This is a genomic window from Pseudomonas sp. PD9R (genome assembly GCF_019200975.1).
Taxonomy (GTDB): Bacteria; Pseudomonadota; Gammaproteobacteria; order Pseudomonadales; family Pseudomonadaceae; genus Aquipseudomonas.
This window is the reverse complement of sequence record NZ_JAHTMR010000016.1, coordinates 1-57671: the sequence shown is the minus strand read 5'-3', so window position 1 is coordinate 57671 and position 57671 is coordinate 1. Positions and strand designations below refer to the sequence as shown.

45 protein-coding genes are annotated in these 57671 nt (G+C 59.3%); 22 read left to right on the top strand and 23 right to left on the bottom strand.

What is annotated here, in order from left to right:
- Positions 1-48: 48 nt before the first annotated feature.
- Positions 49-1590, top strand: coding sequence for an alkaline phosphatase (locus KUF73_RS25265; protein WP_218440723.1), 1542 nt, complete (start codon positions 49-51; stop codon positions 1588-1590).
- A gap of 104 nt (positions 1591-1694) precedes the next feature.
- Here the strand turns inward: KUF73_RS25265 and KUF73_RS25260 are convergent, their stop codons facing one another.
- Positions 1695-4223: a sulfite reductase flavoprotein subunit alpha gene (locus KUF73_RS25260; protein WP_218440785.1), complete on the bottom strand. Its 2529-nt coding sequence runs from the start codon at positions 4221-4223 to the stop codon at positions 1695-1697.
- 234 nt (positions 4224-4457) lie between these two features.
- Positions 4458-6770, bottom strand: coding sequence for a TonB-dependent siderophore receptor (locus tag KUF73_RS25255; protein WP_218440722.1), 2313 nt, complete (start codon positions 6768-6770; stop codon positions 4458-4460).
- A 208-nt stretch (positions 6771-6978) separates the two neighbouring features.
- Here KUF73_RS25255 and KUF73_RS25250 point away from each other — a divergent pair, with 208 nt between their 5' ends.
- A complete protein-coding gene (locus tag KUF73_RS25250; RefSeq protein WP_218440721.1) occupies positions 6979-7659 on the top strand; it encodes a Fe2+-dependent dioxygenase in 681 nt (226 codons plus the stop codon).
- Positions 7656-8417 (top strand): tetratricopeptide repeat protein, encoded by a 762-nt coding sequence (locus KUF73_RS25245; protein WP_218440720.1) that lies wholly within the window; start codon positions 7656-7658, stop codon positions 8415-8417. The genes KUF73_RS25250 and KUF73_RS25245 overlap by 4 nt, the downstream gene beginning before the upstream one ends.
- A gap of 160 nt (positions 8418-8577) precedes the next feature.
- On the opposite strand, the gene KUF73_RS25240 is transcribed toward KUF73_RS25245, so the two are convergent.
- The 6 genes from KUF73_RS25240 to KUF73_RS25215 all read right to left on the bottom strand — a co-directional run bounded on the left by KUF73_RS25240 (position 8578) and on the right by KUF73_RS25215 (position 14389).
- Complete coding sequence (locus KUF73_RS25240; protein WP_218440719.1) at positions 8578-9741, bottom strand: type III PLP-dependent enzyme; 1164 nt, start codon at positions 9739-9741, stop codon at positions 8578-8580.
- Positions 9742-10401: 660 nt separating this feature from the next.
- A complete protein-coding gene (locus KUF73_RS25235; protein ID WP_218440718.1) occupies positions 10402-11559 on the bottom strand; it encodes a betaine/proline/choline family ABC transporter ATP-binding protein in 1158 nt (385 codons plus the stop codon).
- The gene (locus KUF73_RS25230; protein ID WP_218440717.1) at positions 11556-12209 is read right to left on the bottom strand and encodes an ABC transporter permease; all 654 of its coding nucleotides are present in this window, start codon (positions 12207-12209) and stop codon (positions 11556-11558) included. Before KUF73_RS25230 ends, KUF73_RS25235 begins: the two co-directional genes overlap by 4 nt.
- A gap of 18 nt (positions 12210-12227) precedes the next feature.
- Positions 12228-13130, bottom strand: a complete 903-nt coding sequence (locus KUF73_RS25225; RefSeq protein ID WP_218440716.1) for a glycine betaine ABC transporter substrate-binding protein — start codon at positions 13128-13130, stop codon at positions 12228-12230.
- A gap of 20 nt (positions 13131-13150) precedes the next feature.
- Entirely contained in the window at positions 13151-13867 is a 717-nt protein-coding gene (locus KUF73_RS25220) for an ABC transporter permease (protein WP_218440715.1), read from the bottom strand.
- 330 nt (positions 13868-14197) lie between these two features.
- Positions 14198-14389 (bottom strand): hypothetical protein, encoded by a 192-nt coding sequence (locus KUF73_RS25215; RefSeq protein WP_218440714.1) that lies wholly within the window; start codon positions 14387-14389, stop codon positions 14198-14200.
- Here KUF73_RS25215 and KUF73_RS25210 point away from each other — a divergent pair.
- Together KUF73_RS25210 and KUF73_RS25205 are read left to right on the top strand one after the other, a co-directional pair.
- A complete protein-coding gene (locus tag KUF73_RS25210; protein ID WP_218440713.1) occupies positions 14388-15971 on the top strand; it encodes a peptide chain release factor 3 in 1584 nt (527 codons plus the stop codon). The two genes, KUF73_RS25215 and KUF73_RS25210, sit on opposite strands and share 2 nt — an antisense overlap.
- Positions 15972-16325: 354 nt before the next feature.
- Entirely contained in the window at positions 16326-16583 is a 258-nt protein-coding gene (locus tag KUF73_RS25205; protein ID WP_218440712.1) for a hypothetical protein, read from the top strand.
- 166 nt (positions 16584-16749) lie between these two features.
- Here the strand turns inward: KUF73_RS25205 and KUF73_RS25200 are convergent, their stop codons facing one another.
- From KUF73_RS25200 to KUF73_RS25160, 9 genes are all read right to left on the bottom strand, one after another.
- A complete protein-coding gene (locus KUF73_RS25200) occupies positions 16750-17730 on the bottom strand; it encodes a peptide ABC transporter ATP-binding protein (protein WP_218440711.1) in 981 nt (326 codons plus the stop codon).
- Positions 17730-18698, bottom strand: coding sequence for an ABC transporter ATP-binding protein (locus tag KUF73_RS25195; RefSeq protein ID WP_218440710.1), 969 nt, complete (start codon positions 18696-18698; stop codon positions 17730-17732). The genes KUF73_RS25200 and KUF73_RS25195 overlap by 1 nt, the downstream gene beginning before the upstream one ends.
- A gap of 10 nt (positions 18699-18708) precedes the next feature.
- Complete coding sequence (locus tag KUF73_RS25190) at positions 18709-19635, bottom strand: ABC transporter permease subunit (protein WP_218440709.1); 927 nt, start codon at positions 19633-19635, stop codon at positions 18709-18711.
- An 11-nt stretch (positions 19636-19646) separates the two neighbouring features.
- Positions 19647-20657, bottom strand: a complete 1011-nt coding sequence (locus KUF73_RS25185; protein WP_059403215.1) for an ABC transporter permease subunit — start codon at positions 20655-20657, stop codon at positions 19647-19649.
- Positions 20658-20730: 73 nt separating this feature from the next.
- Entirely contained in the window at positions 20731-22326 is a 1596-nt protein-coding gene (locus tag KUF73_RS25180; RefSeq protein WP_218440708.1) for an ABC transporter substrate-binding protein, read from the bottom strand.
- 73 nt (positions 22327-22399) lie between these two features.
- On the bottom strand, positions 22400-23833 hold the full coding sequence (locus KUF73_RS25175) for an OprD family porin (protein WP_218440707.1): 1434 nt from the start codon (positions 23831-23833) through the stop codon (positions 22400-22402).
- 171 nt (positions 23834-24004) lie between these two features.
- The gene (locus KUF73_RS25170) at positions 24005-25606 is read right to left on the bottom strand and encodes an ABC transporter substrate-binding protein (RefSeq protein ID WP_218440706.1); all 1602 of its coding nucleotides are present in this window, start codon (positions 25604-25606) and stop codon (positions 24005-24007) included.
- A gap of 304 nt (positions 25607-25910) precedes the next feature.
- Positions 25911-27536: an ABC transporter substrate-binding protein gene (locus KUF73_RS25165; protein ID WP_218440705.1), complete on the bottom strand. Its 1626-nt coding sequence runs from the start codon at positions 27534-27536 to the stop codon at positions 25911-25913.
- A 497-nt stretch (positions 27537-28033) separates the two neighbouring features.
- The gene (locus KUF73_RS25160) at positions 28034-28750 is read right to left on the bottom strand and encodes an SIMPL domain-containing protein (RefSeq protein ID WP_218440704.1); all 717 of its coding nucleotides are present in this window, start codon (positions 28748-28750) and stop codon (positions 28034-28036) included.
- A gap of 341 nt (positions 28751-29091) precedes the next feature.
- On the opposite strand from KUF73_RS25160, the gene KUF73_RS25155 reads away from it, so the two are divergent.
- From KUF73_RS25155 to KUF73_RS25115, 9 genes are all read left to right on the top strand, one after another.
- On the top strand, positions 29092-30354 hold the full coding sequence (locus tag KUF73_RS25155) for an ATP-binding protein (protein ID WP_218440703.1): 1263 nt from the start codon (positions 29092-29094) through the stop codon (positions 30352-30354).
- Entirely contained in the window at positions 30347-30907 is a 561-nt protein-coding gene (locus tag KUF73_RS25150; protein WP_150703605.1) for a response regulator transcription factor, read from the top strand. The genes KUF73_RS25155 and KUF73_RS25150 overlap by 8 nt, the downstream gene beginning before the upstream one ends.
- Positions 30908-31004: 97 nt before the next feature.
- Positions 31005-32732 (top strand): ABC transporter ATP-binding protein/permease, encoded by a 1728-nt coding sequence (locus tag KUF73_RS25145; protein ID WP_218440702.1) that lies wholly within the window; start codon positions 31005-31007, stop codon positions 32730-32732.
- A gap of 166 nt (positions 32733-32898) precedes the next feature.
- Complete coding sequence (locus KUF73_RS25140) at positions 32899-33648, top strand: FadR/GntR family transcriptional regulator (protein ID WP_218440701.1); 750 nt, start codon at positions 32899-32901, stop codon at positions 33646-33648.
- A gap of 409 nt (positions 33649-34057) precedes the next feature.
- Positions 34058-34969, top strand: coding sequence for a 5-dehydro-4-deoxyglucarate dehydratase (kdgD, locus tag KUF73_RS25135; protein WP_218440700.1), 912 nt, complete (start codon positions 34058-34060; stop codon positions 34967-34969).
- Positions 34970-35030: 61 nt separating this feature from the next.
- Positions 35031-36476 carry an aldehyde dehydrogenase family protein gene (locus KUF73_RS25130; RefSeq protein ID WP_218440699.1) on the top strand — a complete coding sequence of 482 codons (1446 nt, stop codon included), beginning with the start codon at positions 35031-35033 and terminating at the stop codon, positions 36474-36476.
- A gap of 175 nt (positions 36477-36651) precedes the next feature.
- The gene (locus KUF73_RS25125; protein ID WP_218440698.1) at positions 36652-38016 is read left to right on the top strand and encodes an MFS transporter; all 1365 of its coding nucleotides are present in this window, start codon (positions 36652-36654) and stop codon (positions 38014-38016) included.
- An 11-nt stretch (positions 38017-38027) separates the two neighbouring features.
- A complete protein-coding gene (gene garD, locus KUF73_RS25120) occupies positions 38028-39581 on the top strand; it encodes a galactarate dehydratase (RefSeq protein ID WP_218440697.1) in 1554 nt (517 codons plus the stop codon).
- A 150-nt stretch (positions 39582-39731) separates the two neighbouring features.
- Positions 39732-40673, top strand: coding sequence for an AEC family transporter (locus KUF73_RS25115; protein ID WP_218440696.1), 942 nt, complete (start codon positions 39732-39734; stop codon positions 40671-40673).
- Positions 40674-40838: 165 nt separating this feature from the next.
- Here the strand turns inward: KUF73_RS25115 and KUF73_RS25110 are convergent, their stop codons facing one another.
- The 6 genes from KUF73_RS25110 to gatC all read right to left on the bottom strand — a co-directional run bounded on the left by KUF73_RS25110 (position 40839) and on the right by gatC (position 46102).
- The gene (locus KUF73_RS25110; RefSeq protein ID WP_047537646.1) at positions 40839-41219 is read right to left on the bottom strand and encodes a carboxymuconolactone decarboxylase family protein; all 381 of its coding nucleotides are present in this window, start codon (positions 41217-41219) and stop codon (positions 40839-40841) included.
- A complete protein-coding gene (locus KUF73_RS25105) occupies positions 41216-42277 on the bottom strand; it encodes a calcium/sodium antiporter (protein WP_218440695.1) in 1062 nt (353 codons plus the stop codon). The genes KUF73_RS25110 and KUF73_RS25105 overlap by 4 nt, the downstream gene beginning before the upstream one ends.
- 50 nt (positions 42278-42327) lie before the next feature.
- Positions 42328-42699 carry a septal ring lytic transglycosylase RlpA family protein gene (locus KUF73_RS25100; RefSeq protein WP_218440694.1) on the bottom strand — a complete coding sequence of 124 codons (372 nt, stop codon included), beginning with the start codon at positions 42697-42699 and terminating at the stop codon, positions 42328-42330.
- A gap of 191 nt (positions 42700-42890) precedes the next feature.
- On the bottom strand, positions 42891-44336 hold the full coding sequence (gatB, locus tag KUF73_RS25095; protein WP_218440693.1) for an Asp-tRNA(Asn)/Glu-tRNA(Gln) amidotransferase subunit GatB: 1446 nt from the start codon (positions 44334-44336) through the stop codon (positions 42891-42893).
- A 10-nt stretch (positions 44337-44346) separates the two neighbouring features.
- Entirely contained in the window at positions 44347-45798 is a 1452-nt protein-coding gene (gene gatA, locus KUF73_RS25090; protein WP_218440692.1) for an Asp-tRNA(Asn)/Glu-tRNA(Gln) amidotransferase subunit GatA, read from the bottom strand.
- 16 nt (positions 45799-45814) lie between these two features.
- Positions 45815-46102 (bottom strand): Asp-tRNA(Asn)/Glu-tRNA(Gln) amidotransferase subunit GatC, encoded by a 288-nt coding sequence (gatC, locus tag KUF73_RS25085; RefSeq protein ID WP_007901429.1) that lies wholly within the window; start codon positions 46100-46102, stop codon positions 45815-45817.
- Between the two features lie 211 nt (positions 46103-46313).
- On the opposite strand from gatC, the gene mreB reads away from it, so the two are divergent.
- The 8 genes from mreB (at position 46314) to tldD (ending at position 57623) form a co-directional block, all read left to right on the top strand.
- A complete protein-coding gene (gene mreB / locus KUF73_RS25080; RefSeq protein ID WP_002555108.1) occupies positions 46314-47351 on the top strand; it encodes a rod shape-determining protein MreB in 1038 nt (345 codons plus the stop codon).
- A gap of 143 nt (positions 47352-47494) precedes the next feature.
- Positions 47495-48652 (top strand): rod shape-determining protein MreC, encoded by a 1158-nt coding sequence (gene mreC, locus KUF73_RS25075; protein WP_218440784.1) that lies wholly within the window; start codon positions 47495-47497, stop codon positions 48650-48652.
- Positions 48652-49143: a rod shape-determining protein MreD gene (gene mreD, locus KUF73_RS25070; protein WP_218440691.1), complete on the top strand. Its 492-nt coding sequence runs from the start codon at positions 48652-48654 to the stop codon at positions 49141-49143. The genes mreC and mreD overlap by 1 nt, the downstream gene beginning before the upstream one ends.
- A 32-nt stretch (positions 49144-49175) precedes the next feature.
- Positions 49176-49772: a nucleoside triphosphate pyrophosphatase gene (locus KUF73_RS25065; protein ID WP_218440690.1), complete on the top strand. Its 597-nt coding sequence runs from the start codon at positions 49176-49178 to the stop codon at positions 49770-49772.
- Between the two features lie 57 nt (positions 49773-49829).
- Positions 49830-51287, top strand: coding sequence for a ribonuclease G (gene rng / locus KUF73_RS25060; protein ID WP_149418143.1), 1458 nt, complete (start codon positions 49830-49832; stop codon positions 51285-51287).
- Positions 51288-51363: 76 nt separating this feature from the next.
- Positions 51364-55167 carry a YhdP family protein gene (locus KUF73_RS25055; protein WP_218440689.1) on the top strand — a complete coding sequence of 1268 codons (3804 nt, stop codon included), beginning with the start codon at positions 51364-51366 and terminating at the stop codon, positions 55165-55167.
- A gap of 146 nt (positions 55168-55313) precedes the next feature.
- Positions 55314-56168 carry a carbon-nitrogen hydrolase family protein gene (locus tag KUF73_RS25050; protein WP_218440688.1) on the top strand — a complete coding sequence of 285 codons (855 nt, stop codon included), beginning with the start codon at positions 55314-55316 and terminating at the stop codon, positions 56166-56168.
- 12 nt (positions 56169-56180) lie between these two features.
- Positions 56181-57623, top strand: a complete 1443-nt coding sequence (gene tldD, locus KUF73_RS25045; protein ID WP_218440687.1) for a metalloprotease TldD — start codon at positions 56181-56183, stop codon at positions 57621-57623.
- The last annotated feature ends 48 nt before the right edge of the window (positions 57624-57671 follow it).

Sequence of the window (57671 nt, the reverse complement as noted above, 5' to 3'; positions counted from 1 at the left end):
AAATACATGCAGAGATGCTTTAGTTTTTCCTTTTTCAGGGAGAACACCATGAGCGAATTCGATCTCGGTCGTCGTCGTGTGGTGCAAGCGGTTGGCGCCGGGTTGCTGTTGCCAGGGCTGGCGCCGGCGGTGATTGCTTCGGTCAAGGATCGTCCGCAACTCACCGATGGCGTGCAGTCCGGTGATTTGCTGGGTGATCGGGCGATCATCTGGAGCCGTTGCGACCGCCCGGCGCGGATGGTGGTGGAATGGGACACCCGCAGTCTGTTTCCCAACCCCCGGCGGTTTGTCTCGGCCCTGGCCGATGCCCGAACCGATTTCACCGCACGGGTCGAGCTCACCGGGCTGCCCGCCGATCAGGCGATTTTCTATCGCGTGCAATTTGAAGACGCGCAGAGCGGCGTCGCCAGCGAACCCTGGTTCGGCCACTTGCGCAGCGTGCCCCAGAACCGCCGCGATATTCGTTTTGTCTGGAGCGGCGACACCGTCGGCCAGGGCTTCGGGATCAACCCGGACATCGGCGGCATGCGTATCTATGACGCCATGCGCTTGCGTCTGCCGGACTTCTTTATCCACAGCGGCGACACCATCTACGCCGACGGTCCTGTACCCGCGCAGCTCACCACCGAGAGCGGCCGGGTGTGGCGCAACATCACCAGTGCAGCGAAGAGCAAAGTCGCCGAAAGCCTCGATGAGTTTCGTGGTAATTACCGCTACAACCTGATGGACGAAAACATCCGCCGCTTCAACGCCGAAGTGCCGCAAATCTGGCAGTGGGATGACCACGAAGTGGTGAACAACTGGTCACCGGGCAAGCAACTGGATCAGCGCTATGCCAGCAAAGATATCCACAGCCTGGTGGGCCGTGCGCGGCAGGCGTGGCTCGAGTACGCGCCGATGCGTTTGCAGAGCGCCGACGGTGGCGGGCGGATTTATCGCCAGCTCAGCTATGGGCCATTGCTCGATGTGTTCGTGCTCGACATGCGCAGTTATCGCGGTGCCAATGACGACAACCTTGGCGACGCCAAGCCCTTTCTTGGGCGCGAACAACTGGACTGGTTGAAGGCGTCGTTAAAAGGCTCAAGTGCCCAATGGAAAGTCATTGCCGCCGACATGCCGATCGGTCTCGGCGTACCGGATGGCGAGGTCAGTCCGGGTGTGGCGCGTTGGGAAGCGGTGGCTAACGGCGATCCCGGACCGGCGCAGGGTCGTGAACTGGAAATTGCCGAGCTGCTGGGATTTCTGCGGGCGCAGCAGGTGCGTAATTTCGTTTGGCTGACGGCGGATGTGCATTACTGCGCGGCGCATCACTACCACCCGGACCGTGCCGCGTTTCAAGACTTCGAACCATTCTGGGAGTTTGTCGCCGGGCCTTTGAATGCCGGAAGTTTCGGGCCCAATCCGCTGGATAAGACCTTCGGCCCTGAAGTGGTTTTCGAGAAGGCACCACCGGCACAGAACACGTCGCCGTTTGCCGGGTTTCAGTTTTTTGGCGAGGTGAATATCGATGGGCAGAGCGGGGAGATGAGTGTGGTGTTGCGCGATCTGGATGGGGTATCGGTGTTTGAGCAGAAGCTGCAGCCAGTGTGATCGACACCAACCCCCTGTAGGAGCTGCCAAAGGCTGCGATCTTTTGATCTTGATTTTTTAAGATCAAAAGATCGCAGCCTGCGGCAGCTCCTACAGGGAGGGAATCAGTAAACGTCGCGTCGGTAGCGGCCCTGTTCGATCAGGCGTTCGACTTCGGCGGTGCCGAGTACGTCGTTAAGCACTTGATCAACACCGGACGCCATGCCCTGCAAACTGCCGCAGATGTAGATCACGGCGCCGTCCGCCAGCCATTTTTTCAGCTCGGCGGCTGATTCGCGCAGAAGGTCCTGCACGTAAATCTTCTGTACCTGATCCCGCGAGAATGCCAAATCCAGGCGCTCAAGATCGCCAGAGATCAACCACTCTTGCAGCTCATCGCGACACAGGAAGTCGTGTTCCCGATTGCGCTCACCGAACAGCAGCCAGTGACGCTGTTGCCCATCGGCAATCCGCGCCTTGAGCAAGCTGCGCAACCCGGCCAGCCCGGTGCCGTTGCCCAGCAGAATCATCGGCTTCGGTTCGCTCGGCAAGTGGAAACCGCTGTTGCGCCGCACCCGCAGGCTGATGGTGCCGCCCACTTGCGCATGCTCGGTCAACCAGCCGGAGCCAACGCCCAGGTTGCCATCGGCATGCTGTTCCTGGCGCACGATCAGTTCCAGCACGCCATCGGCGGCAATCGAGGCGATGGAGTATTCGCGCATCGCCAAAGGCACCAGCGCATCCACCAGCGCCTGAGCGTGCAGGCCGACCAGATGCGCGCGGTTGTCCGGCAACTGGCGACTGGCGAGGGCTTGTTCCAGTGGTTGCGACAGGCCATCGTGTTCAATCGTGGCTCGGCCATCAATCCCCAGGCCATCGAGGAAATGTTCGATGGCCCACGGGCAATTGCGCGGCATGACTTCCACCAGGTCACCGGCCAGCCAACTGCTGGTGGTGGGTGCCTTGAGGCCCAGCAGGTAAACGGCTGAGCCGCTGCTGTCCGGGTTGAGCAACTCCCGATGCGTCAGCGTCCAGTTGTCGTAGCTCGGGGCTTGCCAGGTGTCGACCGGCGCTTGCCCGGTCAACAACCCCAGTTGCTGCTGCCAGTGACGCAAGGCATAAGGGTCGCCGCTGTCGACTTCCACCGGAGCAAACAACGTCTTGCCGCCGTGTTCGCCCAGCCAGTTGTGCAAGCGCCGGGCGAAGCCGCAAAAGTGTTGGTATTGGCGGTCGCCGAGACCGAGCACCGCGTAATTCAAACTCTCCAGGCTCAACGTTCGGCCCAGCAGTTTGCGTTCGAAGCCCCGGGCGCTGTCCGGCGCTTCGCCGTCACCGAAAGTGCTGACCACGAACAGCGCATTGCTCGAATCACGCAAATCCTGCGCGCTGATATTCGCCAGCGGTTGCACCTTCACCGGCAGGCCCGCCGCCTGCAATTGGCCGGCAGTCTGCCACGCCAGTTGCTCGGCAAATCCGCTCTGGCTGGCGAAACCGATCAGCCACGCCGGAGCGTCACTGCCCGATTGGGTGAGGCCTTGGCGGGCGTCCTTGATCTGGCGTTTTTTGCGGCGGCGGTCGAGGTACAACAACCAGCCCGTGACGAAAAACAGCGGCATGGTCAGGGCGCTGATTGTCAGGATGATTCGTCCGACAATGCCGAAGTAACTGCCGACGTGCAGCGCGTAGATGCTGGTCAGCAGCTGCGCCTTGAGACTCTTGTCGCTGTAGCGGTCATGGCGCTTGATGACGCCAGTGACCGGGTCGAGGGTGATCTGGTTCAGCGCGCGGTCGTGGGGCGAGTTTTTCAGCAGGTAATAAACGGTTGCGGGTTGCCCGGCGACGGGCGGCATGCGGGTGTTGTAAAAACTCAGGTCGGGGCCGGCAGCGCTGTAGATGCTGCTCCACATGGCCGAGTAATCGGCCGTCGGTGCCTGGCCCTCCGGCGCTGGGCCACGACCACCGCGAACGCGCTCGTTCTGAGGCGAATCAGAGAGCAATCGGGTCAGGCCTTTGTTGTACCACTCGTAGGACCAGGACAACCCGGTCAATGCCGCCAAGAGGTAAAACACCAGGCACCAGGTGCCAGCGACCGAGTGCAGGTCCCAGTTGAAGCTGCGACCTTTTTTCTTCCAGTCGAGGGTCAGCCAGGCGCGCCAGCTTTTCCACTGACGAGGCCAGCGCAGGTACAGGCCGGAGAGGCAGAAGAACACCAGAATCAGCGTGCAGGCCCCCGTGATTTGCCGTCCGGTGTCGCCCATCGCAAGGAAGCGGTGCAGTTGCAGCATCAGGCCGAAAAAGTCCTGGCCGGTGGCGTCACCCATCAATTCAGCGGTGTACGGATCGAAGAAGCGCATCTGCCCGCGACGCTCACCGGGTGGCGGGGTGAAGAACACTTTTGCAGCGATCCCGCTGTCGATGTCGACCGAGAGCATCGCGACTTTATTGCCTGTTGCGGCTTCGATTTTTTCCACCAGGTCGGCGGGCGGCAATACGCCGGCGACCTGCTTCTGGACTTGCAACACAGAAGGATTCAGCGCGTACAGGATTTCATCCTGAAACGATACCGTTGCCCCGGTGATGCCCATCAAGGCCAGGACGAGTCCGGCACTGATGCCAAAAAACCAGTGCAACTGGAACAGGGTTTTCTTCAACACGTCGCTCGCCTTGTTCATTCAAATGTAGTCATCACGGCGCGCATTATGCCGTGGGTTGTCGAGAAACATTCTTTTTTACACACAAAAGCCCCGTTCACCTGAATGAACGGGGCTTGGCCAAAGGCCAATGTAGGAGCTGGCGAAGCCTGCGATCTTTTGATCTTTGCTGATTTCAGATGCGCTAAACATCAACATCAAAAGATCGCAGGCTGCGGCAGCTGCTACAGGGTTCCATCAGAAGTGGAAGTTGGTGCTCAGCAAAGCAGTACGGCCCGCCGCCTGGTTGGCGAAGTGAGTCGAGAAGGCCTTGTCGTAGTAGGTGACGTCGGTCAGGTTCTGCACGTTCAGTTGCAGGTCGATGTTTTTGGTCAGCTTGTAGGCGGCCATGGCGTCGTAACGCACATAGTCATTGACCATTGTGGTGTTGGCCACGTTGCCGAACACGTCGTCGACATAGAACGCACCGCCACCGATGGTCAGCTTCGGCGTGAGCTGGTAGGTCGTCCACAGGCTGGCGCTGTTTTTCGGCGTGTTAGGCAGTTCGTTGCCGTTGTTGGCACGGTTTGCCGGCAAATCGCCGCCGTCGATTTGTTCGCTGTCCATGAAGGCGTAGCCGGCGAAGACTTGCCATTTTTCGGTGATCCTGCCGGTGGCCGACAATTCGAAACCTTGAACGCGGGTTTTCCCGGCGTTTTCATAGGTGTTCGTATTGACTTGAACGCGGGCGTTCTCTTTCTCGGTGCGGAAGACGTCGGCGGTCAACGACAGGCGATCATTGAGCAGATCCCACTTGGTACCGATTTCGTAGTTCTTGGTGGTTTCCGGCTTCAAGTCGTTGTTTGTGGTGCCGCCATTCAGCGGGTTGCCGTCCATGCCTTCGCCCAGAGTATTACCGGGTGGTGTGGCGGAGGTTGCGTAGGACGCATAGATGCTGCCGTTTTCAGCCGGTTTGTAAACGACACCAAACTGCCCGGTGACGAACTCGCTGGTGTCTTTGCCTTTGGCCGTAGTCACATTCGATGCGTTGAAGGTTTTGTATTTGGTGTCGAAGTGGTCGTAACGCAGGCCCATGTTGAGCAGCCATTGTTGCGACAGCTCCAGGGTGTCGAACACGTACAGGGCGCGGGTGTTGGCGTCGGTGTCGGTGCCGGCGTAGTTACGCGAGATCGCACCGTTCCATGGATCGTTCGGGTTCGGGTTGGACAACGAGGTGCAGTTGTAAGCACTGCGTGGGCCGACAATCGCAGGGTTGCAGTTGAAGCTTGGCGCAGGAGCTGTCGTCAGCGGCGTAGTGTCGGTGTTGACGTTGTAAGAAGACTTCTCGCCTTCTTCACGGGTGAACTCGATACCCGTGGCGAAGCTGTTCTTGAACCCGGCGATGTAGATATCACCAAACAGGTCGGTCTGGTTAGTCGTCGTATCGGTGTTGCTGACGCGGGTGTTGGCACGACGCCACACGGTGCCGTTGTTGACGTTGCCCTTGCTGTCGTCCGGCTGGGTCAGGATGTAATCCTGCATGCTGGTGCCGTGACGCAGGGTGTTCTTGACGGTCAGCGCATCATTCAGATCGTGCTCGATGGCAAAGGTCGCCGTGTCGGTGCGACCCTTGCGGAAGTCACGGTCATCAAGGCCGTAGAAATTGCTGGTGTCGCCGCCGGCGTATGGCTTGTCCGGATTGGACTTGGTACGGGCTGCCGAGCCACCGGCCGGGATGGTGTAAGGAATCCCCGAGTCCGGAGTGTCGTTGCTTTCGAGATGGTAGTAGTCGAGGTTGACGCGGGTGTCGGTGCCCAGGCCGAAGGCCAGCGACGGAGCGACACCCCAGCGATCGTAATCGACGCTGTCACGGCCGGCGACGTTGCTTTCGTGGCTCATCAGGTTCAGACGGCCAGCGGCGGTGTCAGAGAACTGATAGTTGCCGTCCATGGTGTAGCGCTGGGTCTGGTCCGAGCCCCAGGTAAAACCACCATCGAACGAATCGCCCAAGTGCGCCTTTTTGCTCACCAGGTTGATGCTGCCGCCCGCAGCGCCACGGCCGCCGATGGCCGAGTTCGGGCCTTTGCTCACTTCGATCGACTCTACGGCGAAGATCTCGCGGCTCTGCGAACCGGTATCGCGCACGCCGTCCAGGTAGGTGTCGCCCTGGGCATCGAAGCCGCGAATGAATGGACGGTCGCCCTGCGGGTTGCCGCCTTCACCGGCACCGAAGGTGATGCCTGGAACGGTGCGCAGTGCGTCCTGCATGTTCATCGCGCCAGTGTCTTTGAGCACTTGTTGCGGGATGACGGTGATCGAGCGAGGTGTGTCCACCAGCGGCGCGGTGTACTTGGGCGAGGAGGCTTTTTCGACGTTGTAGGAAGTCTCGTCCTGGGCTTCGCCAGTGACGGAGGTAGCGCCCAGGGAAATGGTGTTGCTTGGTGCTTTTTCGTCGGTCTTTTCAGCAGCAAAAACCATGTGGCCCGCGGAGCCGGCGGTGATCGCCACGCCAATTGCAGAAGCGAGTAAACGCGGTGAACTGATAGGTAATTGTGGTAGTTGGCGTGACATTTTTAATTCCCCTCCCCAAGGATTTGAGGCGGCGGAATATAGGGTAAACAGTTATTTGTATCAATTGCGAAACTTTACTATTTGCACTGAATTTACATTCTTTACAATTTAACCTTACGGTTTTTACTGTTTCATTCGTCTAGCGGGTTTTACACGGGCAATAAGAATCAATACCATTGGCGCTTCTTTGTTTTCAGGTGCCTTTGCCATGCTGCTGCATATCCCCGGCTTGTTCGAGAAAGAAGAAGTGCGGCGCATTCGCGAGGCTCTGGAACAAGCTGATTGGGCGGACGGCAAGATCACCGCCGGCTATCAGTCGGCCAAGGCCAAGCACAATTTGCAGCTGCCGGAAGGTCATCCGCTGGCCAAGGAGATCGGTGCGGCCATGCTGGAGCGGCTGTGGAAAAATCCGCAGTTCATGTCAGCGGCGTTACCGCACAAGGTTTTCCCGCCGTTGCTGAACTGCTACACGGCTGGCGGCAGTTTCGATTTTCACATCGACAACGCCGTGCGTCAGCCCAAGGGCAGCATTGAGCGGGTACGCACCGATCTGTCGGCAACGTTGTTTTTCAGTGAGCCGGAGGATTACGACGGTGGCGAACTGGAAATCCAGGACACCTACGGCACCCAGCGCGTGAAGTTGCCGGCCGGTGACATGGTTCTGTACCCCGGCTCCAGCCTGCACAAGGTCAACGCCGTCACTCGCGGTACGCGGTATGCCTCTTTTTTCTGGACCCAAAGCCTGGTGCGCGAAGACAGCCAGCGCGCCTTGCTGTTTGAAATGGACGGGGCAATCCGTCAATTGACCCAAGATGTGCCGGACCATCCTTCGCTGATCCGCCTGACGGGTACGTATCACAACCTGCTGCGCCGTTGGGTCGAGGTATGACTTTCCAACTGCGTCGCGAAGAAGTCCTCGACGGTGATGCGCTCAAATCCATGCTCGACGAAAGTCCGGCACGTGCGGCCCAGGCGATTCTGATCGCGGCCCGTGAAGGTGTTGTCGATGCTCAGGCGTTGCTTGGGCAAATCCTGCTGGACGGGCAGGGTATCGAACAGGATCAGGCGCTGGCCCTGCGCTGGTTCGGGATCGCGGCTCGGGGTGGGCATCTGATGGCGCGCAACATGCTCGGTCGTTGTCATGAGCAGGGTTGGGGTTGTCCGGCTGATGCCACGATTGCCGCGGCGCATTATCGCCAGGCCGCTGAAACCGGGCTGGATTGGGCGATGTATAACTACGCCAATCTGCTGGCGACCGGGCGTGGGGTTATCGAAGATCAAGTGCAGGCACTGAATCTATATCGTCAAGCAGCCGCACTGGGCCACGCGAAGTCGATGAACCTGCTGGGGCGATATCTGGAAGAAGGACGCAATTGCCCAATGGATCTGCACGCGGCCCGCGACTGGTATCGGCGTTCTGCCGAGGGCGGGGATTTTCGTGGTCAGTTCAGCTATGCGGCGGTGTTGGCCGATGAGGGAAATATCGACGGCGCATTGGTCTGGCTGCACGCGGCCCTGGCTGGTGGGAATCTGAGTTTCCTGCGGGTGGCAAGCCAGGCGTTGTCGAGCGCGACCGATCCGCAGATTCGAGCCTTGGCAACCGACTACGCCCAACGCTGTATCGAACTGGAACCCGCCCCCCTGTAGGAGCTGACGAGTGAAACGAGGCTGCGATCTTTTGATCTGGCTTTGAAAATCAAGATCAAAAGATCGCAGCCTCGTTGCACTCGACAGCTCCTACAGGGTGCGCAGGTACAAAAAAAGCCCATGACAGGTCACATGGGCTTTTTGCTTTTACATGTAGGGCTTAAACGTAAAAGGATTTCAGCGGCGGGAAGCCATTGAACTCAACGGCGCTGTAGCTGGTGGTGTACGCGCCGGTCGACAGCCAGTACAGGCGGTCACCGATGGCCAGGTTCAGCGGCAGGCCGTACTTGTAGTTTTCGTACATGATGTCGGCGCTGTCACAGGTTGGGCCGGCGATGACCACTTCTTCCATCTCGCCTTTTTTCTCGGTCCAGATCGGGAACTTGATGGCTTCGTCCATGGTTTCGATCAGGCCGGAGAACTTGCCCACATCCGTGTACACCCAACGCTCTACAGCGGTGCGGGATTTACGCGCAACCAACACCACTTCGCTGACCAGAATGCCAGCGTTGGCGATCAGCGAACGGCCCGGCTCCAGGATGATTTCCGGCAGATCATCACCGAAGTCTTCCTTCAGGAAGCGAATGATTTCTTCAGCGTAGGTTTCCAGGCTGTTGGTGCGGGTGATGTAGTTGGCCGGGAAGCCACCGCCCATGTTGATTAGCTTCAGGTGGATACCGTCTTCTTCTTTCAGACGCTCGAAGATCACTTTGACCTTGGCGATCGCCGCATCCCAAACGCTGATGTCGCGCTGCTGCGAGCCAACGTGGAACGAGATGCCGTAAGGCACCAGGCCCAGGTCGCGAGCGAGGATCAGCAGGTCCATGGCCATGTCGGTCTGGCAGCCGAATTTGCGCGACAAAGGCCAGTCGGCGGTGGTCGAGCCTTCGGTCAGGATGCGCACGTAGACTTTCGAACCCGGTGCAGCCTTGGCGATGTTGCGCAGGTCGGCTTCGGAGTCGGTGGCGTACAGGCGCACGCCCTTCTCGTAGAAGTAGCGGATGTCCTTGGATTTCTTGATGGTGTTGCCGTAGCTGATGCGATCCGGGCCAACGCCCTGGTTCATCACTTTGTCCAGCTCGTAGATCGAGGCGATGTCGAAGTTCGAGCCCTTCTCTTTGAGCAGGTCGATGATCTCGACGGCCGGATTGGCCTTGACCGCGTAGTAGACCTTGGCGAATTCGAAACCGGCGCGCAGGTCGTCATAGGCCTGGCTGATCATCGCGGTGTCGATCACCACGAACGGGGTTTCTTGCTTGTCGGCGAATGCCTTCATTTTGTTGAAAGTATCGCGCGCGAAATAGTCTTCGACCTGGATCGACATGCTGGGAACTCCTACTGGCAAACTAGATTAATCAATGGGTGCAAATGAACGTCCTCCGTATCCCCACTTTGGTTCGCCTACTTCCCAAGGCATGTCGCCGAAAGCAAAAAGGCCATGGGAAGTGCTGCTTTCCCTTGGCCTTGCTGTCTCGTCGTCAGTACTTGAGCCGGATGGATCGTTTCCAGCATGGACGTTCGGCGCGAACTTTAGGGCGTGAGGGGCTTGAGATCAACAAAAAATGTCGCGTTTTTGCACGCTTCTGACGTGCGTAACCGGCATCACTCTTTGTAACCGACACAGATGACAGTCGGATGTTCCCGAATATTTGTGAAGTGTTAAAAATACCTGCACGTTCGACGCTTTTGTGCGCTAACTCATAGGTAAGTACGATAGCGACAACATCGGCGACGTTGGCTGCGAAAAGGTGGGCTGGGGGTGGGGTTGGCTATTTCAAAGGATATTTCTGGCTGGTTTTTGAGGACGCTGCTGTTGATATTTTTTTCCGGCCTGCCGATCCCTGAAAAATCGCACAGAACCTGTAGGAGCGGAGCCTGCTCGCGATGACATTTTCACAACCAACTTCGCAGTTGACTGACATTGCGCCATCGCGAGCAGGCTCGCTCCTACAGGTTTTGCATTTTCACCGGTAGATATGCGCTGTCAGGCGACCACCGCCTCGGCAGGCGAGACGATATTGGTCTTCATCCCGCGCGAACGACCGGAGCTCAGATACGCCGCAATCGACTCCTGTGTGACCTCACCGAGGAACACCCGCTCCGCATCCATCACCGGCAGCCAGGCACGATTGAACTCGTACATGCGCGACAGCAGGATGCGCAGATGTTCGTCGTACGCCGCGGTGGCATTGAATTCACGCAGGTATTGCCCGCAGGTGCCGGTCTGACGGTGCAAGTCGCGACGTCGTACATAGCCCAGCGCTTTATTGTCGGAGCAGGTGACCACCACATAACGCCGGTCATGTTCGTCCATCAATTCCAGCGCATCGGCCACCGTTGTTTCCGGACTGACGGACGGTGCGTTGTCCGCCGCGTCTTCGGCCTTCACCAGCAGCAGGCGTTTCAGGGTGCTGTCCTGACCCACGAAGTTGCTGACAAAATCGTCCGCCGGGTGCGCAAGCAGGGTGTCCGGATGATCGATCTGCAGCAGCTTGCCTGCACGGAAAATTGCGATCTTGTCGCCGAGCTTGATGGCCTCGTCGATGTCATGGCTGACCATGATCACGGTCTTGTTCAGCGCCCGCTGCATTTCAAAAAACTCGTTCTGGATCATCTCGCGGTTGATCGGGTCGACCGCGCCGAATGGCTCGTCCATCAGCAGTAGCGGTGCATCGGCCGCCAGTGCGCGGATCACGCCGATCCGCTGTTGTTGACCACCGGACAATTCGCGTGGGTAACGATGCAGATATTGCTTGGGTTCCAGTTTGATCATGCTCATCAACTCGCGCGCGCGGTCGTGGCATTTCTGTTTGTCCCAGCCGAGCAGGCGCGGTACCACGGTGATGTTCTCTTCGATGGTCATGTTCGGGAACAGGCCGATCTGCTGGATGACATAGCCGATGTTGCGGCGCAGGGTTACCTCGTCGAGGCCAGTGGTGTCTTCGCCGTTGATCAGGATCTTGCCCGAGGTCGGCTTGATCAGGCGGTTGATCATTTTCAGCGTGGTGCTTTTGCCGCAACCCGATGGCCCGAGGAACACGCAGATTTCGCCTTCATTGACGGTCAGGCTTACCGAGTCCACGGCTTTCACATCTTTGCCGTTGCTTTGGAAGGTCTTGCTGAGGTTTTGAAGTTCGATCATTTGAGCAGTCCTTTTGGAGTCAGCGAACGTTGCAGCCATTGCAGAAGCAGGTCGGCGAAGATGGCCAGCAAGCTGACCAGCACGGCGCCGACGATCAGCATCGACATGTCGCTGCGGCTGATGGAAGCGAGGATGAGTACACCGAGGCCGCCGGCGCCGATGGTCGCGGCAATGGTCATCACGCCGATGTTCATCACCACGGCAGTGCGCACGCCGGCGAGGATCACCGGCACGGCGATGGGCAGTTCGACCATGCGCAGGCGCTGGCCGAAGGTCATGCCGATGCCGCGCGCGGCTTCGCGGATACCGGGTTCAACGCCGGTGAGTGCGAGGTAGGTGTTACGCATGATGGGCAGCAGTGAGTAGAGAAACACCGCGGTGATGGCCGGCATCGGGCCAAGGCCCTGGCCGAATTTCGAGTAGAACGGCAGCAATAGGCCGAACAATGCGATTGACGGTACGGTCAGCAGCACCGTGGCGCTGGCTTGCAATGGACCGGCGAGGGTCGGGAAGCGCGTCATCAGGATGCCCAGCGGTACGCCGACCACAATCGCCAGGGTCACGGCGATGCCGACGAGGGTGATGTGTTGCCAGGTCAGGTGCAGGACCAACGGCCAATCGAGATGGGAAAAGGCGTTCCAGAATTCCATGGCTTTTTCTCCTCTGCCTTAATGAGCAGACAGCAGTGGGTGCTGGCGCAGGAAGTCTGCGGCCACGGTGGATGGGCTTTCATGATCGACATCGACCCGCGCGTTGAGCTGGCGCATGGTGTCGTCGTCGAACAGTTCGGCCAGTGGCTTGAGCTGTTCAGCCAGTTGCGGGTGTGCGTCGAGGAAGGCTTGGCGCACTACCGGCGCAGCGGTGTAATCCGGGAAGTAGTGCTTGTCGTCTTCCAGCAACTTCAGCTTGAAGGCGTTCAAGCGACCATCGGTGGTGTAGACCAATCCGGCGAACACCTGGCCATTGCGCAGCGCGGTATAGACCAGACCAGCGTCCATCTGCCGGATGTTGTTGCGGGTGAGGTTCATGTCGTACAGCTGGACCATGCCGCCCAGACCGTCGGAGCGGTTGGCGAATTCGGTGTCCAAAGCCACCAGATGACCGGCTTTGGCCTCGTCATGCAGCACCGTGTTCAGCTGGCTGATGGTGTTGATCTGCGGGTATTCGTCCGCGACATTTTTCGGCAGCGCGAGGGCGTAGGTGTTGCTGAATTTCGACGGAGTCAGCCAGACCAGGCCCTTTTTCGCGTCGAGTTCTTTCACGCGGGCGTAGGACTGTTGGCTGTTGAGTTTGTCCGTCACATGGTTGTAGGCCACCAGCGAAACGCCGGTGTATTCCCAGAGCATGTCCAACTGGCCGCTTTCGTGGGCGCTGCGGGCCAGATTGCTACCCAGGCCGCCAGTGACTTGTGCGTCGTAACCTTTGCTGCGCAGGTATTGCGAGGTGATTTCCGCCAGCAGCGTTTGCTCGGTGAACACCCTGGCGCCGATGCGGATTACCGGTTTTTCGGCGGCTTGGGCAAATCCTGCGAACAGCAGGACGCAACCTAGTAAAAAGCTAGAAATTTTCATGATGATTCCTTTGCCGAGGCTTAAGACGGGCGCAAGCCGCGTTCGAGCCAGAGGCGGCTGGCGAGTGTCACCAGACCGTCGAGCAGCAAGGCTAGCAGGGCGGTGCAGGCCGCGCCGAGCAGCAGTTGCGGCTGATTGTTCAGGGCAATGCCGGGGAAAATCAGGCTGCCCAGACTGTTGGCGCCGATCAGGAACGCCAGCGGCGCCGTCCCCACATTGATTGCCAGTGCCACGCGCACACCACCGATGATGATCGGTACCGCATTCGGCAATTCGACTTTCCACAGCACTTGGCGCGGTGTCATGCCGATGCCGACGGCGGCTTCTTTTAGTGAGCCCTGAACGTTTTTCAGGCCTTCATAGGTGTTGCGCACGATCGGCAACAGTGAGGCGAGGAACAGTGCGAAAATCGCGGGTCCGCTGCCTATGCCGAGGATGCCCAGGGCGATGGCCAGCACGGCGAGGGGCGGGACGGTGTTGCCGATGTTGAAGAGCTGCATGAAGCGCTCGGCGCGTCCAACCAGGGTTGGGCGGCTGAGAAGGATGCCGGCAGGGATGCCCACAACGAGGGCGGCCAGCATGGAAGCGAGGACCAGGATCAGATGAGCTTGCAGGTAAAACAACAAATCGTCGCGGTAGTGTTCGATCGTGTTGATGCCAATCCAGTGGATCAGCAGGGCCAGAAGGGCGATTACCAGCGCGCCTCCTATCAGCCCTTTGCCATAGCGAATAGCCACAGGCGGACTCCTTTTTTCAGTCGGCGAGCGCAGTTCCGTGTGGCAATGCCATGCCTGGCTGCCGGAAAAAACGTTCGCGAAAAGCAGCTCATGCCGAGCGCGATCCACTGTAGGAGCGAGCTTGCTCGCGAAAAACCTCCAGACAACGCCTACATCCAGGTACCCAGCGTTATCGTTGACGTCCATCGCGAGCGGGCTCGCTCCTACAGAGGAGAAGGCGCACGGCTTATTGAGCCATAAGCGCAGCCTCGTCAGGCTAACTGGCTGATTTATCAGCCCCTGGTACGAGTGCGGTAACGGGGAAGTGGACGCCCCCACCTCTTAAAAGGTTCAATAATTGGCAGCAATTAGCCACCTGTAGGAGCTGCCGCAGGCTGCGATCTTTTGATCTTGATCTTCAAAAACAAAATCAAAGATCGCAGCCTGCGGCAGCTTCTGCAGGGGATTGACGGTGGTCCGGAGGCAGCGTTTTGCGCTATACTCGCCGCCCTTTTTTGAATCACCTGCCAGGCGATTTCCCATGACCAACCAGGCCGCCGAAGTCGCGAAACGCCGCACTTTCGCCATTATTTCCCACCCCGATGCCGGTAAAACCACCATCACCGAGAAGCTCCTGCTGATGGGCAAGGCGATTGCGATTGCTGGCACGGTGAAATCTCGCAAGTCCGACCGCCATGCCACCTCCGACTGGATGGAAATGGAAAAGCAGCGGGGTATCTCGATTACCACGTCGGTCATGCAGTTTCCGTATCGCGAGCACATGATCAACCTGCTCGACACCCCGGGCCACGAAGACTTCTCCGAAGATACCTACCGCACCCTGACGGCGGTGGACTCGGCCTTGATGGTTCTCGACGGCGGTAAAGGTGTCGAGCCACGGACTATCGCCCTGATGGACGTCTGCCGTCTGCGCGACACGCCGATTGTCAGCTTCATCAACAAACTCGACCGTGACATCCGTGACCCGATCGAACTGCTCGACGAAATCGAAGCCGTCCTGAAAATCAAGGCTGCGCCGATCACCTGGCCGATTGGTTGCTACCGCGATTTCAAAGGCGTGTATCACCTCGCCGACGACTACATCATTGTCTACACCGCCGGTCACGGCCACGAACGCACCGAAACCAAGATCATCGAGAAGCTCGATTCCGATGAAGCGCGCGCGCATCTGGGTGACGAGTACGAGCGTTTCATCGAGCAGCTGGAGTTGGTGCAGGGTGCCTGCCACGAGTTCAACCAGCAGGAATTCCTCGACGGTCAATTGACCCCGGTGTTCTTCGGTACGGCACTGGGCAACTTTGGTGTCGATCACGTACTCGACGCCGTGGTCAATTGGGCGCCGGAACCGCTGGCCCGCGTAGCCAACGAACGCACCGTGGAACCGGTGGAAGAGAAGTTTGCCGGCTTCGTGTTCAAGATCCAGGCGAACATGGACCCGAAGCACCGCGACCGTATCGCCTTCATGCGTATCTGCTCCGGCAAGTACGAAAAAGGCATGAAGATGCGCCACGTGCGCACCGGCAAGGATGTGCGGATCGGCGACGCGCTGACGTTCTTCTCTTCTGAACGTGAGCAACTGGAAGAAGCCTTCGCCGGCGACATCATCGGTTTGCACAACCACGGCACCATCCAGATCGGCGACACCTTCACCGAAGGCGAAGTCCTGGGCTTCACCGGTATTCCGCACTTCGCCCCGGAACTGTTCCGCCGCGTACGCCTGCGTGACCCGCTGAAATCCAAGCAACTGCGCCAGGGCCTGCAACAACTCGCCGAAGAAGGCGCGACCCAGGTGTTCTTCCCGGAGCGCAGCAACGACATCATCCTCGGCGCTGTCGGTGTGCTGCAGTTCGATGTGGTCGCCAGCCGCTTGAAAGAGGAATACAAGGTGGAGTGCTCTTACGAGCCGATCACCGTTTATTCCGCACGCTGGATTGAATGCGGCGACAAGAAGAAGCTCGAGGAATTCTCCAACAAGGCTGTGGAAAACCTGGCACTGGACGGCGGCGGTCACCTGACCTACCTCGCCCCGACCCGGGTTAACCTGGCGTTGATGGAAGAGCGTTGGCCGGACGTGAAATTCCGTGCGACGCGTGAGCATCACTAAGCGTTAGATGTTCAGGTACAGCAAAGGCGAAGCTTTCGGGCTTCGCCTTTTTTATGGAAGATCAAAAGATCGCAGCCTGCGGCAGCTCCTACAGGGTGGGTGTGCAACGGAAAAAAATTGGTCGGCTGCACGGCCGCTCATCAGGCCGAGCGCCGCTGGGCTCATGTAGGAGCTGCCGCAGGCTGCGATCTTTTGATCTTTTCGGCATAACCCTTATTCAAAACCAATCTCTACATCCACGGCATTTCCGCTCATCCGTTAGCGTCCTATCTGGAGAACATGCCTGATCGGAACTAGATTTCACTCAGGCCCGTCAGGCACCTCTGTTCCACCAGCTAAAGGAAGGATTCGGCTATGAGCATTTTTCAACGCATGGTGTTGTTGCTGAAGGTTTTGGTGATGCTGTCACTGAGCATTTCCGCAGCCTGGGCCGATTGCGAAAATCATGACACGCAGGCATTTAGCGGGCAGGCCACGCATGGGGACTTGATGCTCGCCAAATCCGAATCGGAGCCGGGTGACCAGGATCAGGGGGGTAGCAAGGGTGATGATGACTCGACCACTGACGAGCCGGACTCCGATGATGACGACGATGGCGATAGCCAGACGTAGTCGCTGAATGGCGACAAAAGAAAACCCCTTCGACCGGAAGTAGAAGGGGTTTTTGGTCAACTCAATCCCTGTGGGAGCTAGCCTGCTAGCGATTCGTTGTGCCAGTCGACGGAAATGTCGGCTGATATTCCGTTATCGCCAGCAGGCTGGCTCCCACATGTTGTAGTTATGCTGCGCCGTCGAGGAATTGCTCGGCGTAGTGGCAAGCCACCTGCCGGCTGTCGAGCAGGCGCAGGGCCGGCTCTTCAGTGCTGCAACGCTCGGTGGCGTATGGGCAACGCTTGTGGAACGCGCAGCCGGACGGCGGGTTCAGCGGGTTAGGCAACTCGCCGACGATCTTGATTTTCGGCTTGTCCGGGTCCGGGTGGATGGTCGGGGTCGCCGACAACAGCGCCTGGGTGTACGGGTGCAGGGGACGCGTATAGATGTCCTCTTTCGGGCCCATTTCCACGGGGCGGCCGAGGTACATCACCATCACATGATCGGCAACGTGACGCACCACCGCCAGGTTGTGGGAGATGAACACGTAGGCGGTGTTGAACTCTTGCTGCAAATCCATGAACAGGTTCAACACCTGCGCCTGAATCGATACGTCCAGCGCCGAGGTCGGTTCATCCGCGACCAGCACTTTAGGCTGCAACATCATCGCGCGGGCGAGGGCGATCCGCTGGCGCTGACCGCCGGAGAACATGTGCGGATAACGCTGGTAGTGCTCAGGACGCAAGCCCACCTGCTTCATCATCGCCTGCACTTTCTCGCGACGTTCCGAGGCGCTCAGGTTGGTGTTGATCAGCAGCGGCTCAGCCAGCTGATCACCGACTTTCTGCCGAGGGTTCAGCGAGGCGTACGGGCTCTGGAACACCATCTGCACGTCTTTACGCAATTGCTTGCGCTGGGCCTTGTCGGCGCCGGCCACTTCCTGGCCGGCGATTTTCAGGGAGCCCGAAGACGGTTCTTCGATCAGCGTCAGGGCGCGGGCCAGGGTGGATTTGCCGCAACCCGATTCGCCTACAACCGCGAGGGTCTTGCCGGCTTCCAGTTCGAACGACACACCGTTGAGTGCGCGGACGGTGGCGTGGCCCTTGAACAGGCCACGGGACACTTCGTAGTGACGGGTCAGGTCGCGGGCGGTAAGAACGACGGCCATTACGCCACCTCCTGGTTCAGCGGGTAGAAGCAGCGGGCGAGGCTGTTGCTTTTCGGGTCAAGGGCCGGACGCTGCGCACGGCAGCTGTCCTGCACGTACGGGCAGCGCGGCGACAGCAGGCAGCCTTGCGGGCGGTCGTAACGACCGGGAACGATGCCCGGCAAGGTCGACAGGCGCGAGGCACCGAGGCTGTGTTCCGGAATCGCCTTGAGCAGCGCTTCGCTGTACGGGTGCGCCGGGATGTCGAACAGTTGCGGCACCTGGCCGACTTCGACTGCCTGGCCGGCATACATCACGCACACGCGCTGGGCGGTTTCAGCCACGACGGCGAGGTCGTGGGTGATCAGCACCAGGCCCATGTTCTGCTCTTTCTGCAACGCCAGCAGCAGGTCCATGATTTGCGCCTGGATCGTTACGTCGAGGGCCGTGGTCGGTTCGTCGGCGATCAGCAGTTTCGGTTCGCCGGCAATTGCCATGGCGATTGCAACACGCTGGCTCATACCGCCGGACAGTTGATGCGGGTAAGCGTCCATGCGGCTGGCGGCGCCCGGGATTTCAACTTTTTCCAGCAGTTCGATAGCACGCTTGCGCGCTTGCTTGCTGGACATTTTCAGGTGCAGGCGCAGCACTTCTTCGATCTGGAAACCGACGGTGTAGCTCGGGTTCAGCGCGGTCATCGGGTCCTGAAAGACCATGGCCAGGTCTTTGCCGACGATTTGCCGACGCTGACGGTTGCTGAGCTTGAGCATGTTCTTGCCGTCGAAGTTCAGGGCGTCGGCGGTGACGATCCCTGGATGCTCGATCAGGCCCATCAGCGCCATCATGGTGACGGATTTACCGGAACCCGATTCGCCAACGATGGCCAGGACTTCGCCTTTGTCCACGGAAATGTCGAGCCCGTCGACCACCGGAACGGCGTTCTTGTCGCCGAAGCGAACGTTGAGATTCTTGATTTCTAACAGTGACATTTGAATCTCCTCAGGCGGCGTTCTTGAGTTTCGGGTCCAGCGCATCGCGCAGGCCGTCGCCCATCAAGTTGATTGCCAGCACGCTGAGCAAAATGGTCAAGCCAGGCAGGCTGACTACCCACCAGGCGCGTTCGATGTAGTCGCGGGCCGAGGCCAGCATGGTGCCCCACTCAGGGGTTGGCGGTTGTACGCCAAGACCGAGGAAGCCCAGGGCGGCGGCATCGAGAATCGCCGAGGAGAAGCTCAGGGTGGCCTGAACGATCAGTGGCGCCATGCAGTTAGGCAGCACGGTGACGAACATCAGGCGCGGTAGATTGGCACCGGCCAGGCGCGCGGCAGTCACGTAGTCGCGGTTCAGTTCGCCCATCACCGCGGCGCGGGTCAGACGAACGTAGGACGGCAGGGACACCACGGCGATGGCGATCACGGTGTTGATCAGGCCAGGGCCGAGGATGGCGACGATCGCCACGGCCAGCAGCAGCGACGGCAGGGCCAGCATGATGTCCATCAAACGCATGATGGTCGGGCCGAGCACGCGCGGGAAGAACCCGGCGAACAGACCCAGCAGGATCCCCGGGATCAGCGACATGACCACCGACGACAAGCCGATCATCAAGGACAGGCGCGAGCCAGTGATCAGGCGCGACAGCAGGTCGCGACCCAGTTCATCGGTGCCGAGCAGGAATTGCAACTGCCCGCCTTCCAGCCAGGCTGGCGGGGTCAGCAGGAAGTCGCGGTACTGCTCGCTTGGGTCATGCGGGGCGACCCAAGGGGCGAAGATCGCGCAGAAAACCACCAGCAGCATGAACAGCAGGCCGGCAACGGCGCCTTTGTTCTTGGAGAAGGCTTGCCAGAATTCTTTGTACGGCGACGGGTACAGCAGGCTTTGATCCACGGCGGTGGTGGCGGTGGCTACTGAGGATGTTGGAGTGCTCATGGGTATAGACCTCAGCGCTGATGACGGATGCGTGGGTTGGCAAAGCCGTAGAGGATGTCCACCACGAAATTGACCACAATCACCAGGCAGGCGATTAACAGGATGCCGTTTTGCACAACCGGGTAATCCCGGGCGCCAATGGCTTCGATCAGCCATTTGCCGATGCCGGGCCAGGAGAAGATGGTTTCGGTCAGGACCGCACCGGCCAACAATGTGCCGACTTGCAGGCCGACCACGGTCAGCACTGGAATCAGCGCGTTACGCAGACCGTGCACGAACACCACGCGCGAGGGCGACAGGCCTTTGGCGCGGGCGGTACGGATGTAGTCTTCACGCAGCACTTCGAGCATCGACGAACGGGTCATCCGTGCGATCACCGCCAGCGGGATGGTGCCGAGCACAATGGCTGGCAGGATCAGGTGATGCAAAGCATCGAAGAACGCACCGACGTCATCGGCCAGCAGCGTATCGATGAGCATGAAACCGGTACGCGGCTCAATGTCATACAGCAGGTCGATCCGCCCGGATACCGGGGTCCAGCCCAGGGATACCGAGAAGAACATGATCAGGATCAGGCCCCACCAGAAGATCGGCATCGAGTATCCCGCAAGGGAGATGCCCATCACCCCATGGTCGAACAGGGATCCTCGCTTGAGTGCCGCGATCACCCCGGCCAGAAGGCCCAGGATGCCAGCGAACAACAGCGCGGCCATGGACAGTTCCAGGGTCGCGGGGAAGAGGGAGGTGAACTCACTCCAGACGCTTTCACGGGTACGCAGGGATTCCCCGAGATCGCCGTGAGCCAGTTTGCCGATGTAGTCCAGGTACTGGGCATACAGGGGTTTGTTCAGACCAAGGCGTTCCATTGCCTGAGCGTGCATTTCGGGGTCGACCCGACGTTCTCCCATCATGACTTCCACAGGGTCGCCAGGGATCATGCGAATCAACGCGAAAGTCAGCAAGGTGATGCCGAAGAACGTGGGGATCAGTAACCCCAGTCGGCGGGCAATAAAACTAAACATCTTGTGGTGTACCTCATCAGCCGGTTAGGCGTGCCTGGTGTCCCTGGGGTCAGGGACACCGGGAGTTTTCTTATTACTTCACCTGGGTGGTGGCGAAGTTATTCGTGGTGAGGGGGCTAATGTGGTAGCCCTCTACGTTGTTGCGCATTGCGGTGAACATTCTAGTGTGTGCCATGCTGATCCATGGCTGGTCCTGATTGAAAATAACCTGGGCCTGTTCGTACAACGCTGCTCGCTCGGCCGGGTCGGTTTTTTCGCGGGCCTGGTCGATCAGGGTCTGGAACTTGTCATTGCACCAGCGCGCGTAGTTTTCTCCGTTCTTCGCCGCTTCACAACTGAGCATAGGCGTCAGGAAGTTATCCGGGTCGCCGTTATCGCCCGCCCATCCGGCCGCTACCATGTCGTGCTCGCCGTTTTTCGCGCGCTTGAGCATTTCGCCCCATTCCATCACGCGGATGTCGATCTTGATGCCAACCTTGGCCAGATCAGCCTGCATCATCTGCGCGGCAAGCATCGGGTTCGGGTTGGTAGCACCGCCACCGTTGCGGGTGAACAAGGTGAACACAGTGCCTTGCGGCACGCCAGCGTCTTTGAGCAGGGCGCGAGCCTTGTCCAGGTCGCGGGGCGGGTTGGTCAGTTTATGGTTGTAGCCCAGCAGGGTGTCGGGGTACGGGTTGACCGCCACGGTAGCATTGCCTTTGCCAAACAGCGCGTTGACCACCGCTTCTTTGTCGAAGGCGATGTCGATGGCTTTACGCACTCGCACATCACTCATGTACTTGTGGGAAGTGTTCATGGCGATGTACGAAACGGTCATCGCGTTCATCTCGTCAACCTTCAGGTTGGCGTCTTTCTTGATGCTCGGGATGTCATCCGGTTTTGGATACAGCGCGACCTGGCACTCATTGGCCTTGAGTTTTTGCAGGCGCACGTTGTTGTCGGTGGCAATGGCCAGGATTAGCGCATCTGCCGGCGGTTTGCCACGGAAGTAGTCCGGGTTGGCCTTGAAGCGAACCTGAGCGTCCTTGTTATAGCGCTGGAACACGAACGGGCCGGTGCCGACCGGTTTGTTGTTCAGATCGCCCATTTTGTTGGCCTTGAGCAACTGGTCGGCGTACTCGGCGGAATAGATCGACGCGAATGCCATGGCGATGTCGGCCAAGAACGGCGCTTCGCGGCGCGTCAGAGTGAACTTGACGGTGTTGTCATCAAGCTTCTCGACGCTTTTGAGCAGCTCCTTGAAACCCATGCTTTCAAAGTACGGGTAGCCCACGCTCGACTGTGTGTGCCACGGGTGATTCGGGTCCAGTTGACGCTGGAAGCTCCAGAGCACGTCGTCGGCGTTCATGTCGCGGGTCGGCTTGAAGTATTCGGTGGTGTGGAACTTGACGCCTTTACGCAGATGGAACGTGTAGGTCAGGCCGTCTTCGCTGATGTCCCAGGATTCGGCCAGCGCCGGAATCACTTCCGTGGTGCCAGGCTTAAAATCCGCCAGGCGGTTGAAGATGGTTTCAGCTGCGGCGTCGGCGGTGACTGCAGTCGTGTACAGCGCTGTGTCAAAGCCTTCCGGGCTGTTTTCGGTGCAAACCACGAGGGGTTTGGCCGACACGCCAACAGCGACACTCAGCAACGCGGCCGCGATGGCCGCACGTAGGGGAAGCATTTTCATCAAGAACCCTCTGCAATCGGTGAACGGGTTAACCGAACGGCTGACTCGTTGAGCCAGCCGCCAGGTGGCGTTTTTACAGGATGTTGAACGGAACAGTGGTCACGAGACGGAACTCGTTGATGTTGCCGTCAGCCTGGTTTTCGCTGGCGCGGTGAGTGGTGTAGGTCGCGCGAACAGTGGTGGCCTTGAGTGGGCCGCTTTGTACCGCGTATGAAGCGCCGATGCCATATTCGTAATGGTGTTCGCCGTCTTGAACCTGGATGCCGTCATAGCCTTTGTCGACGACACCTTTATTGCCATCGTAGTGAGTACCGTCGATACCCCAGCCACGAGCCTGGTAAATATTGAATTTCAGGCCCGGCACACCGTATTCGGCCATGTTCAGACCGTAGGCGATCTGGAAGGATTTTTCGTTCGGGCCGTTGAAGTCCGACAGCAGGGAGTTGGCCAGGTAGATGCCGTTGGTTTCGTGCAGGTAGTCGAAGTACTCGTTACCGTTCACTTCCTGATACGAGAAGGTCAGGCTGTGGGCCTGGTGGGTCAGGCCGAACGAAAGGGAATAGGTGTCGTTGTCGATGTCGCCGATCAGCGCCTTACCTTGATCTTGGGTTTTGTAGTAGTTCAGGCCGGTGGTCAGGCTCAGAACCTGGCTGTCGCCCAGCACATGGGTGGCGCCGAAGTAGTATTGGTTCCAGATGTCTTCGGCCTGGGTCGCCCAAAGGCTGGTAGTCAGGCTGGCAAATGGCGTGTAGGTGATGCCACCGGTGTAGATGTGATCGCTTTCAACGATGCCATTGGCGTATTCGGTGCGGAACTTGCGCTGGCTTTCTTCGGTACGTGGGGAGTTGCGATCGAAGGTGGCCAGGTCGAAAGCAAGATTGTTCAACTCTTCGCTGTGGATCGCGACACCTTCGAAACTGGAAGGCAGCGGACGGTTGCCGATGACGTCGACTTGCGGGCTGCTGAAGTTCATCCGGCCGGCAGTCAGGGTGGTGTTGGAGATACGAGCCTTGACGTTGGCCAGGCCCATTTTGCTCCACTGGCCTTGGGCGTCGCCGCCTTCTTTGGTCAGCGTACGGTTGTAACCGGCCTTCGCGCGATCACCCGGAGCGCCACCGAAGCGAGAGGCCAAGTCTTCGCGATCACGATCCAGTGCGATGGCATTGTAGGCTGCAACTTCAGTGCTAAAACCGACAGTCCCTTCGGTGAAGCCCGAGTTGTACTTGACGATAGTGCCTTGAACCCAGTTGATACGGCGGTCTGTATCGGTCAATACACCGTTTTTGTTGTATTGGAACTTGGAGCCACGCTTCAGTTGCTCGTTGGCGTACCAGTTACGCGTGGTGCCGCTGATCGACTGGCCTTCGACGAAACCAGTGGCTTCGCTTTGGGCGCTTTTCTCATTCACGGTAACCGGGGTGTACGCCTGGCTTTGGGTCTCTGCGTAAGCCGTCGCGGTTACGCTGCTGATGGCCAGGGCCAGTATCGCGGTGCTGCTCAGTTTCATGGGTGAAGCTCCTTACTTTCTTTTTTTTATGCAGGTCTTTTTGGGTTGACCGGCTTTTGGTTTAGAACTCATTCACGCATCGCAAACGTTTGCTGTCAGCCAAATAGGCGAATAACGGCAATACGCTTGCGTGAGGGCGCAATGCGCCCCCAGCGTTTTAGCTACACGGTTTTATTTTTCGATGCTGACACCCGAGAACACGTTACGACCGAAGGGGCTGACCTTGAACCCTTCGATTTTGGCGCTCAACGGCTGGTTGACCGTCGAGTGGGCGACTGGCGTGATCGGTACCTGCTGCTTGAGGTACTGTTGCGCCTGTTTGTAGAGCTCTATGCGTTGCTCGCGGTCGGTCACGACCTTGGCTTGCTTGATCAGCTTGTCGTAAGCCGGATCACACCACATGGAATAGTTGTTGCCGCCAATGGCGTCGCAGCTGTACAGCGTGCCCAGCCAGTTATCCGGGTCACCGTTGTCGCCGGTCCAGCCGATCAGGCTGATGTCGTGTTCGCCATTCTTGGTGCGCTTGATGTACTCGCCCCATTCATAGCTGACAATCTTCACCTTTAGACCGATCTTGGCCCAGTCAGCCTGGAGCATTTCGGCCATCAACTTGGCGTTGGGGTTGTACGGACGCTGTACGGGCATGGCCCACAGGGTGATTTCGGTTCCTTCTTTCACGCCGGCAGCCTTGAGCAGTTCCTTGGCTTTTTCCGGGTTGTAGGCGGCGTCCTTGATGGACTCGTCGTAGGACCATTGGGTCGGCGGCATGGCGTTGACGGCCAATTGTCCCGCGCCCTGATAAACGGCGTTGAGAATGCCTTGCTTGTTCACCGCCATGTCCAGCGCCTGGCGCACTTCGAGCTGATCGAACGGCTTGTGGCGCACGTTGTAGGCGATGTAGCCGAGGTTGAAGCCTGGCTTCTCGATCAACTGCAGTTTCGGGTCGTTCTTCAGCGCGGCAACGTCGGCAGGGCGCGGATGCAAAGTGATCTGGCACTCTCCGGCCTTGAGCTTCTGCACGCGCACCGATGCGTCGGTGTTGATGGCGAAAATCAGGTTGTCGAGCTTGACCCGGCTCGGGTCCCAGTAATGCTTGTTGCCGGTGTAACGGATGTTCGAGTCTTTCTGATAGCTCTTGAATACGAACGGCCCGGTGCCGATCGGCTTCTGGTTGATGTCGCTCGGCTTGCCTCCGGCCAGCAGTTGGTCGGCGTACTCGGCAGAGAGGATTGCGGCGAAACTCATGGCGATGTTCTGGATGAACGCGGCGTCCACGCTGTTAAGCGTCATGACCACGGTCAGCGGCCCGGTCTTTTCGACCTTGGCGATATTCTTGTTCAGGCTCATCCCGTTGAAGTACGGAAATTCCGTCGGGTAGGCCTTACGGAACGGCTGTTGCGGATCGAGCATGCGATTGAACGTGAACAGCACGTCGTCGGCGTTGAAATCGCGCGTCGGAGTGAAGTACTTGGTCGTATGAAATTTCACCCCAGGACGCAGGTGAAAGGTGTACTTGAGTCCGTCCTCGGAAATATCCCAACTAGTGGCCAGGCCCGGTACGACATTGGTCGCGCCTTTTTCGAATTCTGCCAGGCGGTTGTACAACGGTTCGGCGGCGTCGTTATCGGTCGCGGTCGTGTACTGCGCGGTATCGAAGCCGGCAGGGCTGCCTTCGGAGCAGAACACCAGGCTGTTGTTGGCCGCCTGGCTCATGGAAGTGGCGGCTAACAGGCCGGTGCCCAGCAATGCGGATAAAACCAAGGTATGGCGCATAACGCTCCCTCTTGTTCAGTGTTTTGCAATGAGCTTTCGTCCCGTCCCTGGAGGTGAAAGCGTCACTGGTTTCAAGCCATGACGTGGATCAGAAAAACCGATGACCCACGCATGAACTGGTCGGATCCCGACGGTATGAATCGTGGGTCCGGCAGTAAATGCGTAGAGTCCGAAAGACTCGTAGGAAATGACGACGCGTCCTAAAGGAATGCTGTAGTCAGCAGACGATTTGGATGTAGGCGGATTCCTGCTTTCTCGGTAGATAAAATAACGGCGACGTTAAAAACGTCGCCGTTACCCAATCTTATTTGCTGACGCTGACGCCGTAGAAGGAGTTCAAGCCGAATGGGCTGATCTTGAAGTCCTGCACGTTGGCGCGCATAGGCTGGAACACCGTCGAGTGAGCGATAGGTGTCATTGGAACAGCGTCCTTGAGGACGTGTTGTGCCTGCTTGTACAGCTCGGTGCGTTTGGCTTGATCCGAGGTCCGTTTAGCTTGTTTGACGATGTCGTCGAACTTCTTGTCGCACCACTTGGAGAAGTTGTTACCTTCCAGCGAGTCGCAACCGAACAGCACGTTCAGCCAGTTGTCCGGATCACCATTGTCACCGCTCCAGCCAATCAGCATCGCCTGGTTTTCGCCACCTTTGGAGCGCTTGATGTACTCGCCCCACTCGTAGCTCTGGATCTTGACCTTGAGGCCGATCTTGGCCCAGTCGGACTGCAGCATTTCTGCCATCAGTTTGGCGTTCGGGTTATACGGACGCTGTACCGGCATCGCCCAGAGAACGATTTCGGTGCCTTCCTTGACGCCGGCTTCCTTGAGCAGCTCTTTGGCTTTCTCAGGATCGTACTTGGCATCTTTGATAGTGGTGTCGTAGGACCACTGGGTCGGTGGCATGGCGTTGACGGCCAGTTGGCCGGCGCCCTGGTACACGGAGTCGATGATCTGTTGCTTGTTGACGGCCATGTCCAGCGCCTGGCGAACCTTCAGGTCAGCCAGTGGGTTTGCCTCGGTTTGTCCCTTGACCTTAGGCATCACGTTGTAGGCGATATAACCCAGGTTGAAACCAGCCTGGTCAGGCAGCTTCAGGGTCTTGTCTTCGCGCAGCGCTTTCAGGTCGGCAGGACGAGGGAACAGGGTGACCTGGCACTCGTTTTTCTTCAGCTTCTGGATGCGTACCGACGGGTCGGTGGTGATGGCGAAGATCAGGTTGTCGATCTTGACGTCGTCAGGCTTCCAGTAGTCCTTGTTCCCGGTGTAGCGGATGTTGGAGTCTTTCTGGTAGCTCTTGAACACGAACGGACCAGTGCCGATCGGCTTCTGGTTGATGTCGGCGGCTTTGCCTTCCTTGAGCAGCTGGGCAGCGTACTCGGCGGACTGGATCGAGGCGAAGCTCATGGCCATGTTCTGGATGAACGCGGCATCAACGTCTTTGAGGGTGAACTTGACGGTGTGGTCGTCGACTTTATCGATCTTGGTGATGTTGGTATCCATCCCCATGTCGGTGAAGTACGGGAATTCGGTCGGGTACGCTTTGCGGAACGGGTCATCCTTGTTAATCATGCGATTAAAGGTGAACAGCACGTCGTCGGCGTTGAACTCACGAGTCGGCTTGAAGTACGGAGTGGTGTGGAACTTGACACCGTCACGCAGGTGGAAGGTGTAAGTCAGGCCGTCATCGGAGACGTCCCAGCTGGTCGCCAGCCCAGGAATAACGGCGGTGCCGCCGCGCTCGAACTGAGTCAGGCGGTTGAACATGGTTTCTGCAGAGGCGTCGAAGTCGGTTCCGGTGGTGTATTGACCTGGATCGAAACCGGCCGGGCTCCCTTCGGAGCAGAACACCAGATTGGTCGCAGCTTGGGCGAACGGCGCGGCGGCTAATAAGCTGGCGCCCAGTAAAAACGGAATGACCGCTTGTTTAAGCATGGTGGCCTCATGATTGTTGTCATTTTTTGATTTTGAGGACGACCTCGTGAGTCGTGCCTGCGGATACTTATGCAGGGGCCATACCCAATGCAAGATCCAGAGCGACTACAAGCCTTAAACGGTGGCACGAACGTACCTTAATGTCGCATTTGTATAAATGTTGACGCATTTGACCGTTTGCGCGGCGTTTTTAGGGGGCAAACGACGCACTTTGGCGGTGCGCTCCGGGCGTTGGGTGCTCCTGGTTGGGGCGGGGTGTTACTTATTTATACCCCTGTTTGTGGGGTGGGTATGGGGTAAATGGGAGTGGTTATTGTTGCACCTCCGTGGATCAACGTTTAAGCGGTATCACTCAGTGCAACTGCTGGCAATTTCAATGCAGGTGCTGCTGCAGGTGCGATCTTTTGATGTTGCTTAGAGAGCGTAGATCAAAAGATCGCAGCCTGCGGCAGCTCCTACAGGTGAAATGCGATCAAATCAGTGATAGTCGTGATCGCTCAAGGCAGCAACACTTCAATCGAGCCATCGGCCGTCATGCTGACCTGGCTGGTGCCCGCTTCAACTTCCGGGTTGACCGGTGCGCCGTCCATGCTGGCGGCTTTCATCATCATTGGTGCGCGCATGAAGGGTTGCGGGTAGCCATTGCTGTTGAGGTTCAGATTGACGATTTTGTAACCCTTGCCACCCAGCGCGTCGGTAGCCAGTTGGGCGCGAGCCTTGAAGGCGGTTACGGCGTCCTTGAGCAGGGCGTCTTCGCTGGCCTTGCGCGTTGGTGTGGCGATGGCGAAGTCCATGCCGCCCATTTTCAGATCGGTGAGCAGTTCGCCGGTCAACTTGGACAGCGCGGCGAAGTCCGAACTTTCCAGGCGCAATTCTGCACGTTCACGCCAGCCAGTGATTTTCTGGCCTTTGGTGTCGTAGACCGGATAGCTGTTACGGCTGCCCTGGCGCAGGGTGATGTCCTTGACTTGCTTGGCCTGGGCCAACGCCTTGTTCATGGTGGTGCTGACGTCGGCGGCGAGCTTGGCCGGGTCGCTGTTTTGCTCTTCGGTGTAGAGGGTCACGATCATCAGGTCGCGTGCCACTTCCTGACTGACTTCAGCGCGCAGGGAAATCTGGTTGTAGTGAAGTTCGTCGGCAGCCAGGGCCGGGAGGCTGGCGATGGCGCCAATGCTCAGGGCGAGGAGGGTGGCGCTGCGGCGGAATGTGTACATGAAAGCTCCTTGAAGGGGGCGCAGGGGTTATGGTCCGAGCCTGCGTGAAACCATCAGACTCTAGCTTTAATGATCCGGTTCGCACAGTTACAACTTCTATACAGATCAATCGCAGGAGGCCACGTCGTGGCCTTCGCGGGCAAGCCTCGCTCCTACAGGTGCAGTGTCGGGCACAAAACATTTGCCACCGCAAACTTGTAGGAGCGAGGCTTGCCCGCGAAGACGGCATCACAGGCGCCACATCCTTCCACCATGTGGCCGTTTGCCGCACTTTTGCCTGCCAGACCCCGTGCTTGGTTATACTCCCGGCGATCCGCCTGGAGCGCTCATCAGGAGAGCTCATGCTCGCCCCCGTTCAAATCACCTCTGCTACTCGCCAGAATCTCTGGCGGCTGACGTTCATCCGCACTTTGGTATTGGCCGCACAGGCCGGTTCGGTGGGCCTGGCTTACTGGCTTCAATTGCTGCCGCTGCCCTGGTTTCAACTGGCCGCGACCCTCGGTTGCTCGATGTTGCTGTGCGCGTTCACGGCGATCCGCTTGCGCACCACCTGGCCGGTCACCGAGCTTGAATACGCTGTACAACTGGCCTGCGACCTGTTTATCCACAGTGCCTTGCTGTACTTCTCCGGCGGTTCGACCAACCCCTTCGTCTCTTATTACCTGGTGCCGCTGACCATCGCTGCGGTGACGCTGCCGTGGCGCTATTCGGTGATCCTTTCGGGCCTGGCGCTGACGATGTACACGTTGTTGCTGGCGCAGTTCTACCCGTTGCAGACTTTCCCCATCGCCCGGGAAAACCTGCAGGTCTACGGGATGTGGCTGAGTTTCGCCCTCGCTGCTGCGGTGATTACGTTTTTCGCTGCGCGCATGGCTGAAGAACTGCGGCGTCAGGAAGAATTGCGCGCCATTCGCCGCGAAGAGGGCCTGCGCGATCAACAGTTGCTCGCCGTTGCTACCCAAGCCGCCGGCGCCGCCCATGAACTGGGCACGCCATTGGCGACCATGAGCGTATTGCTCAAGGAAATGCGTCAGGACCATCATGACCCGATGTTGCAGGATGATCTGAGCGTGCTGCAGGATCAGGTCAAACTGTGCAAGGAAACCTTGCAGCATTTGGTGCGTGCCGCCGAGGCCAATCGCCGTTTGGCGGTGGAGATGCAGGACGTCACCGACTGGCTCGACGAAGCGCTGAATCGCTGGCACCTGATGCGCCCGGAAGCCAGTTATCGCTTCCAGCGTCTGGGCCAGGGCACGGTGCCACGCATGGCGCCGCCGCCGGACCTGACCCAGGCGCTGCTGAATTTGCTGAACAACGCTGCAGATGCCTGCCCCGAAGGGTTGCAAGTGACGCTGGACTGGAACCCCGAAGACCTGACCATCAGCATCCGCGACCACGGCGCTGGTGTGCCGCTGGCCATTGCCGAGCAGATCGGCAAGCCATTTTTTACCACCAAGGGCAAAGGCTTCGGCCTGGGCCTGTTTTTGAGCAAGGCCAGCGTGACACGCGCCGGTGGCTCAGTGAAACTCTACAGTCATGAGGAAGGTGGCACGCTCACCGAGCTGCGCCTGCCTCGTGTCGCCCGAGGAGACCAACATGAGTGACGAAATCCAAGTCGAAGGCGAAGAACTGCCGCATTTGCTGCTGGTCGATGACGACGCAACCTTTACCCGCGTGATGGCCCGTGCAATGGCGCGCCGCGGTTTCCGCGTCAGCACCGCCGGTTCCGCCGAAGAAGGCCTGGCACTGGCCCAGGCCGATCTGCCGGATTACGCCGCCCTGGACCTGAAAATGGACGGCGACTCGGGCCTGGTGCTGTTGCCCAAGTTGCTGGAAATGGACCCGGAAATGCGCGTTGTGATCCTCACCGGTTATTCGAGCATTGCCACCGCCGTCGAAGCGATCAAGCGGGGTGCCTGCAACTACCTGTGCAAACCGGCCGACGCCGACGACGTGCTGGCGGCGTTGCTCTCGGAACACGCCGACCTCGACAGCCTGGTGCCGGAAAACCCGATGTCCGTAGACCGCTTGCAGTGGGAGCACATTCAGCGCGTGCTTACCGAGCACGAAGGCAACATCTCCGCCACTGCCCGCGCCCTGGGCATGCACCGCCGCACGCTGCAGCGCAAACTGCAGAAGCGTCCCGTTCGTCGCTGAACCTGCGCTGAACGAATGCGGGCCGCTTCTCGCGACAAACCGAACCGATCATCTATGATCGGTTCGTGTGTGTTCTTTTCTTTATCGAGCCTTATCCATGAATCAGAACGCTGAGTACTCCGCGGTCAACGATGCTGTGCGCGGGCAGTTTTTTCGCAAAGTGTGGGCGATGGTCACGCCTTACTGGCGCAGTGAGGAGAAGGTCAAGGCCTGGACGCTGTTGATCGCGGTGATTGCGCTGTCGCTGATCAGCGTTGGCATCTCGGTGTGGTTCAACACCTGGTACAAGGACTTTTACAACGCCCTGCAACAGAAGGACGAAGCGGCGTTCTGGCGGCTGATCCTGTACTTCTGCGCCATTGCGGCGGTGGCAATCGTCGGCGCGGTATACCGGCTCTACCTGACCCAGATGCTGACCATCCGCTGGCGGGCATGGCTCACCGAGAAACATTTCTCGCGCTGGCTTGCGGACAAAAACTACTACCAGTTGGAGCAGGGCGGGTACACCGATAACCCGGACCAGCGGATTTCCGAAGACCTCAACAACTTCACCACCGACACCTTGAGCCTGGGCATCGGCCTGTTGCGCAATGTCGTCAGCCTCGTTTCGTTCTCGATCATCCTTTGGGGCGTGTCGGGCAGCGTCGAGGTATTCGGTGTAACCATTCCCGGCTACATGTTCTGGTGCGTACTGTTGTATGCGTTGGTGGGTAGCTGGTTGACGCATTTGATCGGTCGCCGCTTGATCGGCTTGAACAATCGGCAACAACGCTTCGAAGCAGACCTGCGTTTTTCCCTGATTCGGGTGCGCGAGAATGCCGAAACCATCGCGTTGTACAACGGCGAACCCAATGAACACCGTCGCTTGAACAGTCGTTTCGGCATGGTGTGGCACAACTTCTGGGACATCATGAAGGTGTCCAAGCGTCTGACCTTCTTCACGTCCGGTTATGAGCAAGCCGCCGTGATCTTCCCCTTCATGGTCGCTGCCCCGCGTTACCTCGCCGGCAAGATCGAGCTGGGTGAACTGATGCAAATCAGCTCGGCATTCGGCAATGTCCAGGACAGTTTCAGCTGGTTCATCACCGCGTACCAGAGCCTCGCCTCCTGGCGCGCCACGTGTGATCGTCTGCTGAGTTTCCGTCAGGCCATGACTGACAATGAACAGCGTGCACCGGCCATTGATGTACAGAATCAGGGGGACGCGTTGAAGGTGCACAACCTCGGCCTCGACCTGGCTGACGGTCGTCACCTGTTGACCAGCGGTGACATGACAGTAGAAGAGGGCGAGCGCGTCATGCTCAGCGGCCGCTCCGGCAGCGGCAAGTCGACCTTGCTGCGGGCAATGGGGCATCTATGGCCAATGGGTCACGGCAGCATTCGCCTGCCGGCGGCGCGATACCTGTTCTTGCCGCAGAAGCCGTACCTGCCGATTGGCACGTTGCGTGAAGCGCTGAGTTATCCACAGCCCGGCGAAACCTACCCGAACGAGCGTTACGTGCACGTCCTGGAAACCTGCCGTCTACCGCATCTGGTGGCGCGACTCGATGAAGCCAATCACTGGCAGCGGATGCTGTCGCCGGGTGAGCAGCAACGTCTGGCCTTTGCCCGTGCGCTGCTTTACGCACCGCAATGGCTGTACATGGACGAAGCGACTTCGGCGATGGATGAAGAAGATGAAGCGTCGCTGTATCAGGCGCTGATCGATGAACTGCCGGGGCTGAGTATCATCAGCGTCGGCCATCGCAGCAGCCTCAAGCGTTTCCATCCACGGCACATTCGGATCGAGAATGGGCACCTTGTGGATCAAACCGTAACCGCATAATCACCACGGCCCTTGTAGGAGCTGCCGCAGGCTGCGATCTCTTGATCTTAAAAAATAACGTCAAAAGATCGCAGCCTGCGGCAGCTCCTGCAGGGGTGAGGTGATCGTACAACCGCGTTGAGCTATGATGCGGTTTCAGCCGAATTTTTCGAGACAGATGTTCACCATGGAAACTCCGAACGACGCACCACGCCTCCCTCGCAAGCGCCGCAGTCTCGCGCAGGAACTGGTGACGGTGCTGTCCGAGCAGATCCGCGACGGTCACCTCAAGCGTGGCGACAAGTTGCCTACCGAATCGGCGATCATGGATGCCCATGGTGTCAGCCGCACGGTGGTGCGCGAGGCGATTTCCCGATTGCAGGCGGCGGGGCAGGTGGAAACCCGTCACGGCATCGGCACCTTCGTACTCGATACCCCGAGCCCGAGTGGTTTTCGTATCGACCCGGCGACCGTGGTCACTTTGCGTGACGTGCTGGCCATTCTGGAATTGCGCATCAGCCTGGAAGTGGAATCCGCCGGCCTCGCCGCGCAACGCCGCAGTGCCGAGCAGTTGGCGCTGATGCGCGCGGCGCTGGATGCGCTGAACGAAAGCGTGTCCCATGCCAGCGATGCAGTCGCCTCGGACTTCCAGTTCCACCTGCAGATTGCCCTGTCGACCGGCAACCGCTACTTCACCGACATCATGACTCACCTGGGCACCAGCATCATTCCGCGTACGCGCCTCAACTCCGCGCGACTGGCCCATGACGATCAGCAGCACTACATGAATCGCCTGAGTCGCGAGCACGAAGAAATCTACGACGCAATTGCCCGGCAGGATTCCGATGCAGCGCGCGCTGCAATGCGTCTGCACCTGACCAACAGCCGCGAGCGCTTGCGTCATGCTCATGAAGAGGCTGAGGCGCAGCGGGGGTAGGGTTTGCAGGCTACATAATTAATGGTCTGTCAGGCCGCTTTCGCGGGCAAGCCTCGCTCCTACACAGTGGCGTGGATCAACACGAAACCCTGTAGGAGCGAGGCTTGCCCGCGAAAGGGCCTGAAGCCGTCGCACAGAACTTCAGGCCTCCGTGAATCAAGCAGCCTCTACTATCTTCCGACAACCTATCTCTAAAACACCCGACCTCGCGTTACCCAATTCCTGATCTTTTACATGTTTAAGCCCATAAACGCGGGCTGTCGTACCTTCTTGTCGAACAATTTTCACCCACGGCGATGAAATGCAGTTGACGGTTGTTTTTTAAGTTGTACGATGACCTACAACTTCGGCGCAGGCTGAACGGTTTTCTCACACACACACAAACGTCGCTACCCAGGGTGTTCGAATAATGAATCCACAAGAACTGAAGTCCATCCTTTCTTCCGGTCTGCTGTCTTTCCCAGTTACCGATTTCAATGCCCAGGGCGATTTCCACCGCGCTGGCTACATCAAGCGTCTCGAATGGCTGGCCCCATACGGCGCCTCGGCTCTGTTCGCCGCAGGCGGCACCGGTGAGTTCTTCTCTCTGGCGGCCAGCGAATATTCGGAAATCATCAAGACTGCCGTCGACACCTGCGCCACCAGCGTACCTATCCTGGCCGGTGTTGGTGGCGCGACGCGTCAAGCCATCGAGTACGCACAAGAAGCTGAACGTCTGGGCGCCAAAGGCCTGTTGCTGCTGCCGCACTACCTGACCGAAGCCAGCCAGGACGGCGTTGCCGCCCACGTTGAAGCCGTGTGCAAATCGGTCAACATCGGCGTTGTGGTCTACAACCGTAACGTCTGCCGCCTGACCGCGCCGCTGCTGGAACGTCTGGCCGAGCGCTGCCCGAACCTGATTGGCTACAAGGACGGCCTGGGTGATATCGAGTTGATGGTGTCGATCCGTCGCCGCCTCGGTGATCGCTTCAGCTACCTGGGTGGTTTGCCGACCGCCGAAGTCTACGCCGCTGCCTACAAGGCGCTGGGCGTGCCGGTTTACTCCTCGGCGGTGTTCAACTTCATCCCGAAAACCGCGATGGACTTCTACCACGCCATCGCTCGTGACGATCACGCCACCGTTGGCAAGATCATCGACGACTTCTTCCTGCCGTACCTGGACATCCGCAACCGCAAATCCGGTTACGCCGTGAGCATCGTCAAGGCCGGGGCAAAAATTGCCGGTTACGACGCAGGTCCTGTGCGTGCACCGCTGACCGATCTGACTGGCGAAGAGTACGAAATGCTCGCCGCGCTGATCGACAAGCAAGGTGCTCAATAACACACCCGATTAAACAAGGCCGCTGAGTACTCAGCGGCCTTTTGCGTGAGGAGAACATTTCGTGGCAGATGCAAAGCGTTTTGATAACTACATCAACGGCGAATGGGTTGCGGGCGGTGATTACTGCGCCAACATCAACCCGTCCGAATTGACCGATACCATCGGCAACTACGCCAAGGCTGATCTGGCGCAAGTCCACGCCGCCATCGACGCTGCTCGCGCTGCGTTCCCGGCCTGGTCGACGTCGGGCATTCAGGCACGTCACGATTCGCTGGATAAAGTCGGTACTGAAATCCTCGCTCGTCGCGAAGAGCTCGGCACCTTGCTGGCCCGTGAAGAAGGCAAGACCCTGCCTGAAGCCATCGGCGAAGTGACCCGCGCCGGTAACATTTTCAAGTTCTTCGCCGGTGAGTGCCTGCGCCTGTCCGGCGACTACCTGCCGTCGGTGCGTCCGGGCGTCAACGTTGAAGTCACCCGCGAAGCCTTGGGCGTGGTCGGTCTGATCACGCCGTGGAACTTCCCGATTGCGATCCCTGCGTGGAAAATCGCCCCGGCCCTGGCTTACGGCAACTGCGTCGTGCTCAAGCCTGCGGACCTGGTGCCGGGTTGCGCCTGGGCACTGGCGGAAATTATATCCCGCGCAGGCTTCCCGGCCGGTGTGTTCAACCTGGTGATGGGCAGCGGTCGTGTAGTTGGCGATGCGCTGGTGCAGAGCTCGAAAGTCGACGGCATCAGCTTCACCGGTTCCGTGGGTGTCGGTCGTCAGATCGCCGTCAGCTGCGTGTCGCGTCAAGCCAAAGTCCAGCTGGAAATGGGCGGCAAGAACCCGCAAATCATTCTCGACGACGCCGACCTCAAGCAAGCGGTCGAGCTGTCGGTACAGAGCGCGTTCTACTCCACCGGCCAGCGTTGCACGGCATCGAGCCGTTTCATCGTTACTGCCGGGATTCACGACAAGTTTGTCGAAGCCATGGCCGAGCGCATGAAGTCGATCAAGGTCGGCCACGCTTTGAAAGCCGGCACCGACATCGGTCCAGTGGTTTCGCAAGCACAGCTTGAACAAGACATGAAGTACATCGACATCGGCCAGTCCGAAGGTGCGCGCCTGGTCAGCGGTGGCGGTCTGGTGACCTGCGACACCGAGGGCTACTACCTCGCGCCAACGCTGTTTGCCGACAGCGAAGCCGCGATGCGCATCAGCCGCGAAGAGATTTTTGGCCCGGTGGCCAACGTGGTTCGCGTAGCGGATTACGACGCCGCTCTGGCCATGGCCAACGACACCGAGTTCGGTCTGTCGGCGGGCATCGCCACCACGTCGTTGAAATACGCCAACCACTTCAAGCGCCACTCCCAGGCCGGGATGGTGATGGTCAACCTGCCGACCGCTGGTGTGGATTACCACGTTCCGTTCGGTGGCCGTAAAGGTTCGTCCTACGGATCGCGTGAGCAAGGTCGCTATGCGCAAGAGTTCTACACCGTGGTGAAGACTTCTTATATCGGTTCCTGATACACGCAGTACCCCTGTAGGAGCTGCCGCAGGCTGCGATCTTTTGATCTTGATTTTCGGCGTATTAAAAAGCGCCAAAGATCAAAAGATTGCAGCCTCGTTGCACTCGACAGCTCCTACAGGGAGCAACACAGATTCACCCGCGCATAAAAATAATTTGTGGGAGTACATCTACATGCAATCGACCAAGAAGCCGACTCACGTCCGCTATTTGATCCTGCTCATGCTGTTTCTGGTGACCACGATCAACTATGCCGACCGGGCTACCATCGCTATCGCCGGCTCCAGCCTGCAAAAAGACCTCGGCATCGACGCCGTTACCCTCGGCTACATCTTCTCCGCATTCGGTTGGGCCTACGTGGCCGGGCAAATTCCCGGTGGCTGGTTGCTGGACCGTTTCGGCTCGAAAAAAATCTATGCCTTGAGCATCTTCACCTGGTCGCTGTTCACGGTATTGCAGGGTTATGTCGGCGAGTTCGGCATGTCCACGGCGATCGTTGCACTGTTCATGCTGCGCTTCCTGGTGGGCCTGGCTGAAGCGCCATCCTTCCCCGGCAACGCGCGCATCGTGGCCGCGTGGTTCCCGACTGCTGAACGCGGTACAGCGTCTGCGATCTTCAACTCGGCGCAATACTTCGCCACCGTACTGTTTGCACCGCTGATGGGCTGGATCGTCTACAGCTTCGGCTGGCAGCATGTGTTCGTGGTAATGGGCGGTATCGGCATCGTGTTCTCGCTGATCTGGCTGAAAGTTATCCACAGCCCGCGCCAGCACCCGATGATCAATGACGAAGAGTTCAAGTACATCGCCGACAACGGCGGCATGGTCGACATGGACCAGGACAAAGGCAAAAAAGTCGACGGTCCGAAATGGGACTACATCCGCCAGTTGCTGACCAACCGCATGATGCTCGGCGTGTATCTTGGCCAATACTGCATCAACGGCATCACCTACTTCTTCCTGACCTGGTTCCCGGTGTACCTGGTGCAGGAACGCGGCATGACCATCCTCAAGGCCGGTTTCATTGCTTCGTTGCCAGCGATCTGCGGCTTCATTGGCGGGGTGCTCGGCGGGGTGATTTCCGACTACCTGCTGCGCAAAGGCCATTCGCTGACCTTCGCCCGCAAGGCGCCGATCATTGCCGGTCTGCTGGTTTCCAGCAGCATCGTGGCGTGCAATTACGTCGACATCGAATGGATGGTCGTGGGTTTCATGGCCCTGGCATTTTTCGGCAAAGGCGTGGGCGCACTGGGTTGGGCGGTGGTTTCCGACACATCGCCAAAACAGATTGCCGGTTTGAGCGGTGGCCTGTTCAACATGTTCGGTAACCTTGCTTCGATCACCACTCCGATCGTCATTGGTTACATCATCAGCTCCACTGGCTCGTTCAAATGGGCGCTGGTGTTTGTGGGTTGCAACGCATTGGTCGCGGTGTTCAGCTATCTGGTCATCGTTGGTCCGATCAAACGTGTGGTGCTCAAAGAGCCACCGGTTGGCGGCCCTGAAACAAACGGCAAATTGTCTCAAGCGCATTCCTGAGGAGCGGCGTCATGCAGTTGATTGAACATTCCGACTCGCCGCGCTACATCCGCCTGCACGAGCGGGACAATGTGGTGATCGTGGTCAACGATCAGGGCGTACCGGCCGGCACCGCGTTTGCGGATGGCCTGGTTACCGTGGACTTCGTGCCACAGAGCCATAAAGTCACCCTGGAAGACATTCCCGAGGGTGGCCAGGTGATTCGTTACGGCCAGACCATTGGCTACGCCTTGCAGCCGATTCCACGCGGCAGTTGGGTCAAGGAAGATCAACTGCGCATGCCGACCGCGCCGCCGCTGGACAGCTTGCCGCTGTCCACCGAAGTGCCGGCCGCGCAAGCACCGCTGGAAGGCTTTACTTTCGAGGGTTATCGCAACGCCGACGGCACCGTCGGCACGCGCAACATTCTCGGCATCACCACCACGGTGCAATGCGTGACCGGCGTGCTGGATCACGCGGTCAAGCGCATCAAGGACGAGTTGCTGCCCAAGTACCCACACGTCGATGACGTAGTGGCGCTGACCCACAGCTACGGCTGTGGCGTGGCAATCACTGCCACTGACGCCTATATCCCGATTCGTACCGTGCGCAACCTGGCGCGCAATCCGAATCTGGGCGGCGAGGCATTGGTGATCAGCCTGGGCTGCGAGAAATTGCAGGCCGGGCAAGTGATGCACGAGAACGACAGCTCGGTGGATCTGAGCGAGCCGTGGTTGTATCGCCTGCAGGATTCCAGCCACGGTTTTACCGAGATGATCGAGCAGATCATGGCGCTGGCTGAGACCCGTTTGAAAAAACTCGATCAGCGCCGTCGGGAAACCGTGCCGGCGTCCGAGCTGATACTGGGCATGCAGTGCGGCGGCAGTGATGCGTTTTCCGGGATCACCGCCAACCCGGCCCTGGGCTACGCCTCGGACTTGCTGCTGCGCGCTGGCGCGACGGTGATGTTCTCCGAAGTCACCGAAGTGCGCGATGCGATCTACCTGCTGACTTCCCGGGCACAAACCACGGAAGTCGCTCAGGAACTGGTGCGGGAAATGGACTGGTACGACCGTTACCTGGCCAAGGGTGAAGCGGATCGCAGCGCCAACACCACGCCGGGCAACAAGAAAGGCGGGTTGTCGAACATTGTCGAAAAGTCCTTGGGTTCGATCGTCAAGTCCGGCAGCAGTGCAATCACTGGCGTGCTCGGTCCTGGCGAGCGCTTCAAGGAGAAAGGCCTGATCTTCTGCGCGACCCCGGCCAGCGACTTTGTCTGCGGGACGTTGCAGTTGGCGGCGGGGATGAACCTGCATGTGTTTACCACCGGTCGCGGCACGCCTTACGGGCTGGCGATGGCGCCGGTGGTGAAGGTATCGACCCGGACCGAACTGGCGCAGCGCTGGCCGGACCTGATCGACATCGACGCCGGGCGCATCGCCACCGGACGCGCCTCTATCGAAGACCTTGGCTGGGAGTTGTTCCACTACTACCTGGACGTGGCCAGCGGCAAGAAACAGACGTGGGCGGAAAAGCACAAGCTGCATAACGACATCACGTTGTTCAACCCGGCGCCTATTACCTGATTCCGGGTTGCCTGGAAAAGATCGCAGCCTGCGGCAGCTACAGGGTTATGTGTACTCTGTAGCTGCCGCAGGCTGCGATCTTTTGATCTTAATGTGCTCGGCTGGCTTATCATTAGCCCCCTAACGACGCCCACCTCAAGGTCACCCGGCATGCTGGCAATTTTCCTCGAAACCCTGAACATCACCGCGCCGGTGTTTGCCATGCTGTTTCTGGGGGTGTTGCTCAAACGCATCGACTGGATCAACGACAATTTCATCCACACCGCATCGGCCCTGGTGTTCAACGTCACCATGCCGGCGTTGCTGTTTCTGGGCATCCTGCATGCCGACCTGCACGCCGCGCTGCAACCGGCGCTGCTGATCTACTTCTCCCTCGCCACCCTGGTGGGCTTTGCCATTGCCTGGGGGTGGGCGATTCTCAAATGTCCACGCGAAGACCGCGGCATCTACACCCAAGGTGCCTTTCGCGGTAACAACGGAGTCATTGGCCTGGCGCTGGCGGCGAGCATGTACGGCGACTATGGGATTTCCCTCGGGGCGATTCTCGCGGCGCTGGTGATCCTGTTCTACAACACGCTCTCGACCATCGTGCTGGCGGTGTACAGCCCGGTCATCAAGTCCGACCCGTGGAGCATTTGCAAAAGCGTGTTCAGCAATCCGCTGATCATCAGCGTGATTGCTGCCGCGCCGTTCGCGTACTTCAAGATCGGCTTGCCGGGATGGCTGGAAACGTCCGGCCAGTACCTGGCGCAAACCACTTTACCGTTGGCCCTGATCTGCATTGGTGGCACGCTGTCGCTCGCGGCGTTGCGCAAAAGCGGCAGGATGGCGCTGAGTTCAAGCCTGGTGAAGATGCTCGGCCTGCCGATACTGGCGACCCTGGGTGCATGGCTGTGGGGTTTTCGCGGGGCGGAGTTGGGGATTCTGTTTCTGTACTTCGGCAGCCCGACCGCTGCGGCCAGTTTCGTCATGGCCCGTCAGGCCGATGGCAATCATGAACTGGCAGCGGCGATCATCGTCATCACCACACTGATGGCGGCAGTCACCACCAACATCGGGATCTTTTTGTTGCAGTGGGGTGGGTGGATCTAAGATCAAAAGATCGCAGCCTGGGGCAGCGCCTACATGATCGGGTTTACACGCGGACAATGTAGGAGCTGCCGAAGGCTGCGATCTTTTGATCTTCTACACCTTCGAGCGCGCAACAAAACAAGATCAAAAGATCGCAGCCTGCGGCAGCTCCTACAGGGGTTGGCGTTATTCCGGCTTTTGGTAGGTATCAATCACTTCCTGCGCCGCTCGAAACGCATCGATCGCCGCCGGCACGCCGGCATATACCGCGCAATGCAGCAGTGCCTCACGAATTTCTTCTACGGTGCAGCCGTTGTTCAAAGCACCGCGCACATGACCTTTCAACTCCTGCGGGCACTTCAGCGCGGTCAGCGCCGCCAGGGTGATCAGGCTGCGGGTTTTCAGTGGCAGGCCTTCGCGGCTCCAGACGCTGCCCCAGGCGTGTTCATTGACGAAGTCCTGCAACGGCTGGGTGAACTCGGTGGCGTTGCCCAGCGCGCGATCGACAAAGGCATCGCCCATCACTTGGCGGCGTACTTCAACGCCGGTTTTTTTATTCTCGGTCATGGCAATTCCCTCTTGTGGTGTTGGCGACGCCAGGCGCGCAGCGACGTGAACAGCAAGAACGCCAACAGCGCCGGCAGGACAAAAAACAACATCAGATGTTCAAGCTTGCCCGCCAGCGGCATGCCGGTGGTAAACGACACCACGTGCAGGCCGTAAGCCAGGTATAAGCCTAAAAAAAGCAGACCTTCGGCGCGGGTCACCCGGTAACCGGAATAGAACACCGGCAGGCACAGCGCCGCGACACCGAGCATCACCGGCAGGTCGAAATCCAGGGCATTGGGCGATACCGACAGCGGCGACGGCGCAATCAGCGCCGTAATGCCCAGTACGCCCAGCAGATTGAACAGGTTGCTGCCGATCACGTTGCCGACGGCGATTTCCCGTTCACCGCGCAGGGCGGCGATCAGCGAAGTGGCGAGTTCTGGCAGGGAAGTGCCGACGGCGACGATGGTCAGGCCAATGATCCGCTCCGACAGTCCAAGGTCGGTAGCGACAGCAACCGCCGCGCCCAGCAACAAATGACCGGCGTACACCAGCATCGCCAGACCGAAGATGATCATCAGCAGGCTGCTGACCCACGGCGTTTGCCCGGTGTGGTCATGACTCGATACCGGACGCACCGAATGCCGCGACTGACGCAATAACAAGCCCAGATACAGCAACAGCGCCGCGAGCAACATCACGCCGTCGACGCGGGTCAGCTCTTCATTCCACGCCAGCACAAACACCAGCAGGCTGGCACCGATCATCAGCGGGATATCCAGGCGCACCAGTTGGCGCGACACCCGCAGGGGGATGATCAGTGCAGAAAGACCGAGGGTGACGAGAATGTTGAAAATGCTGCTGCCGATGACGCTACCAACGGCGATATCGGCGTTATGCGCCAGGGTGGCTTGCAGGCTGACCGCCATCTGCGGCGCGCTGCTGCCGAGGGCGACGATGGTCAGGCCGATGATCAGCGGACGCACGTGCAGGCGTGCGGCCAGGCGCACGGCGGCGCGCACCATCAGTTCAGCGCCGGCAATCAGTAGCACAAGCCCGCTGAGCAATTCGATCACGCTGATGAGGGGTAAATCGGCTAGTCCGAGGATGATCGGGGCTCCATCTGTCAGTCGAGGGCTTGCACGCGAACCCGTGCGGTACCGGCCTTGAGCATGCCCAAGCGTTCGGCGGCCTCATGGGACAGATCGATCAGGCGTCCGCGGGTGTGTGGCCCTCGGTCGTTGATGCGCACGACGCAGGATTTGTCGTTGTTCAGATTGGTGACCTTCACCCGCGTGCCGAATGGCAACTGGCGATGGGCGGCGGTCAGGGAATTCTTGTCGAAACGTTCACCGCTGGCGGTGCGTTTCCCTTGGTGTTTGGCGCCGTAGTACGAGGCCATGCCGGTTTTGTCGTAGCCGTGTGGATCGACAGTTTCATTGCTGGCGCAACCGGCAAGCAACGAGAGCAGGGCGCAGGTGCCGAGTAGACGTTTCATTTGAAAGGCTCCCCAAAAAGTTGTGGCGAGGGAGCTTGCTCCCGCTCGGCCGCGAAGCGGTCGCAAAATCAGACAACGCATTTTTACTAAATTCATGCGGTTGCCGATTTGGGTCTGTTTCACAGACCAGCGGGAGCAAGCTCCCTCGCCACAGGGAATGGAGCCAGTTTTGAATGCTGGCTCCATTCTCATCAGCCTTCGAGCTTGCTTTTCAGCAATTCGTTGACCTGTTGCGGGTTGGCCTTGCCTTTGGACGCTTTCATTGCCTGGCCGACGAAGAAGCCGAACATTTTGCCGCGTTTGGCTTCGTCTGCCGCGCGGTATTGCTCGACCTGCTCGGCGTTGGCCGCGAGCATTTCGTCCAGCACCGCCGAAATGGCGCCGGTGTCGGTCACTTGCTTGAGGCCGCGCTTGTCGATGATCTCGTCTGCGCTGCCTTCGCCGTTGGCCATGCCTTCAAAGACCACCTTGGCGATCTTGCCGGAGATGGTGTTGTCCTTGATGCGCAGCAACATGCCGCCCAGTTGCTCGGCCGAGACCGGCGACTGGTCGATGTCCAGGCCTTGTTTGTTCAACAGGCTGCCCAGTTCAACCATCACCCAGTTGGCCGCCAGCTTAGCGTCGCCGCTGATGCTCACGACTTTCTCGAAGTAATCGGCTTGCTCACGGCTGGTGGCCAGCACGCTGGCGTCGTAGACCGACAGACCGAACTGCTCTTGGAAACGCTCACGTTTCTGCGGCGGCAATTCCGGCAGGGTGGCGCGCACGTCGTCGAGGAACGAGCCCTCGATGACCACCGGCAGCAGGTCCGGATCAGGGAAGTAACGGTAGTCGTTGGCTTCCTCTTTGCTGCGCATCGGACGGGTTTCGTCCTTGTTCGGATCGTACAGGCGGGTCTGCTGGATTACCTTGCCGCCGTCTTCGATCAGCTCGATCTGGCGCTGGATTTCGCTGTTGATCGCCTTCTCGATGAAACGGAACGAGTTGACGTTCTTGATCTCGCAGCGAGTACCGAACTCAACCTGGCCTTTCGGACGGATCGACACGTTGCAGTCGCAACGCAGCGAGCCTTCGGCCATGTTGCCGTCGCAAATGCCCAGGTAACGCACCAGCGCGTGGATCGCCTTGACGTAAGCCACGGCTTCCTTGGCGCTGCGCATGTCCGGCTCGGAAACGATCTCCAGCAACGGCGTGCCGGCGCGGTTCAGGTCGATACCGGTGGCACCGTTGAACTCTTCGTGCAGGCTCTTGCCGGCGTCTTCTTCCAGGTGCGCACGGGTGATGCCGACACGTTTGACGGTGCCGTCTTCCAGCGCGATGTCCAGGTGGCCCTTGCCGACGATCGGCAATTCCATCTGGCTGATCTGGTAGCCCTTGGGCAGGTCCGGGTAGAAGTAGTTTTTGCGGGCGAACACGTTGTGCTGACCGATCTCGGCGTCAATCGCCAGACCGAACATCACCGCCATGCGCACCGCTTCCTGGTTCAGCACCGGCAATACGCCGGGCATGCCCAGGTCGATCAGGCTGGCCTGGGTGTTCGGCTCGGAACCGAAGGTGGTGGAGCTACCGGAAAAGATTTTCGACCGGGTGGTGAGCTGGGTATGAATCTCCAGCCCGATCACGACTTCCCATTGCATGTGTTTCTCCTCAGAAGCCGGTTGGGGTGCGGGTGTGCCATTCAGTGTTCAACTGATACTGATGGGCAACGTTCAACAGGCGACCTTCCTGGAAATACGGAGCGAGCAATTGCACGCCGACCGGCAGGCCGTCGACGAAACCTGCGGGCATGGACAAGCCCGGCAGACCGGCGAGGTTGGCGGTGATGGTGTAGACGTCTTCCAGGTAGGCAGCGACCGGGTCGCTGTTCTTGGCGCCAAGCTTCCAGGCCGGGTTCGGTGTGGTCGGGCCGAGGATGATGTCGACCTCATTGAAGGCGGCCATGAAGTCGTTCTTCACCAGGCGACGAATCTTCTGTGCCTTCAAGTAGTAGGCGTCGTAGTAGCCTGCGGACAGCGCGTAAGCGCCGACCATGATCCGGCGCTGCACTTCCGGGCCGAAACCTTCGCCACGGGAGCGCTTGTACAGGTCGATCAGGTTGACCGGGTTTTCACAGCGGTGGCCGAAACGCACACCGTCGAAACGCGACAGGTTGGACGACGCTTCTGCCGGAGCGATCACGTAGTACGCAGGGATCGCGTGCTGCATGTTCGGCAGGCTGATTTCCTTGATCACGGCACCGAGCTTTTCCAGCTCTTTGACGCTGTTGTGGATCAGCTCGGCGATACGCGGGTCGAGGCCGGCGCTGAAATACTCTTTAGGCACGCCAATGCGCAGGCCTTTCAGCGAGTCGTTGAGGCTGGCGCTGTAATCAGGCACGGGCTCATCGATGCTGGTGGAGTCTTTGGTGTCGAAGCCGGCCATGCCTTGCAGCAGGATTGCGCAGTCTTCGGCCGTGCGTGCCAACGGCCCGCCCTGATCGAGGCTCGACGCGTAAGCGATCATGCCCCAGCGCGAAACGCGACCGTACGTCGGTTTCAGGCCTGTCAGGTTGGTAAATGCAGCGGGCTGACGAATAGAGCCGCCGGTGTCGGTTGCCGTGGCAGCCGGCAATAGACGAGCGGCAACGGCGGCGGCCGAGCCACCGGACGAACCGCCGGGCACGTGTTCCAGGTTCCACGGGTTTTTCACCGCGCCGTAGTAGCTCGATTCGTTGGCCGAGCCCATGGCGAACTCGTCCATGTTGGTCTTGCCCAGGGTCACGGCACCGGCAGCGGCCAGTTTGGCGACGACGGTGGCGTCGTACGGTGCTTTAAAATTGTCGAGCATCTTCGAGCCGCAGCTGGTGCGGACGCCCTGGGTGCAGAACAGGTCTTTGTGGGCAATCGGCGCGCCGAGCAGGGCACCGCTCTCACCATTGGCGCGGCGTGCGTCAGCGGCTTTCGCCTGCTGCAGCGCCAGGTCTTCGGTGAGGCTGATGAAACTGTTGAGCTGTGGATCGAGCTGGGCGATACGCGCCAGCAGGACTTTGGTCAGCTCTTCGGAAGAAAACTTTTTATCGGCGAGTCCGCGGGCGATCTCGGCCAGAGTCAATTGATGCATTGCAGGCTCTTTCCCTTTAGTCGATGACTTTCGGAACCAGGTACAGGCCGTTTTCGACCGCTGGTGCGATGGACTGGTAAGCCTCGCGGTGATTGGTCTCGGTCACGACGTCTGCGCGCAGGCGCTGACTGGCTTCCAGTGGGTGGGCGAGCGGCTCGATACCGTCGGTATTGACCGCCTGCATTTCGTCGACCAGCCCGAGAATACTGTTGAGGGCCGAAGTGATATGTGGAAGATCGGCATCATTGAGGCCAAGACAGGCCAGATGAGCGATTTTTTCCACGTCGGAGCGTTCAAGCGCCATTGGGATTCTCCAGTGGAAAACAGAACGGACGGCGTCCGTGTGTTAGATTGTCGGAACACTACCGCACTTCTACGGTCATAAGGCCGCGATTGTGGGGCTTGGTGCACAGAAAAGCGGCCAATTTAACATATTGGTGCCTTGCCCAAAATCCCTGTCGTTGTTAGAGTTTGCCGCACTTTTTTACCCACGCGTTGCCTAGGGTCCCTTTCCCATGTTCAAGAAACTGCGTGGCATGTTTTCCAGCGATCTTTCCATTGACCTGGGCACTGCCAACACCCTTATTTACGTGCGCGAGCGCGGTATCGTCCTGAATGAGCCCTCCGTTGTGGCTATTCGGACACACGGTAACCAAAAAAGTGTCGTCGCTGTCGGCACCGAAGCGAAGCGCATGTTGGGCCGAACGCCGGGCAACATTGCTGCCATTCGTCCGATGAAGGACGGCGTAATTGCCGACTTCAGTGTCTGCGAAAAGATGCTGCAGTACTTTATCAACAAGGTTCACGAAAACAGCTTCCTGCAGCCTAGCCCTCGTGTGCTGATCTGCGTTCCGTGCAAATCCACCCAGGTTGAGCGTCGTGCCATCCGTGAATCGGCCCTCGGTGCCGGTGCCCGTGAAGTGTTCCTGATCGAAGAGCCAATGGCTGCTGCGATCGGTGCCGGCCTGCCGGTAGAAGAAGCGCGCGGTTCGATGGTCGTGGATATCGGTGGTGGTACCACTGAAATCGCGCTGATCTCGCTGAACGGTGTGGTTTACGCCGAATCCGTACGGGTGGGCGGCGACCGCTTCGACGAAGCGATCATCACCTATGTGCGTCGCAACTACGGCAGCCTGATCGGCGAGTCGACTGCAGAGCGCATCAAACAGGAAATCGGTACTGCCTACCCGGGCGGCGAAGTGCGTGAAGTCGACGTTCGTGGTCGTAACCTGGCTGAAGGCGTTCCACGCGCATTCACCCTGAACTCCAACGAAGTGCTTGAGGCTCTGCAAGAGTCGCTGGCAACCATCGTTCAGGCCGTGAAGAGTGCTCTGGAGCAATCGCCTCCGGAACTGGCTTCCGATATCGCCGAGCGTGGTCTGGTCCTGACCGGTGGTGGCGCCTTGCTGCGTGACCTCGACAAGTTGCTGGCCCAGGAAACCGGTCTGCCGGTGATCGTTGCCGAAGATCCGCTGACCTGCGTCGCTCGCGGCGGTGGCCGTGCATTGGAAATGATGGATAAACACACCATGGATCTGCTCTCCAGCGAATAAGTCGCCGGATTGCCTCTATGCTGTTGAGCGCGCAGGCGGCACTTTGCAGTGCTGCCTGTTCGCGTTTATCTTCTGTCAGTCTGCATCCAGGCCGGTTTGATGCCGTATGAGTAAAGAGAACATTTGCCTGGGAGGAGCGGCTTATTAAACCGCTTTTCTCCAAGGGTCCCTCGCTGGGCGTGCGCTTGTTGGTGCTGGTCGTGCTTTCGATCGCGCTGATGGTGGTCGATGCCCGCTTCACACTGCTCAAGCCAGTGCGTAGCCAGATGTCGCTGGTGCTGATGCAGTCTTACTGGATCACCGACCTGCCGCAGCGGCTATGGCAAGGTGTGGCCAGCCAATTTGGCAGCCGGACCGAGCTCGTCGCCGAAAACGAAAAACTCAAGACTGAAAACCTGCTGTTGCAGGGTCGCATGCAAAAGCTTGCCGCCCTGACCGAGCAGAACGTTCGGTTGCGCGAGTTGCTCAACTCTTCGGCACTGGTCAACGAGAAGGTCGAAGTGGCCGAGTTGATCGGCATGGACCCCAACCCCTTTACCCATCGCATTATCATCAACAAAGGTGAGCGCGACGGCGTAGTCCTCGGTCAGCCGGTGCTTGATGCGCGCGGCCTGATGGGCCAAGTGGTCGAGTTGATGCCGTACACCTCCCGCGTGCTGCTGCTGACCGATACGACCCACAGCATTCCCGTGCAGGTCAACCGCAACGGTCTGCGGGCAATTGCCAGCGGCACCGGCAACCCGGAGCGTCTGGAACTGCGTCACGTGGCCGATACCGCTGACATCAAGGAAGGCGATCTGCTGGTCAGCTCCGGTCTTGGCCAGCGCTTCCCGGCGGGTTACCCGGTGGCGACGGTCAAGGAAGTGATTCACGATTCCGGCCAGCCGTTCGCCATCGTTCGCGCCGTGCCGACCGCCGCATTGAACCGTAGCCGTTACTTGCTGCTGGTGTTCAGCGACACCCGGACTCCGGAAGAACGTGCCAACGACGCGGCCCAGGCTCAAGAGTCTCTGGATGCGCAGGGCGGTGGGCCGATCATTCCGGCAACCGTGCCGAAACCGGCTGGCGTACCCGCTGCCGTTACGGCTCCGGCTGCTCCGGTGGCCCCCGCGACGCCAGTGGCTGCACCCGCCGCCACTCCGGCCAAACCGGGTGCCAAGCATCCGGCGGCCAAGCCGCCAGCGAATGTCCCTACCACTGCACCGGCAACCGCTAAACCCCCGGCGACCCAACCGGCTGTCGTCAAGCCAGCTGTCAAACCGCCCGTCTCCGCGCCGGCCACCACTGGGAGGCAAGAATAATGGTGGGTGTCAAAGCTTCCCGTAATGGCTGGATCGTCTGGCTGACGTTCGCCATCGGCCTGCTGCTCAGCGTTTCTCCGCTGCCGCAATTCATGGAAATTCTTCGCCCGCTGTGGCTGGCCTTGCTGCTGGCGTTCTGGGCGCTGACCCTGCCGCAGAAAGTCGGGATGGTCACCGCGTGGTGCCTGGGCCTGGCAGAAGACGTGCTGTATGGCACGTTGCTGGGCCAGAACGCGTTGATTCTGACGCTGATCACCTACCTGGTGCTGGCGCTGCAACAGCGCCTGCGAATGTTCCCGATGTGGCAACAGAGCCTGGTGATCCTGGTGATATTCGGCCTCGCGCAGCTTGTGCAGCTGTGGCTCAGCGCCTTGACCGGCAATCGCCAGCCAACGCTGGCCCTGGTGCTTCCGGCACTGGTCAGCGCCTTGCTCTGGCCATGGATCAGCTACGGTTTGCGCGGATTGCGTCGACGCTACAAAATCAATTAATTCGCTCAGCCATTAGACAGGGAGAGGTCTTGATGAAACTGCTTTACCTCGCCTCAGGTTCGCCGCGTCGGCGTGAACTGCTCACGCAGATCGGCGTACCGTTTTCCGCCATCAGTGCGGACATCGATGAAACCCCGCTATCCCACGAATCCCCTTCGGCCTATGTCGAGCGTCTGGCACGCGGCAAGGCTGCGGCTGGGCGTGATGTTGTGGTGTCCGATGTTCCGTTCTGCGTCCTGGGTGCAGATACCGCCGTGGTGCTTGACGGAAAAATTCTCGGCAAGCCAGTGGATGAAGCTGATGCGTGCGCCATGCTCAAGATGTTGTCCGGGTGTGAACATGACGTCCTGACGGCCATTGCGCTGCTCGACGGCGAGCGCTGTGAGTCGCGGGTGGTGCGCAGCGTGGTGCGTTTTCGCCCCATCGGTAGCGATGAAGCGGCGGCCTATTGGGCCAGTGGCGAGCCGCGGGACAAGGCGGGTGGTTATGGAATTCAAGGACTGGGTGCGGTGTTTGTCGCCGGGCTCAATGGAAGTTACTCGGCGGTGGTTGGACTGCCGCTGTGCGAAACCGCAGAACTGCTCGGCCATTTCGGCATACCCTGTTGGCAAACCCATAACGCGCGTTAAGCGTCGTACTGACCCAATGCGGCCATTATCGTGAACATGCCTGAACGAGACCCTGCCATGAGTGAAGAGATCCTGATCAACATCACGCCGATGGAATCGCGCGTGGCGGTGGTTGAAAACGGTGTCCTGCAAGAGGTTCATGTCGAGCGCACGCAAAAGCGCGGGATCGTCGGCAACATCTATAAAGGCAAGGTCGTGCGGGTATTGCCCGGCATGCAGGCCGCTTTCGTTGACATCGGCCTCGATCGCGCCGCGTTCATTCATGCATCGGAAATCTCCCTGCGCGAAGGCCCGACGGTCGAGAGCATCAGCTCACTGGTTCATGAAGGCCAGAGCCTGGTGGTGCAAGTCACCAAGGACCCGATCGGCTCCAAAGGCGCGCGGCTGACGACTCAGCTGTCGATCCCCTCGCGTTATCTGGTGTACATGCCGCGCACGGCTCATGTCGGCATTTCGCTGAAGATCGAAGACGAAGCCGAGCGCGAGCGTCTCAAGCAAGTGGTCACTGATTGCGTCGCCAAAGAGGGCATCAAGGAGGCGGGCGGTTTTATCCTGCGTACCGCGGCCGAAGGTGCCGGGGCCGACGAAATCCTCATGGACATCCGCTACCTGCGCCGTCTCTGGGACCAGATCAACGAGCAAATCAAAACCATCAGCGCACCGAGCGTGATCTACGAAGACCTTGGCCTGGCGTTGCGGACATTGCGCGACCTGGTGAGCCCGAAGATTGAGAAGATCCGCATAGACTCGCGGGAAACCTTTCAGAAAACCACGCAGTTCGTCGCCGAACTGATGCCGGAAATCGCTGATCGTCTTGAGCACTATCCTGGCGAACGGCCGATTTTTGACCTGTACGGCGTCGAAGACGAAATCCAGAAAGCGCTGGAACGCAAAGTCCCGCTGAAGTCCGGCGGTTATCTGGTGGTCGATCCGGCGGAAGCCATGAGCACCATCGACGTCAATACCGGGGCCTTCGTCGGTCATCGCAATCTCGAAGAAACCATCTTCAAGACCAACCTCGAAGCCGCGACCGCCATCGCTCGCCAGCTGCGCCTGCGCAACCTGGGCGGGATCATCATCATCGACTTCATCGACATGGAAGATGAAGAGCATCAGCGTCAGGTGCTGCGCACGCTCGAAAAGCAACTGGAGCGCGATCACGCCAAGACCAACATCATCGGCATCACCGAGCTGGGCCTGGTGCAGATGACTCGCAAGCGCACCCGCGAAAGTCTCGAACAAGTGCTGTGCGAGCCGTGCAGCAGTTGCCAGGGCCGGGGCAAGTTGAAGACTCCTGAAACCGTTTGCTACGAAATCTTCCGCGAAATCCTCCGCGAGGCTCGCGCCTATCAGGCGGAAGGCTATCGTGTATTGGCGAACCAGAAAGTCGTGGACCGTTTGCTCGATGAAGAATCAGGCAATGTCGCCGAGCTTGAAGGGTTTATCGGGCGCACCATTCGGTTCCAGGTTGAAACCATGTATTCCCAGGAACAATACGACGTGGTGTTGCTCTGAATCGCTGCGTTTTAATTTTTCCTGAACGGCTGGCCTCAGCTTTTTGCAAAAACTTTTGCCATGGGAGCCAACCGACATGGAGCGTCTGACACGCATTTTGGCCGCACTGACCCGCTGGGGTCTGGGCCTGTGCGCGTTGGCTTTGGTATTGATGGCGTTGTACGTCAGCCTAGGCCGGGAACTGGTGCCACTGGTGGCCGAATACCGCGGCGAAGTCGAGACCCGGGCCAGCGACGCGCTGGGCATGCAGCTGCAGATTGGCGAACTAAAAGGTACCTGGAGCGGCTTCGCGCCTGTGTTGTCGGCTCACGATGTAACAGTCGGCGAGGGCGCCAATGCCCTGCACCTGGAAAAGGTTCAGGCGGTACCGGATGTTTGGGAGAGCCTGCTTGCGCGTGAAGTGCGCATCGCCCATCTGGAGCTCAATGGCCTGAAGATCAGCCTCAGGGAAGGCGAGGATGGTCACTGGGCGCTGGAAGGCTTGCCCGTAAAGGAAGATCAGCCTGTCGATCCGGAGCAATTGCTCAATCGCATGCAAATGATCCAGCAATTGTCGGTACTCGACAGCCAGATCACCTTGCAGCCGTTTGCAGAGCCGCCTCTGACCCTGACCTACGTCGGCCTGAATCTGAGAACCGGTACCGCTCGTCAGCGACTCGATGCTCGATTGACCCTGCCCGATGGGCAGCCGCTGGCCTTGAGCCTGCGCACTCGAATTCGTGCCAGCCAGTGGAAGGACGGCGAAGCCGATGTTTATGTCAGCCTGCCGCAAAGCGACTGGTCGAAATGGTTGCCCGAACGCCTGACCCGACAATGGAATTTTTCCGAGTTCAAGGCCGGCGGCGAGCTGTGGGCGACGTGGGGCCAGGGTGCCCTGCAAAGAGCTGCGGTGCGTTTGAATGCGCCGCAACTCAAGGGGGCCTACGCCGAACGCAAGCCCGTCCAGATCAACAATCTGGCGCTGAACGGCTATTTTCAACGCAGCGCCGAGGGCATGCTGGTCACGGTGGATTCGCTGGCCATGAATCTCGGCGAGACTCGCTGGGAGTCACACCTGCAGCTCAAGCAGCTCGCGGCCACCGACAAGTCGGAGGAAGTCTGGCATCTGCAAGCCGACCGCCTGGACCTCACTCCGCTCACGCCCTTGCTCAATGCCTTGGCGCCGTTGCCCGAAGGCGTTGCTACGGTAGTTGAGCGGCTCAAGGTTATCGGCGGGCTGCGCAATGTGCTGATCGATATGCGGCCCAATGCCACTGACGACAGCAGGTTCAGCTTTGCCGCCAACCTTGACCGGGTCGGCTTTGATGCCTATCACGGCGCTCCGGCGGCACGTAACGTCACAGGTAGCATCAGCGGCGATCTGGGGCACGGCGAATTGCGCATGGACAGCAAGGATTTCATGCTGCACCTGGACCCGATTTTCGCCAAGCCATGGCAATACATTCAGGCCAACGCAACGTTGACCTGGAAGCTGGATAAAGATGGCTTCACCCTGATCGCGCCGTACCTGAAGGTGTTGGGCGAGGAAGGCAAGATTGCCGGTGACTTCCTGATCCGCCTGCATTTCGACCATACCCAGGAAGATTACATGGACCTGCGGGTTGGCATGGTGGACGGTGACGGTCGTTACACCGCCAAGTACCTGCCTGCCGTCCTTAGCCCCGCGCTGGACGAATGGTTGCGTACGGCAATTCTCAAAGGTGCAGTGGATCAAGGTTTTTTCCAGTACCAAGGCTCGCTGAACCACGGTGCCGAAGACACCGCCCGTAGCATCAGCCTGTTTTTCAAAGTGCACGATGCCGAGCTGGCGTTCCAGCCGGGCTGGCCGCATGTCAGCAAGGTCACGGGGGATGTATTTGTCGAAGACAGTGGCGTGAGGATTCTGGCGAGCAAAGGGCAGTTGCTCGATACCCAGGTCAGCGACATTTACGTCAATATCCCCCACGTTCCGGATGGGAAGAGCAGCCACCTGTTTCTCGACGGTGGGTTTTCCGGCGGGTTGGGCGATGGCTTGAAAATTCTTCAGGAAGCACCGATCGGCACCGCCGAGAGCTTCGCGCGCTGGGAAGGTGAAGGCGACCTGCAAGGCAAACTCAAGCTGGATATTCCGTTGGTCAAAGGCGAACAACCGAAAATTCTGGTCGACTTCAAGACCGCCAAGGCCCGCCTCAAACTGCCCGAGCCGCCGCTGGAACTGACCCAGCTCAAAGGCGATTTCCGCTTTGACAGCACAAAAGGGCTGAGTGGGCAGAACATCACCGCACGCGCATTCGACAAACCGGTGACTGCGCAAATTTTCGCCGATGGTCGCGAGGGCAAACTCAATACCCGGGTGACTGCCTCAGGGCAGGTCGAGGTTAAGAAACTCACTGACTGGCTAAGCGTTACCCAACCGTTGCCCGTGAGCGGTGTTATCCCCTACCAACTGCAACTAACCCTGAACGGTGCGGACAGCCAGCTGGCGGTCAGCTCCAATCTCAAAGGCGTGGCGGTCGATTTGCCAGCACCCTTCGGCATGCCTGCGGATGTGGGCCGTGACACCACTTTCCGCATGACTCTCCAAGGACCGGAGCGACGCTACTGGGTGAACTACGGCGAACTGGCCAACTTCACCTTTGCCGCGCCGACCGGCAATTTTTCCGAAGGTCGCGGTGAGCTGTTCCTGGGTAATGGCAATGCCGTGTTACCCGAAGCCAAAGGCCTGCGGGTGCGCGGCGTGCTATCGGAACTGGATGTCGGCCCGTGGCAGGATCTGGTGAGCAAGTATGCCGGGCAAGATCCGGGTGGCAGTGCCAAGCAATTGCTCAGCGGTGCGGATTTCAAGGTCGGCAAGCTCACCGCGCTCGGTACGACTCTGGATCAGGCATCGGTGCTGTTGACGCGCAAACCGGCCAACTGGGCCTTGCAGCTCGATAGCCAGCAGGTCAAGGGCACTGCCAGCATTCCCGACGCGAAAGCCGCGCCGATGGTGATCAACCTGCAATACGTGCGTCTGCCCGCACCTGATCCAACGGTTCTTGCCGACGAAAACTCACCTGACCCACTGGCCTCGGTCGATCCGACCAAGATCCCCGCGCTGGATATCACCATCAACCAGTTGTTCCAGGGCAATGACCTGGTGGGCGCCTGGTCGCTGAAGATTCGGCCGACCGCGAAGGGCATCGCTCTCAATTCGTTGGACATGGGCCTCAAGGGCATTCTGTTGCAGGGCAGTGGCGGCTGGGAAGGTGCGCCCGGAGCTAGCACCAGTTGGTACAAGGGGCGGATTAGCGGCAAGAACCTCGCGGATGTGCTCAAGGGCTGGGGCTTTGCGCCGAGCGTCACCAGTAAGGATTTCAAAATGGACGTCGATGGGCGCTGGCCCGGTTCACCAGCGTGGCTGGCCACCAAGCGCTTCTCCGGCACCCTTGATGCGACACTCAATGAAGGCCAGATGGTCGAGGTTGAGGGCAGTGCTCAGGCATTGCGGGTGTTTGGCCTGCTTAACTTCAACTCGATTGGCCGCAGGCTTCGCCTCGACTTCTCCGATCTGTTCGGCAAAGGCCTGAGCTATGACCGGGTCAAGGGGCTTTTAGTGGCGACCAACGGTGTGTATGTGACCCGCGAGCCGATCCGCCTGACCGGCCCGTCGAGCACCATAGAACTCGATGGCACCTTGAACATGGTGGCCGATCAAATCGATGCAAAATTGCTGGTCACCTTGCCGGTGACCAACAACCTGCCGATTGCCGCGCTGATAGTCGGTGCGCCCGCCATCGGTGGCGCGCTGTTCCTGATCGACAAGTTGATCGGTGACCGCGTGTCCCGTTTTGCCAGCGTCAAGTACACCGTCAAAGGGCCGTGGAAAGAACCGATAATCACCTTCGACAAGCCTTTTTGAAAAACCATCCTTGCGGCCTATGGAGTAGCATGGCCGTGTAGGAGCTGCCGCAGGCTGCGATCTTTTGATCTTGAAAAACGAATATCAAAAGATCGCAGCCTGCGGCAGCTCCTACAGGCAAATGTAATTTCAATAAGGAAAAGGCCATGTCTGTAGCGGTGATTCAAATGGTCAGTCAGAGCGACGTGCTGGCCAACCTGACCCAGGCGCGTCGCCTGCTTGAGCAAGCGGCCGCCGCTGGCGCGAAGCTTGCCGTGCTGCCGGAAAATTTCGCCGCCATGGGCCGACGCGACATTGCCGACATCGGCCGCGCCGAGGCGTTGGGCGACGGCCCGATTCTGCCTTGGTTGAAACAGACCGCACGCGACCTCAAGTTATGGATAGTGGCCGGCACGTTGCCGCTGCCACCGGTGGATCAACCGACGGCCAAGGTGCATGCCTGCTCGTTGCTGGTCGATGATCAGGGCGAAACGGTGGCGCGGTACGACAAACTGCACCTGTTCGACGTGGATGTTGCGGACAATCGCGGCCGTTATCGCGAATCGGATGACTATGCTTATGGCAGCGGAGTTGTGGTGGCGGACACACCGGTTGGGCGAGTCGGCCTGACGGTCTGTTATGACCTGCGTTTCCCGGAGCTATACAGCGAATTACGTGCTGCCGGGGCGGAGTTGATTACCGCGCCGTCAGCCTTTACTGCGGTGACCGGTGCCGCGCACTGGGATGTGCTGATACGCGCGCGAGCCATCGAGACTCAGTGTTACGTGCTCGCCGCCGCTCAGGGTGGAACGCATCCGGGGCCACGAGAAACCTGGGGCCATGCCGCCATCATCGACCCGTGGGGGCGTGTGCTGGCGCAACAGGATCAAGGCGAGGCCGTGCTGCTGGCCGACCGTGACAGCAGTGAACAGGCGTCCATCCGGGCGCGGATGCCGGTATCCGGTCACCGGCGATTTTTCTCGCAGGGCGCACAGCGACCTGCATCAGAACGACGAATTTAAGGCGTAAAGCATATGAGCGAGTTGTTGTCCTCAGTCAGTGAACACCTCCTGGCGCCCGGCGGCGTAACGATCGAGAGCCTGCAAGGTGTGCTCGGCGATCTGGCCGGCCCGGGTATCGATGCCGCCGACCTGTACTTCCAAGGGCAGATTTCCGAGTCCTGGGCGCTGGAAGACGGCATCGTCAAGGAAGGTAGCTTTAACCTCGACCAGGGTGTGGGCGTGCGGGCGCAATCGGGTGAGAAAACCGGTTTTGCCTACAGCAACGCAATCACTCTGGAAGCCCTGGGCGCGGCGGCGCGTGCCGCCCGTTCGATCTCCCGTGCGGGTCAGAACGGCACCGTGCAGGCGTTCACCACCCAGGATGTCGCACAGTTGTACGGTCCGGACAATCCTCTGGAAGTGCTGACCCGTGCCGAGAAAGTCGACTTGCTCAAGCGTGTCGATGCCGCGACCCGAGCGCTCGATTCACGTATCCAGCAAGTTACCGTGAGCATGGCTGGCGTCTGGGAGCGGATTCTGGTGGCGTCCACCGACGGCGGTCTGGCGGCGGATGTGCGGCCGCTGGTGCGTTTCAATGTCAGCGTGATCGTCGAGCAGAACGGTCGTCGCGAGCGCGGTGGACATGGCGGTGGCGGTCGTACCGATTACCGCTATTTCCTCGGCGAAGATCGAGCGATGAGCTATGCCCGTGAAGCGCTGCGTCAGGCGCTGGTCAACCTCGAAGCCATCCCGGCGCCGGCCGGTACGTTGCCGGTGGTGTTGGGTTCCGGTTGGTCCGGTGTGCTGCTGCACGAAGCGGTTGGCCACGGTCTGGAAGGTGACTTCAACCGCAAGGGCAGTTCGGCCTACAGCGGGCGCATGGGCGAGATGGTCGCGTCGAAGCTGTGCACGATTGTCGATGACGGCACCCTGGCCGGTCGCCGTGGCTCGCTGAGCGTCGACGACGAAGGTACGCCGACCGAGTGCACCACACTGATCGAAAACGGCGTCCTCAAAGGTTACATGCAGGACAAACTCAACGCCCGCCTGATGGGTGTGGCGCGTACCGGGAACGGTCGTCGTGAGTCCTACGCGCACCTGCCGATGCCGCGCATGACCAACACTTACATGCTGGCGGGCGAGAGCGATCCTGCAGAAATCATTGCCTCGGTGAAGCGCGGCATCTACTGCGCCAACCTTGGCGGCGGTCAGGTGGATATCACCAGCGGCAAGTTCGTGTTCTCCACCAGTGAGGCGTACCTGATCGAAGACGGCAAGATTACCGCACCGGTCAAAGGCGCGACCTTGATCGGCAACGGGCCGGAAGCCATGAGCAAAGTGTCGATGGTCGGTAACGATCTGTCACTGGACAGCGGCGTGGGGACGTGTGGCAAGGATGGGCAGTCGGTGCCGGTGGGTGTCGGCCAGCCAACGCTGAAGATTGATGCGATCACCGTGGGTGGCACGGGGTCGTAAGGAAATACATGTAGGAGCTGCCGCAGGCTGCGATCTTTTGATCNTGTC

Excerpts from the sequence above, each read along its gene's own strand:
- KUF73_RS25265 (WP_218440723.1), top strand. The coding sequence starts at position 49 with ATGAGCGAATTCGATCTCGGTCGTCGTCGTGTGGTGCAAGCGGTTGGC.
- KUF73_RS25255 (WP_218440722.1), bottom strand. The coding sequence starts at position 6,770 with ATGTCACGCCAACTACCACAATTACCTATCAGTTCACCGCGTTTACTC.
- KUF73_RS25250 (WP_218440721.1), top strand. The coding sequence starts at position 6,979 with ATGCTGCTGCATATCCCCGGCTTGTTCGAGAAAGAAGAAGTGCGGCGC.
- KUF73_RS25245 (WP_218440720.1), top strand. The coding sequence starts at position 7,656 with ATGACTTTCCAACTGCGTCGCGAAGAAGTCCTCGACGGTGATGCGCTC.
- KUF73_RS25240 (WP_218440719.1), bottom strand. The coding sequence starts at position 9,741 with ATGTCGATCCAGGTCGAAGACTATTTCGCGCGCGATACTTTCAACAAA.
- KUF73_RS25235 (WP_218440718.1), bottom strand. The coding sequence starts at position 11,559 with ATGATCGAACTTCAAAACCTCAGCAAGACCTTCCAAAGCAACGGCAAA.
- KUF73_RS25230 (WP_218440717.1), bottom strand. The coding sequence starts at position 12,209 with ATGGAATTCTGGAACGCCTTTTCCCATCTCGATTGGCCGTTGGTCCTG.
- KUF73_RS25225 (WP_218440716.1), bottom strand. The coding sequence starts at position 13,130 with ATGAAAATTTCTAGCTTTTTACTAGGTTGCGTCCTGCTGTTCGCAGGA.
- KUF73_RS25210 (WP_218440713.1), top strand. The coding sequence starts at position 14,388 with ATGACCAACCAGGCCGCCGAAGTCGCGAAACGCCGCACTTTCGCCATT.
- KUF73_RS25215 (WP_218440714.1), bottom strand. The coding sequence starts at position 14,389 with ATGGGAAATCGCCTGGCAGGTGATTCAAAAAAGGGCGGCGAGTATAGC.
- KUF73_RS25205 (WP_218440712.1), top strand. The coding sequence starts at position 16,326 with ATGAGCATTTTTCAACGCATGGTGTTGTTGCTGAAGGTTTTGGTGATG.
- KUF73_RS25200 (WP_218440711.1), bottom strand. The coding sequence starts at position 17,730 with ATGGCCGTCGTTCTTACCGCCCGCGACCTGACCCGTCACTACGAAGTG.
- KUF73_RS25195 (WP_218440710.1), bottom strand. The coding sequence starts at position 18,698 with ATGTCACTGTTAGAAATCAAGAATCTCAACGTTCGCTTCGGCGACAAG.
- KUF73_RS25190 (WP_218440709.1), bottom strand. The coding sequence starts at position 19,635 with ATGAGCACTCCAACATCCTCAGTAGCCACCGCCACCACCGCCGTGGAT.
- KUF73_RS25185 (WP_059403215.1), bottom strand. The coding sequence starts at position 20,657 with ATGTTTAGTTTTATTGCCCGCCGACTGGGGTTACTGATCCCCACGTTC.
- KUF73_RS25180 (WP_218440708.1), bottom strand. The coding sequence starts at position 22,326 with ATGAAAATGCTTCCCCTACGTGCGGCCATCGCGGCCGCGTTGCTGAGT.
- KUF73_RS25175 (WP_218440707.1), bottom strand. The coding sequence starts at position 23,833 with ATGAAACTGAGCAGCACCGCGATACTGGCCCTGGCCATCAGCAGCGTA.
- KUF73_RS25170 (WP_218440706.1), bottom strand. The coding sequence starts at position 25,606 with ATGCGCCATACCTTGGTTTTATCCGCATTGCTGGGCACCGGCCTGTTA.
- KUF73_RS25165 (WP_218440705.1), bottom strand. The coding sequence starts at position 27,536 with ATGCTTAAACAAGCGGTCATTCCGTTTTTACTGGGCGCCAGCTTATTA.
- KUF73_RS25160 (WP_218440704.1), bottom strand. The coding sequence starts at position 28,750 with ATGTACACATTCCGCCGCAGCGCCACCCTCCTCGCCCTGAGCATTGGC.
- KUF73_RS25155 (WP_218440703.1), top strand. The coding sequence starts at position 29,092 with ATGCTCGCCCCCGTTCAAATCACCTCTGCTACTCGCCAGAATCTCTGG.
- KUF73_RS25150 (WP_150703605.1), top strand. The coding sequence starts at position 30,347 with ATGAGTGACGAAATCCAAGTCGAAGGCGAAGAACTGCCGCATTTGCTG.
- KUF73_RS25145 (WP_218440702.1), top strand. The coding sequence starts at position 31,005 with ATGAATCAGAACGCTGAGTACTCCGCGGTCAACGATGCTGTGCGCGGG.
- KUF73_RS25140 (WP_218440701.1), top strand. The coding sequence starts at position 32,899 with ATGGAAACTCCGAACGACGCACCACGCCTCCCTCGCAAGCGCCGCAGT.
- kdgD (WP_218440700.1), top strand. The coding sequence starts at position 34,058 with ATGAATCCACAAGAACTGAAGTCCATCCTTTCTTCCGGTCTGCTGTCT.
- KUF73_RS25125 (WP_218440698.1), top strand. The coding sequence starts at position 36,652 with ATGCAATCGACCAAGAAGCCGACTCACGTCCGCTATTTGATCCTGCTC.
- garD (WP_218440697.1), top strand. The coding sequence starts at position 38,028 with ATGCAGTTGATTGAACATTCCGACTCGCCGCGCTACATCCGCCTGCAC.
- KUF73_RS25115 (WP_218440696.1), top strand. The coding sequence starts at position 39,732 with ATGCTGGCAATTTTCCTCGAAACCCTGAACATCACCGCGCCGGTGTTT.
- KUF73_RS25110 (WP_047537646.1), bottom strand. The coding sequence starts at position 41,219 with ATGACCGAGAATAAAAAAACCGGCGTTGAAGTACGCCGCCAAGTGATG.
- KUF73_RS25100 (WP_218440694.1), bottom strand. The coding sequence starts at position 42,699 with ATGAAACGTCTACTCGGCACCTGCGCCCTGCTCTCGTTGCTTGCCGGT.
- gatB (WP_218440693.1), bottom strand. The coding sequence starts at position 44,336 with ATGCAATGGGAAGTCGTGATCGGGCTGGAGATTCATACCCAGCTCACC.
- gatA (WP_218440692.1), bottom strand. The coding sequence starts at position 45,798 with ATGCATCAATTGACTCTGGCCGAGATCGCCCGCGGACTCGCCGATAAA.
- gatC (WP_007901429.1), bottom strand. The coding sequence starts at position 46,102 with ATGGCGCTTGAACGCTCCGACGTGGAAAAAATCGCTCATCTGGCCTGT.
- mreB (WP_002555108.1), top strand. The coding sequence starts at position 46,314 with ATGTTCAAGAAACTGCGTGGCATGTTTTCCAGCGATCTTTCCATTGAC.
- mreD (WP_218440691.1), top strand. The coding sequence starts at position 48,652 with ATGGTGGGTGTCAAAGCTTCCCGTAATGGCTGGATCGTCTGGCTGACG.
- KUF73_RS25065 (WP_218440690.1), top strand. The coding sequence starts at position 49,176 with ATGAAACTGCTTTACCTCGCCTCAGGTTCGCCGCGTCGGCGTGAACTG.
- rng (WP_149418143.1), top strand. The coding sequence starts at position 49,830 with ATGAGTGAAGAGATCCTGATCAACATCACGCCGATGGAATCGCGCGTG.
- KUF73_RS25055 (WP_218440689.1), top strand. The coding sequence starts at position 51,364 with ATGGAGCGTCTGACACGCATTTTGGCCGCACTGACCCGCTGGGGTCTG.
- KUF73_RS25050 (WP_218440688.1), top strand. The coding sequence starts at position 55,314 with ATGTCTGTAGCGGTGATTCAAATGGTCAGTCAGAGCGACGTGCTGGCC.
- tldD (WP_218440687.1), top strand. The coding sequence starts at position 56,181 with ATGAGCGAGTTGTTGTCCTCAGTCAGTGAACACCTCCTGGCGCCCGGC.